The sequence below is a fragment of the Streptomyces microflavus genome, from assembly GCF_014650075.1.
Lineage (GTDB): Bacteria > Actinomycetota > Actinomycetes > Streptomycetales > Streptomycetaceae > Streptomyces > Streptomyces microflavus.
Window position 1 is genome coordinate 284512 of the sequence record NZ_BMUG01000003.1, and the last position, 57234, is coordinate 341745.

General features: G+C 71.6%; 52 protein-coding genes, 1 tRNA gene and 1 riboswitch (2 of these 54 cut by a window edge). Of the genes, 35 read left to right on the plus strand and 18 right to left on the minus strand.

Annotated elements, in window-relative coordinates; all coding sequences use genetic code 11:
* From IE264_RS10255 to IE264_RS10335, 17 genes are all read left to right on the plus strand, one after another.
* Positions 1–1534, plus strand: the 3' portion of a protein-coding gene (locus tag IE264_RS10255; protein WP_032756895.1) for a DUF5941 domain-containing protein. It extends 221 nt beyond the left edge of the window; the window shows 1534 of its 1755 coding nt (coding positions 222–1755); its start codon lies off the left edge, out of view; the stop codon is at positions 1532–1534.
* Positions 1531–2268: a phosphocholine cytidylyltransferase family protein gene (locus tag IE264_RS10260; protein ID WP_015612697.1), complete on the plus strand. Its 738-nt coding sequence runs from the start codon at positions 1531–1533 to the stop codon at positions 2266–2268. The genes IE264_RS10255 and IE264_RS10260 overlap by 4 nt, the downstream gene beginning before the upstream one ends.
* Positions 2256–3317: an iron-containing alcohol dehydrogenase family protein gene (locus IE264_RS10265; protein ID WP_015612698.1), complete on the plus strand. Its 1062-nt coding sequence runs from the start codon at positions 2256–2258 to the stop codon at positions 3315–3317. Before IE264_RS10260 ends, IE264_RS10265 begins: the two co-directional genes overlap by 13 nt.
* Positions 3295–4074 (plus strand): CDP-alcohol phosphatidyltransferase family protein, encoded by a 780-nt coding sequence (locus tag IE264_RS10270; RefSeq protein WP_015612699.1) that lies wholly within the window; start codon positions 3295–3297, stop codon positions 4072–4074. The genes IE264_RS10265 and IE264_RS10270 overlap by 23 nt, the downstream gene beginning before the upstream one ends.
* Before the next feature lie 8 nt (positions 4075–4082).
* The gene (locus IE264_RS10275) at positions 4083–4955 is read left to right on the plus strand and encodes a glycosyltransferase family 2 protein (RefSeq protein ID WP_015612700.1); all 873 of its coding nucleotides are present in this window, start codon (positions 4083–4085) and stop codon (positions 4953–4955) included.
* A gap of 101 nt (positions 4956–5056) precedes the next feature.
* A complete protein-coding gene (locus IE264_RS10280; RefSeq protein ID WP_015612701.1) occupies positions 5057–5986 on the plus strand; it encodes an ABC transporter permease in 930 nt (309 codons plus the stop codon).
* Positions 5979–6764 carry an ABC transporter ATP-binding protein gene (locus IE264_RS10285; RefSeq protein WP_015612702.1) on the plus strand — a complete coding sequence of 262 codons (786 nt, stop codon included), beginning with the start codon at positions 5979–5981 and terminating at the stop codon, positions 6762–6764. Before IE264_RS10280 ends, IE264_RS10285 begins: the two co-directional genes overlap by 8 nt.
* Positions 6765–7184: 420 nt before the next feature.
* A complete protein-coding gene (hpnC, locus tag IE264_RS10290; RefSeq protein ID WP_015612703.1) occupies positions 7185–8096 on the plus strand; it encodes a squalene synthase HpnC in 912 nt (303 codons plus the stop codon).
* 29 nt (positions 8097–8125) lie between these two features.
* A complete protein-coding gene (hpnD, locus tag IE264_RS10295) occupies positions 8126–9046 on the plus strand; it encodes a presqualene diphosphate synthase HpnD (RefSeq protein WP_190167619.1) in 921 nt (306 codons plus the stop codon).
* 136 nt (positions 9047–9182) lie between these two features.
* On the plus strand, positions 9183–10568 hold the full coding sequence (gene hpnE, locus IE264_RS10300; RefSeq protein WP_032756892.1) for a hydroxysqualene dehydroxylase HpnE: 1386 nt from the start codon (positions 9183–9185) through the stop codon (positions 10566–10568).
* Entirely contained in the window at positions 10565–11668 is a 1104-nt protein-coding gene (locus IE264_RS10305) for a polyprenyl synthetase family protein (protein WP_051821812.1), read from the plus strand. Before hpnE ends, IE264_RS10305 begins: the two co-directional genes overlap by 4 nt.
* Positions 11669–11777: 109 nt before the next feature.
* Positions 11778–13778 carry a squalene--hopene cyclase gene (gene shc, locus IE264_RS10310; protein WP_032756890.1) on the plus strand — a complete coding sequence of 667 codons (2001 nt, stop codon included), beginning with the start codon at positions 11778–11780 and terminating at the stop codon, positions 13776–13778.
* Entirely contained in the window at positions 13778–14425 is a 648-nt protein-coding gene (locus tag IE264_RS10315; RefSeq protein ID WP_015612708.1) for a phosphorylase family protein, read from the plus strand. Before shc ends, IE264_RS10315 begins: the two co-directional genes overlap by 1 nt.
* A gap of 5 nt (positions 14426–14430) precedes the next feature.
* The gene (hpnH, locus tag IE264_RS10320) at positions 14431–15450 is read left to right on the plus strand and encodes an adenosyl-hopene transferase HpnH (RefSeq protein WP_015612709.1); all 1020 of its coding nucleotides are present in this window, start codon (positions 14431–14433) and stop codon (positions 15448–15450) included.
* 65 nt (positions 15451–15515) lie between these two features.
* Positions 15516–16913, plus strand: a complete 1398-nt coding sequence (locus tag IE264_RS10325) for an aspartate aminotransferase family protein (RefSeq protein ID WP_032756889.1) — start codon at positions 15516–15518, stop codon at positions 16911–16913.
* A 59-nt stretch (positions 16914–16972) separates the two neighbouring features.
* Positions 16973–17581, plus strand: coding sequence for a helix-turn-helix domain-containing protein (locus IE264_RS10330; RefSeq protein ID WP_015612711.1), 609 nt, complete (start codon positions 16973–16975; stop codon positions 17579–17581).
* A 42-nt stretch (positions 17582–17623) separates the two neighbouring features.
* The gene (locus IE264_RS10335; RefSeq protein ID WP_015612712.1) at positions 17624–17800 is read left to right on the plus strand and encodes a DUF6126 family protein; all 177 of its coding nucleotides are present in this window, start codon (positions 17624–17626) and stop codon (positions 17798–17800) included.
* 58 nt (positions 17801–17858) lie between these two features.
* On the opposite strand, the gene IE264_RS10340 is transcribed toward IE264_RS10335, so the two are convergent.
* Positions 17859–18671 carry a tyrosine-protein phosphatase gene (locus IE264_RS10340; protein WP_015612713.1) on the minus strand — a complete coding sequence of 271 codons (813 nt, stop codon included), beginning with the start codon at positions 18669–18671 and terminating at the stop codon, positions 17859–17861.
* A gap of 411 nt (positions 18672–19082) precedes the next feature.
* A riboswitch (cyclic di-AMP (ydaO/yuaA leader) is annotated at positions 19083–19243 on the plus strand.
* Positions 19244–19246: 3 nt separating this feature from the next.
* Between IE264_RS10340 and IE264_RS10345 the strand changes: the two genes are divergently transcribed.
* Positions 19247–20212 carry a M23 family metallopeptidase gene (locus tag IE264_RS10345; RefSeq protein ID WP_015612714.1) on the plus strand — a complete coding sequence of 322 codons (966 nt, stop codon included), beginning with the start codon at positions 19247–19249 and terminating at the stop codon, positions 20210–20212.
* Between the two features lie 163 nt (positions 20213–20375).
* Complete coding sequence (locus IE264_RS10350) at positions 20376–21203, plus strand: SGNH/GDSL hydrolase family protein (RefSeq protein WP_032756888.1); 828 nt, start codon at positions 20376–20378, stop codon at positions 21201–21203.
* Between the two features lie 3 nt (positions 21204–21206).
* On the opposite strand, the gene IE264_RS10355 is transcribed toward IE264_RS10350, so the two are convergent.
* From IE264_RS10355 to IE264_RS10380, 6 genes are read right to left on the minus strand one after another with little or no spacing between them, the layout of a single operon-like run.
* Positions 21207–22124: an STM4011 family radical SAM protein gene (locus IE264_RS10355; protein ID WP_032756887.1), complete on the minus strand. Its 918-nt coding sequence runs from the start codon at positions 22122–22124 to the stop codon at positions 21207–21209.
* Positions 22125–22131: 7 nt separating this feature from the next.
* Complete coding sequence (locus IE264_RS10360; RefSeq protein ID WP_032756886.1) at positions 22132–23520, minus strand: STM4012 family radical SAM protein; 1389 nt, start codon at positions 23518–23520, stop codon at positions 22132–22134.
* Entirely contained in the window at positions 23517–24329 is an 813-nt protein-coding gene (locus tag IE264_RS10365) for an STM4013/SEN3800 family hydrolase (protein ID WP_015612718.1), read from the minus strand. The genes IE264_RS10360 and IE264_RS10365 overlap by 4 nt, the downstream gene beginning before the upstream one ends.
* 28 nt (positions 24330–24357) lie before the next feature.
* Positions 24358–25515, minus strand: coding sequence for an STM4014 family protein (locus IE264_RS10370; RefSeq protein WP_032756885.1), 1158 nt, complete (start codon positions 25513–25515; stop codon positions 24358–24360).
* Complete coding sequence (locus IE264_RS10375) at positions 25496–26443, minus strand: STM4015 family protein (protein ID WP_032756884.1); 948 nt, start codon at positions 26441–26443, stop codon at positions 25496–25498. Before IE264_RS10375 ends, IE264_RS10370 begins: the two co-directional genes overlap by 20 nt.
* 6 nt (positions 26444–26449) lie before the next feature.
* Positions 26450–27409 (minus strand): STM4015 family protein, encoded by a 960-nt coding sequence (locus IE264_RS10380; RefSeq protein WP_032756883.1) that lies wholly within the window; start codon positions 27407–27409, stop codon positions 26450–26452.
* A 196-nt stretch (positions 27410–27605) separates the two neighbouring features.
* On the opposite strand from IE264_RS10380, the gene IE264_RS10385 reads away from it, so the two are divergent.
* Both IE264_RS10385 and IE264_RS10390 read left to right on the plus strand, forming a co-directional pair.
* A complete protein-coding gene (locus IE264_RS10385; protein ID WP_015612722.1) occupies positions 27606–27932 on the plus strand; it encodes a DUF8820 family protein in 327 nt (108 codons plus the stop codon).
* 97 nt (positions 27933–28029) lie between these two features.
* A complete protein-coding gene (locus IE264_RS10390; RefSeq protein ID WP_032756882.1) occupies positions 28030–29031 on the plus strand; it encodes a DUF6745 domain-containing protein in 1002 nt (333 codons plus the stop codon).
* A 27-nt stretch (positions 29032–29058) separates the two neighbouring features.
* Here IE264_RS10390 and IE264_RS10395 read toward each other — a convergent pair whose 3' ends face one another.
* Positions 29059–29670 carry a TetR/AcrR family transcriptional regulator gene (locus tag IE264_RS10395; RefSeq protein WP_015612724.1) on the minus strand — a complete coding sequence of 204 codons (612 nt, stop codon included), beginning with the start codon at positions 29668–29670 and terminating at the stop codon, positions 29059–29061.
* Between the two features lie 172 nt (positions 29671–29842).
* On the opposite strand from IE264_RS10395, the gene IE264_RS10400 reads away from it, so the two are divergent.
* Positions 29843–30283 (plus strand): PPOX class F420-dependent oxidoreductase, encoded by a 441-nt coding sequence (locus IE264_RS10400; protein ID WP_032756881.1) that lies wholly within the window; start codon positions 29843–29845, stop codon positions 30281–30283.
* 99 nt (positions 30284–30382) lie between these two features.
* Positions 30383–31591, plus strand: coding sequence for an MBL fold metallo-hydrolase (locus tag IE264_RS10405; protein WP_032756880.1), 1209 nt, complete (start codon positions 30383–30385; stop codon positions 31589–31591).
* A gap of 102 nt (positions 31592–31693) precedes the next feature.
* Here the strand turns inward: IE264_RS10405 and IE264_RS10410 are convergent, their stop codons facing one another.
* Together IE264_RS10410 and IE264_RS10415 are read right to left on the minus strand one after the other, a co-directional pair.
* Complete coding sequence (locus IE264_RS10410) at positions 31694–32617, minus strand: helix-turn-helix domain-containing protein (RefSeq protein WP_308428509.1); 924 nt, start codon at positions 32615–32617, stop codon at positions 31694–31696.
* A gap of 148 nt (positions 32618–32765) precedes the next feature.
* On the minus strand, positions 32766–34211 hold the full coding sequence (locus IE264_RS10415; protein WP_032756879.1) for a glyceraldehyde-3-phosphate dehydrogenase: 1446 nt from the start codon (positions 34209–34211) through the stop codon (positions 32766–32768).
* A gap of 354 nt (positions 34212–34565) precedes the next feature.
* On the opposite strand from IE264_RS10415, the gene IE264_RS10420 reads away from it, so the two are divergent.
* The 5 genes from IE264_RS10420 to IE264_RS10440 are packed head-to-tail and all read left to right on the plus strand — an operon-like array spanning position 34566 to position 38556.
* Positions 34566–36560: a sensor histidine kinase gene (locus IE264_RS10420; RefSeq protein WP_032756878.1), complete on the plus strand. Its 1995-nt coding sequence runs from the start codon at positions 34566–34568 to the stop codon at positions 36558–36560.
* Positions 36561–36565: 5 nt separating this feature from the next.
* Positions 36566–37000, plus strand: coding sequence for a roadblock/LC7 domain-containing protein (locus IE264_RS10425; protein WP_015612730.1), 435 nt, complete (start codon positions 36566–36568; stop codon positions 36998–37000).
* 2 nt (positions 37001–37002) lie between these two features.
* Positions 37003–37374: a DUF742 domain-containing protein gene (locus IE264_RS10430; RefSeq protein WP_015612731.1), complete on the plus strand. Its 372-nt coding sequence runs from the start codon at positions 37003–37005 to the stop codon at positions 37372–37374.
* On the plus strand, positions 37352–37975 hold the full coding sequence (locus tag IE264_RS10435) for a GTP-binding protein (RefSeq protein ID WP_015612732.1): 624 nt from the start codon (positions 37352–37354) through the stop codon (positions 37973–37975). Before IE264_RS10430 ends, IE264_RS10435 begins: the two co-directional genes overlap by 23 nt.
* The gene (locus IE264_RS10440) at positions 37972–38556 is read left to right on the plus strand and encodes a GAF domain-containing protein (protein WP_032756876.1); all 585 of its coding nucleotides are present in this window, start codon (positions 37972–37974) and stop codon (positions 38554–38556) included. Before IE264_RS10435 ends, IE264_RS10440 begins: the two co-directional genes overlap by 4 nt.
* Before the next feature lie 24 nt (positions 38557–38580).
* Here the strand turns inward: IE264_RS10440 and IE264_RS10445 are convergent, their stop codons facing one another.
* Positions 38581–39603 (minus strand): LacI family DNA-binding transcriptional regulator, encoded by a 1023-nt coding sequence (locus tag IE264_RS10445; RefSeq protein WP_032756875.1) that lies wholly within the window; start codon positions 39601–39603, stop codon positions 38581–38583.
* 265 nt (positions 39604–39868) lie between these two features.
* On the opposite strand from IE264_RS10445, the gene IE264_RS10450 reads away from it, so the two are divergent.
* Genes IE264_RS10450 through IE264_RS10460 form a run of 3 tightly spaced genes read left to right on the plus strand, consistent with a single transcriptional unit; the run spans position 39869 to position 42627 of the window.
* Positions 39869–40732, plus strand: coding sequence for an ABC transporter permease (locus IE264_RS10450; RefSeq protein ID WP_015612735.1), 864 nt, complete (start codon positions 39869–39871; stop codon positions 40730–40732).
* Positions 40733–40780: 48 nt separating this feature from the next.
* The gene (locus IE264_RS10455) at positions 40781–41800 is read left to right on the plus strand and encodes an ABC transporter substrate-binding protein (RefSeq protein ID WP_032756874.1); all 1020 of its coding nucleotides are present in this window, start codon (positions 40781–40783) and stop codon (positions 41798–41800) included.
* A gap of 5 nt (positions 41801–41805) precedes the next feature.
* On the plus strand, positions 41806–42627 hold the full coding sequence (locus IE264_RS10460) for an ABC transporter ATP-binding protein (RefSeq protein ID WP_032756873.1): 822 nt from the start codon (positions 41806–41808) through the stop codon (positions 42625–42627).
* Positions 42628–42725: 98 nt separating this feature from the next.
* Here IE264_RS10460 and IE264_RS10465 read toward each other — a convergent pair whose 3' ends face one another.
* Positions 42726–43499, minus strand: a complete 774-nt coding sequence (locus tag IE264_RS10465; protein ID WP_015612738.1) for a TetR/AcrR family transcriptional regulator — start codon at positions 43497–43499, stop codon at positions 42726–42728.
* 124 nt (positions 43500–43623) lie between these two features.
* On the opposite strand from IE264_RS10465, the gene IE264_RS10470 reads away from it, so the two are divergent.
* Positions 43624–44574 carry an NAD-dependent epimerase/dehydratase family protein gene (locus IE264_RS10470; RefSeq protein ID WP_032756872.1) on the plus strand — a complete coding sequence of 317 codons (951 nt, stop codon included), beginning with the start codon at positions 43624–43626 and terminating at the stop codon, positions 44572–44574.
* A 111-nt stretch (positions 44575–44685) separates the two neighbouring features.
* Here IE264_RS10470 and IE264_RS10475 read toward each other — a convergent pair whose 3' ends face one another.
* On the minus strand, positions 44686–45414 hold the full coding sequence (locus IE264_RS10475; protein WP_099129742.1) for a sugar phosphate isomerase/epimerase family protein: 729 nt from the start codon (positions 45412–45414) through the stop codon (positions 44686–44688).
* A 185-nt stretch (positions 45415–45599) separates the two neighbouring features.
* Entirely contained in the window at positions 45600–49100 is a 3501-nt protein-coding gene (locus IE264_RS10480; protein WP_032756871.1) for a ThuA domain-containing protein, read from the minus strand.
* A gap of 221 nt (positions 49101–49321) precedes the next feature.
* On the opposite strand from IE264_RS10480, the gene IE264_RS10485 reads away from it, so the two are divergent.
* On the plus strand, positions 49322–49750 hold the full coding sequence (locus IE264_RS10485) for an MmcQ/YjbR family DNA-binding protein (RefSeq protein ID WP_051821810.1): 429 nt from the start codon (positions 49322–49324) through the stop codon (positions 49748–49750).
* A 140-nt stretch (positions 49751–49890) separates the two neighbouring features.
* Here the strand turns inward: IE264_RS10485 and IE264_RS10490 are convergent, their stop codons facing one another.
* Positions 49891–50793: a transketolase family protein gene (locus tag IE264_RS10490; RefSeq protein WP_032756870.1), complete on the minus strand. Its 903-nt coding sequence runs from the start codon at positions 50791–50793 to the stop codon at positions 49891–49893.
* A gap of 65 nt (positions 50794–50858) precedes the next feature.
* Complete coding sequence (locus IE264_RS10495) at positions 50859–51578, minus strand: thiamine pyrophosphate-binding protein (RefSeq protein ID WP_032756869.1); 720 nt, start codon at positions 51576–51578, stop codon at positions 50859–50861.
* A 127-nt stretch (positions 51579–51705) separates the two neighbouring features.
* Here IE264_RS10495 and IE264_RS10500 point away from each other — a divergent pair.
* Both IE264_RS10500 and IE264_RS10505 read left to right on the plus strand, forming a co-directional pair.
* A tRNA-Pro gene (locus tag IE264_RS10500) sits at positions 51706–51779 on the plus strand.
* A gap of 194 nt (positions 51780–51973) precedes the next feature.
* Complete coding sequence (locus IE264_RS10505) at positions 51974–53092, plus strand: NADH:flavin oxidoreductase (protein ID WP_078657447.1); 1119 nt, start codon at positions 51974–51976, stop codon at positions 53090–53092.
* A gap of 76 nt (positions 53093–53168) precedes the next feature.
* Here IE264_RS10505 and IE264_RS10510 read toward each other — a convergent pair whose 3' ends face one another.
* Positions 53169–53729, minus strand: coding sequence for a hypothetical protein (locus tag IE264_RS10510; RefSeq protein WP_015612746.1), 561 nt, complete (start codon positions 53727–53729; stop codon positions 53169–53171).
* Between the two features lie 65 nt (positions 53730–53794).
* Positions 53795–57234, minus strand: the 3' portion of a protein-coding gene (locus tag IE264_RS10515) for a CHAT domain-containing protein (protein ID WP_051821809.1). 592 nt of this gene lie beyond the right edge of the window; the window shows 3440 of its 4032 coding nt (coding positions 593–4032); its start codon lies off the right edge, out of view; the stop codon is at positions 53795–53797.

The following is a 57234-nucleotide window of genomic DNA, read 5'->3' on the forward strand; positions in this document are numbered from 1 at the left end:
CGCCGTCGGCGTGGGCGCCCCCGTCGTCGACCCCGACACCGACCCCGCACCCGAGGACCGCACCGTCCCCGGCCGCATCGCCGTCGCACTGGAGGCCGAGGGCACCGCCGTACAGCGCCCCGCCCTCGGTTCGCTGGTCGCGGCCGTCCCGACCGACCCGGAGCAGGAGGCCGCAGCGGCGGCCGCCGTCGCCTCGGTCGACGACGAGGCGGTACGGCTGCGGAGCGCGGTCAAGGCACACGACGGCTTCTTCACCACCTTCGCGATCAGCCCCTACTCCCGCTACATCGCCCGCTGGTGCGCCCGCCGCAACCTCACCCCGAACCAGGTCACCACCGCCTCGCTGATCACCGCGCTCATCGCGGCCGGCTGCGCGGCCACCGGCACCCGCGGCGGCTATGTCGCCGCCGGGATCCTGCTCCTGGTCTCCTTCGTGCTGGACTGCACCGACGGGCAGCTCGCCCGCTACTCGCTGCAGTACTCCACGATGGGCGCCTGGCTGGACGCCACCTTCGACCGGGCCAAGGAGTACGCGTACTACGCCGGGCTCGCCATCGGCGCCGTCCGCGGCGGCGATGACGTCTGGGTCCTGGCGCTCGGCGCGATGGTCCTCCAGGCCTGCCGCCATGTCGTGGACTTCTCGTTCAACGAGGCCAACCACGACGCGGTCGCCAACACCAGCCCCACCGCCGCCCTCTCCGACAAGCTCGACAGCGTCGGCTGGACTGTCTGGGCGCGCCGGATGATCGTGCTGCCGATCGGCGAGCGCTGGGCCATGATCGCGGTGCTCACCGCGCTCACCACCCCCCGCATCGTCTTCTATGCCCTGCTCGTCGGCTGCTCCCTGGCCGCCTGCTACACCACGGCGGGCCGCCTCCTGCGCTCGCTGACCCGCAGGGCGAGCCGCACCGACCGCGCCGCGCAGGCCCTGGCCGACCTCGCCGACTCCGGCCCGCTCGCCCAGGCCGTCGCGGCCATCGCCCCCGGCCTCCGGGGCACGTTCACGGCCCCGGCCGTCGCCCTGCTCGGCACCCTCGTGATGGTCGGCGGAGCCCTCTTCCTCCCGTACGGCAGCTGGCTCACCGTGGCCGCCGCCGCGGTGTACGTGGTCCTCTCCGGCCTCTCCGTCGCCCGCCCGCTCAAGGGCGCCCTCGATTGGCTCGTGCCGCCGCTGTTCCGGGCCGCTGAGTACGTCACGATCCTCGTGCTGGCGGCCCGCAGCGACGTCCCGCACGCCGTTCCGGCGGCCTTCGGGCTGGTTTCGGCCGTCGCCTACCATCACTACGACACGGTGTACCGCATTCGCGGAGGCACCGGCGCGCCGCCCCAGTGGCTGGTGCGGACGATGAGTGGACACGAGGGCCGCACCGCGCTGGTGGCCGTCCTCGCCGCCGTACTCACCCACACCTCAGGTTTCACCACGGCTCTCACCGCCCTCGCGGTGGCCGTGGCTCTGGTGGTGCTCGTGGAGTCCATCCGCTTCTGGGTGTCCTCCTCGGCCCCCGCCGTACACGACGAAGGAGAACTCGCATGATCGGCCTCGTACTGGCAGCCGGTGCAGGACGACGTCTGCGCCCCTACACGGACACGCTCCCCAAGGCGCTCGTCCCTGTCGACGGCGACAAGACGGTCCTCGACCTCACGCTGGCCAACTTCGCGGCGGTCGGGCTCACCGAGGTCGCGATCGTCGTCGGCTACCGCAAGGAAGCCGTCTATGCGCGCAAGGCCGAGCTGGAGGCGACGTACGGCGTCACCCTCACGCTCATCGACAACGACAAGGCCGAGGAGTGGAACAACGCCTACTCCCTCTGGTGCGCCCGTGACGTCATCAAGCGCGGTGTGATCCTCGCCAACGGCGACACCGTCCACCCGGTCTCCGTCGAGAAGACCCTCCTGGACGCCCGCGGCAAGGGCCAGAAGATCATCCTCGCCCTGGACACCGAGAAGAGCCTCGCCGACGAGGAGATGAAGGTCATCACCGAGGAGGGCAAGGGAGTCCAGCGCATCACGAAGCTGATGGACCCGGCCACCGCGACCGGTGAGTACATCGGCGTCACCCTCATCGAGGCCGAGGCCGCCGAGGAGCTGGCGGACGCGCTGAAGACCACCTTCGAGCGCGACCCCGACCTCTACTACGAGGACGGCTACCAGGAGCTCGTCAACCGCGGCTTCACCGTGGACGTGGCCCCCATCGGCACCGTGACCTGGGTCGAGATCGACAACCACGACGACCTCAAGAAGGGCCGTGAGATCGCGTGCCAGTACTGACCCGGCTCATTCCGTCCCCGGTCGTCGTCGACATCCGGCGCGGCGCCATGGACGATCTGGCGGGTCTCCTGGCCGATCAGCGGATCTCCTCCTCGGGCAAGCTCGCCATCGCGATCAGCGACGGCTCCGGGCGCGCCCTGCGGGAGAGGCTCGCCCCGGTCCTGCCGGGTGCCGACTGGTACGCCGTCTCCGACGGCACGATCGACTCCGCGGTGAAGCTCGCCGACGGCATCAAGGGCAACCGGTACGACGCGGTGGTGGGCCTCGGCGGCGGCAAGATCATCGACGTGGCGAAGTACGCCGCGGCGCGGGTCGGGCTGCCCATGGTCGCCGTCGCGACGAACCTCTCGCACGACGGCCTGTGCTCACCGGTCGCCACCCTGGACAACGACAACGGGCGCGGCTCCTACGGGGTGCCCACCCCGATCGCCGTGGTCATCGACCTCGACGTGATCCGTGAGGCGCCCGCCCGCTACGTCCGCTCCGGCATCGGCGACGCGATCTCCAACATCTCCTGCGTCGCCGACTGGGAGCTGGCCCACGAGGTCAACGGCGAGGAGATCGACGGCCTGGCCGCCGCGATGGCCCGCCAGGCCGGCGAGGCCGTGCTGCGCCACCCCGGCGGGGTCGGCGACGACGCCTTCCTCAAGGTGCTGGCCGAGGGGCTCGTGCTCACCGGCATCTCGATGTCGGTCGCGGGCGACTCCCGTCCGGCGTCCGGCGCCTGCCACGAGATCAACCACGCCTTCGACCTGCTGTACCCCCAGCGGGCGGCGAGCCACGGCGAGCAGGTCGGCCTCGGCGCCTGCTTCGCCATGCATCTGCGCGGTGCCCGCCAGGAGTCCCTCCTGATGGCATCGATACTGCGCCGCCACGGTCTGCCGGTCCTGCCGGAGGAGATCGGGTTCAGCGTCGACGAGTTCGTCAGGGCCGTCGACTACGCGCCGCAGACGCGGCCGGGACGTTTCACGATCCTGGAGCACCTCAACCTGTCCACCGACCAGATCAGGGACGCGTACGCCGACTATGCCTCGACCATCAGTAGCTGAACTCCGTCCGGTCGTGCACCCCCCCGGGGTGAAGGACCGGCGCAGCGGCGAGCACTGGGCCGGCCGCATGTACATGCGTGAGGTCTCCCTGCGCGTGGACCGCTACCTGGTGAACACCCGGGTCACCCCCAACCAGGTCACGTACGTGATGACGCTGGCGGGCGCGCTGGCCGCCCCGGCCCTGCTGGTGCCGGGCATCTGGGGCGCCGTGCTCGGCGTGGTGATGGTCCAGCTCTACCTGCTGTTCGACTGTGTGGACGGCGAGCTCGCCCGCTGGAAGAAGCAGTACTCGCTCAGCGGCGTCTACCTGGACCGGGTCGCCGCCTACCTGTGCGACGCGGCGGTGCTCGTCGGCCTCGGCCTGCGTGCCGCCGACATCTGGGGCGAGGGCCGGATCGACTGGCTCTGGGCGTTCCTCGGCACCCTCGCCGCCCTCGGCGCGATCCTGATCAAGGCCGAGACGGACCTGGTCGGCGTGGCCCGCCACCAGGGCGGGCTGCCGCCGGTCAAGGAGGCGGCGTCCGAGCCGCGCTCCTCCGGCATGGCGCTGGCCCGCCGGGCGGCCGGGGCGCTCAAGTTCCACCGGCTGATCCTCGGCATCGAGGCCTCGCTGGTGATCCTCGTGGTGGCCGTCGTGGACGCGATCGGGGGCGACCTCTTCTACACCCGCCTGACCGTGGCGGTCATGGCCGGCATCGCGCTGCTGCAGACCCTGCTGCACCTGGTGTCCGTCCTGGCGTCCAGCAGGCTGAAGTGACCTCTCCCATGAAACTGGGCGCGGTGATCATCACCATGGGCAACCGCCCCGACGAGCTCCGCGCCCTCCTCGATTCGGTCACCGCGCAGGACGGTGACCGCATCGAGGTCGTGGTGGTCGGCAACGGGGCCCCGGTCCCGGACGTCCCGGCCGGTGTACGGACCGTGGAACTGCCCGAGAACCTCGGCATCCCCGGCGGCCGCAACGTCGGCATCGAGGCGTTCGGCCCCTCCGGCGCGGACGTGGACGCCCTGCTCTTCCTCGACGACGACGGGCTGCTGCCGAACCGGGACACCGCCGAGCTCTGCCGCCGGGCGTTCGAGGCGGACCCGGAGCTCGGCATCATCACCTTCCGGATCGCCGACCCGGAGACGGGCGCCACCCAGCGCCGGCACGTGCCCCGGCTCCGGGCGGCCGACCCGATGCGCTCCTCGCGCGTGACGACCTTCCTCGGCGGCGCCAACGCCGTACGCACCCGGGTGGTCGCCGAGGTCGGCCCGCTGCCGGAGGAGTTCTTCTACGCCCACGAGGAGACGGACCTCGCCTGGCGGGCGCTGGACGCGGGCTGGATGATCGACTACCGCGCCGACATGGTGCTGAACCACCCCACCACGGCCCCCTCCCGGCACGCGGTCTACCACCGCATGGTGGCCCGCAACCGGGTCTGGCTCGCCCGCCGGAACCTGCCCGCCCCACTGGTCCCGCTCTACGTGGGGGTCTGGCTGCTCCTCACCCTGGTCAGACGCCCGTCGCCACCCGCGCTGAAGGCATGGTTCGGCGGTTTCCGGGAAGGCTGGTCGACGCCCTGCGGACCCCGGCGCCCGATGAAGTGGCGTACGGTGTGGCGGCTGACGAGGCTGGGCCGACCTCCGGTCATCTGAGAGGCTTTCCTCTGAGAGCATGAGGCGTATTTTCTTTCCGGGACCTGTCCGCCTGAGCCGCGCCCGCGACTGGCTGCGCGTGAAGACGAGAGTTTCAACTTGTGAGTGACACGACCCACGACGGTGGGGTAGCCCTCGGGACCCCTCCGTCCGCCGACGAGGGCCTCGGCGCGGCCCAGCTGGCCGCCAAGTACGGCCTGACCGTGAGCGGCGCCCGGCCGGGGCTGTTCGCATACATGAAACAGCTCTGGGGCCGGCGCCACTTCATCCTGGCCTTCTCCCGGGCGAAGCTGACCGCGCAGTACAGCCAGGCCAAACTGGGCCAGCTGTGGCAGGTGGTCACGCCTTTGCTGAACGCCTGTGTCTATTACCTGATCTTCGGGCTGATCCTGGGGACCAGGGAGGGGATCCCCCACGAGGTCTTCGTGCCGTTCCTGGTCACGGGCGTCTTCGTCTTCACCTTCACGCAGAGCTCCGTGATGGCGGGCGTCAAGTCGATCTCCGGAAACCTCGGACTGGTCCGGGCCCTCCACTTCCCCCGGGCCTCGCTCCCCATCTCCTTCTCGCTCCAGCAGCTCCAGCAGCTGCTCTTCTCGATGATCGTGCTGGTAGCGGTCGCCATCATCTTCGGCAGCTACCCCTCGCTCTCGTGGCTCCTGGTGATCCCCGCCCTGATCCTCCAGTTCTTCTTCAACACCGGCCTGGCCCTCGTCATGGCGCGGCTCGGCTCCAAGACCCCCGACCTCGCGCAGCTGATGCCGTTCGTCATGCGGACCTGGATGTACGCCTCGGGCGTCATGTTCTCCATCCCGGTGATGCTCAAGGACAAGCCGGCCTGGATCGCCGACGTGCTGCAGTACAACCCGGCGGCGATCTACATGGACCTGGTCCGCTTCGCCCTGATCGACGGATACGGCTCCGAGAACCTGCCGGACCACGTCTGGGCCGTCGGCCTGGCCTGGGCCGTGCTGCTGGGCGTCGTGGGATTCGTGTACTTCTGGAAGGCAGAGGAACGGTACGGCCGTGGCTGAGGACAACACGCAGGGACGGATTCCCACGGTCATCGCCGACGATGTCCACATCGTCTACCGGGTGAACGGCACCGGCGGCGGGCGGGGCAGCGCCACCGCGGCGCTGAGCCGCATGATGCGCCGCGGCAAGGGCGAGCCGCGCGGGGTCAGGAAGGTGCACGCCGTCCGCGGTGTCTCCTTCACCGCCTACCGCGGCGAGGCCATCGGCCTCATCGGCACCAACGGCTCCGGGAAGTCGACGCTGCTGCGGGCCATCGCCGGCCTGCTGCCGACCGAGTCCGGCCATGTCTACACCGACGGCCAGCCCTCGCTGCTCGGCGTGAACGCGGCGCTGATGAGCGACCTCACCGGCGAGCGCAACGTGGTGCTGGGCGGTCTGGCCATGGGCATGACCCGGGACGAGATCCGCGAGCGCTACCGCGAGATCGTGGACTTCTCCGGCATCAACGAGAAGGGCGACTTCATCACCCTGCCGATGCGGACGTACTCCTCCGGCATGGCGGCGCGCCTGCGCTTCTCCATCGCCGCCGCCAAGAACCACGACGTCCTCATGATCGACGAGGCGCTGGCCACCGGTGACCGCAAGTTCCGGGTCCGCTCCGAGGAGCGGATCCGCGAGCTCCGCAAGGAGGCGGGCACCGTCTTCCTGGTCAGCCACAACAACAAGTCGATCCGGGACACCTGCGACCGGGCGCTCTGGCTGGAGAAGGGCGAGCTCCTGATGGACGGCCCCACCGAGGAAGTCCTCAAGGCGTACGAACGCGAGACGGGCAAGTAGCTCCGCAGCCGACCGTGGCCTCCGCCGGACCGCTTCCGGTGGGGGCCACTGCGGTGTGCGGGGGCGGCGGAGGCCACCCGCAGTACGCCTGCGCGGGCGATCTCCTCCCGGCGGATGACGTCAATCCACCGGCGTACGAGGAAGGTTGACAAGCGGTGCGGTGTCCGCGCCGCGGGCGCTCCACCCCGCCGCACCCCTGTGAGCTGTACAACGTAAGCTGTAGCGGTGCTGATTCATGGCAAGTGGGGCGATACGCCCCCGGCGCTTCGCCCGCTGTGCCGCAGTGCACTCGGAAGAACGAGCGGCGTGTCCGAAAAGGGATGTTTTGGATCAGCAGTGTAGAACGGGTGATGTGACGGCAATGACGGAAAATCTCCAGCTCCGACGTGGTTTCGCCGTCCCCGCGCCGGGCGGTCCGCAGTGACCTCCACCCCGCAGGCGCGCACCGGTGACGCCACGCTCGGCAAGGCCGCGGACGAGAACTTCCCCGTGGCCCCGTTCTTCCTGCCCCGCGCCTGGCGCGACGACCTGATGGCGGTCTACGGCTACGCCCGGCTCGTCGACGACATCGGCGACGGCGACCTCGCCCCCGGCGGCGCCGACGCCCGCCACCTGGGCCTGGACCCGGAACAGGGCGACGACCGGCTCGCCATGCTCGACGCGTTCGAGACCGACCTGCACCGGGTCTTCGCCACCACCGGCCAGGAGCCGCGCCACCCCCTGCTGCGCGCCCTGCGCCCCACCGTGCGGCGCCGCGCGCTCACCCCCGAACCCTTCCTCGGCCTGATCGAGGCCAACCGGCAGGACCAGAAGGTCCGCCGCTACGCCACCTACGGGGAGCTCGCCGCCTACTGCGAGCTCTCCGCCAACCCGGTCGGCCGTCTGGTCCTCGCCCTCACCGGCACCACGAGCCCGGAGCGCGTACGCCTCTCGGACGCGGTCTGCACCGCGCTCCAGATCGTCGAGCACCTCCAGGACGTGGCCGAGGACCTCGGACGCGACCGGATCTACCTGCCCGCCGAGGACATGGACCGCTTCCGGGTCACCGAGGCCGACCTGGCCCGGCCGTCTGCGGGCGCCTCGGTCCGTGCCCTGATCGCCTACGAATCGGCACGCGCGAGCGAGCTGCTGAAGGAAGGCATCCCCCTGGTGGGCAGTGTCGACGGCAGACTCAAGCTCCTGCTCGCCGGATTCGTCGGCGGCGGCCGCGCCGCCCTCGCGGCGGTCTCGGCCGCCGGATTCGACGTACTGCCCGGGCCGCCCAAGCCCACCAAGCCCACCATGCTGCGCGAAGTCGCAGTCGTCCTGCGAAGAGCGCGTAGAGAGGGGTGAGCCGGACCGTGGAGGGACAGACGACGTACATGTCGCCGCCGGTACAGGCCGCATACAGTTACTGCGAGGCCGTCACCGGACAGCAGGCCCGGAACTTCGCCTACGGCATCAGACTGCTGCCGTACGAGAAGCGGCAGGCCATGTCGGCGCTGTACGCCTTCTCCCGTCGCGTCGACGACATCGGCGACGGAGAGCTGGACCCGGGCACCAAGCGGACCCGGCTGGAGAGCACCCGTGACCTGCTCGACCGGATCAGGCACGGCAAGGTCGAGGAGGACGACACCGACCCGGTGGCCGTCGCCCTCGCCGACGCCGCCCGCCGCTTCCCGCTGCCGCTCGACGGCCTCGACGAGCTGATCGACGGCGTCCTGATGGACGTCCGCGGCGCCACGTACGAGACCTGGGACGACCTGAAGACCTACTGCCGCTGCGTCGCCGGGGCCATCGGACGCCTCAGCCTCGGCGTCTTCGGTACGGAACCGGGCGCACCCAGCGCCGAGCGGGCATCGGAGTACGCCGACACCCTCGGCCTCGCCCTCCAGCTCACCAACATCCTGCGTGACGTCCGGGAGGACGCCGGCAACGGGCGGACCTACCTCCCCGCCGACGACCTGGCCAAGTTCGGCTGCTCCGCCGGATTCCACCGTTCCACGCCGCCGCCCGGCTCCGACTTCGCGGGCCTCATCCACTTCGAGGTGCGCCGGGCACGCGCCCTGTTCGCCGAGGGGTACCGCCTGCTGCCGATGCTCGACCGCCGCAGCGGCGCCTGCGTCGCCGCCATGGCCGGGATCTACCGCCGCCTGCTGGACCGGATCGAACGCGACCCGGAGGCCGTGCTGCGCGGCCGGGTCTCGCTGCCCGGCCACGAGAAGGCGTACGTCGCGGTGCGCGGCCTCTCCGGCCTGGACGCCCGCCATGTCTCCCGGCTGACCTCCAGGGGGCGGAGCTGATGCGTCCCGGCGGCTCCGGCGCCCGGTCAACCCTCCGGTGGCCCTACGCGTCCACGACTGCGACGATTCCTTCCGGGGCGGCCCGGCGATCCGTGACCACCCGGCGATCCGTGACAACCGGGCGAGAGGGGCAGGCATGAGCGACGAGACCCCGCGCCCCGTCGCGGTCGTCGTCGGAGGCGGACTCGCCGGCATCACGGCGGCCCTCCGCCTGGCCGACGCCGGACTCGACGTCACCCTGCTGGAAGGACGGCCCCGCCTCGGCGGCCTCGCCTTCTCCTTCCAGCGCGGCGACCTCACCGTCGACAACGGTCAGCATGTCTATCTGCGCTGCTGCACCGGCTACCGCTGGTTCCTCGACCGCGTCGACGGCGCGCACCTCGCCCCGCTCCAGGACCGCCTGGACGTGCCCGTCCTGGACGTCGGCCGCGAAGCCGGACCCCGCCTGGGACGGCTGCGCCGCACCGGCCTGCCCGTACCGCTCCACCTCGCTGGCGGCCTGGCGGCCTACCCGCACCTCTCCCTCAAGGAGAAGGCGAACGTCGGCCGCGCCGCCCTCGCGCTCGGCCGCCTCGACCCCGCCGACCCGGCCCTCGACCGCATCGACTTCGCCACCTGGCTGAGGCAGCACGGCCAGTCGGACCGCACCATCGAGGCGCTCTGGGACCTCGTCGGCGTCGCCACCCTCAACGCCACCGCCCCCAACGCCTCCATGGCCCTGGCCGCCAAGGTCTTCAAGACCGGCCTGCTCTCCGAGCCCGGCGCCGCCGACATCGGCTGGGCCACCGTGCCCCTCGGCGAGCTGCACGACACCCTCGCCCGCAAGGCCCTGGACACCGCGGGCGTCCGCACCGAACTGCGCGCCAAGGTGGGCTCCCTCACCCGCACCGAGGACGGCCGCTGGAGCGTCGAGACGGCGGGGGAGCGGATCACCGCCGACACCGTCGTGCTCGCCGTACCGCAGACCGAGACGCACGACCTGCTGCCCGCGGGAGCCCTGGACGAACCGGACCTGCTCCTCGACATCGACAACGCACCCATCCTCAACGTGCACGTCGTCTACGACCGCAAGGTGCTGCGCCGCCCGTTCTTCGCCGCCATCGGCTCCCCGGTCCAGTGGGTCTTCGACCGCACGCACTCCTCGGGGCTGAAGGGCCCCGGGCAGTATCTGGCGGTCTCCCAGTCCGCCGCCCAGGACGAGATCGACCTCCCCGTGGCCGAGCTGCGGACCCGCTACCTGCCCGAGCTGGAGCGGCTGTTGCCCGCCGCACGCGGTGCGGGTGTCCGGGACTTCTTCGTCACCCGGGAGCGCACCGCCACCTTCGCCCCCGCCCCGGGCGTCGGCCGGCTGCGCCCCGGCCCCCGTACACGGTTGCCCGGACTGCATCTGTCGGGCGCCTGGACCGCCACCGGCTGGCCCGCGACGATGGAGGGTGCGGTGCGCAGCGGCTTCCAGGCCGCCGACGCGGCCCTCAACGACCTCGGCCGGCCCCATGGACATCCGCTGCAGGAGGCGGCATGAGCATTACCACCGGAACAGAAGGAGAGTCAGTGACCCCGGCGAATCCGGCTTCCGACACCGTGGCGCAGACCACGGATGTCACCGCGCTTCTGGAGCGCGGACGAGCCCTGTCAGCGCCGGTGCTGCGGGCTGCCGTGGACCGGCTGGCGCCGCCCATGGACACCGTCGCGGCCTACCACTTCGGCTGGATCGACGCCGAGGGACGGCCCTCGGACGGTGACGGCGGCAAGGCCGTGCGCCCCGCACTCGCCTTGCTGTCGGCCGAGGTGGCCGGCGCCCCCTCCGAGGCGGGCATCCCCGGTGCCGTGGCCGTCGAACTCGTACACAACTTCTCGCTGCTGCACGACGACCTGATGGACGGCGACGAGCAGCGCCGCCACCGCGACACGGTGTGGAAGGTGCACGGCCCCGCCCAGGCGATCCTGGTCGGCGACGCGCTCTTCGCCCTGGCGTACGACGTCCTGCTGGAGCTCGGCACGGTCGAGGCGGGCCGCGCCGCCCGCCGGCTGACCTCGGCCACCCGCAAGCTCATCGACGGGCAGGCCCAGGACATCTCTTACGAGCACCGCGAGCGGGTCACCGTCGAGGAGTGCCTGGAGATGGAGGGCAACAAGACCGGCGCCCTGCTGGCCTGCGCGGTCTCCATCGGCGCGGTGCTCGGCGGTGCCGACGACCGTACCGCCGACACCCTGGAGGCGTACGGCTACCACCTGGGCCTCGCCTTCCAGGCCGTCGACGACCTGCTCGGCATCTGGGGCGACCCGGAGGCCACCGGCAAGCAGACCTGGAGCGACCTGCGCCAGCGCAAGAAGTCCCTCCCGGTCGTCGCCGCGCTCGCCGCGGGCGGCCCGGCCTCCGAGCGGCTCGGCGAACTGCTCGCGGCCGACGCCAAGAGCAGCGACTTCGACAGCTTCTCCGAAGAGGAGTTCGCCGCCCGCGCGGCGCTCATCGAGGAGGCGGGCGGCCGCGAGTGGACCGCCCAGGAAGCCCGTCGTCAGCACGCGGTCGCCATCGAGGCGCTGCACGGGGTCGACATGCCGCACCAGGTACGGGAGCAGCTCACCGCGCTCGCGGACTTCGTGGTGGTGCGGAAGAGATGATCAGCACGCGTATATGACTCGCAGTCGCCGGCCGACGCCCTGACCAAGGGGCGTCGGCCGACGGAGACCCCAGCACAGCAGAGAAACCACTGCACGTAAGGGGAAGCTCATGACAGCGACGACCGACGGATCCACCGGGGCCGCGAACCTCTCCGCACCCCCGGCGGGACATCCGGCCGACACGACCACCGCCGCGGACGACGTGCTCGAAGCCGCGCGGCGGGCCGCGGAACGCTCCGTGGAGCACCTCCTCGGCAGACAGGACGAGCAGGGCTGGTGGAAGGGCGACCTGGCCACCAACGTCACGATGGACGCCGAGGACCTCCTCCTGCGCCAGTTCCTCGGAATCCTGGACCCGGAGACCACCCGTGCGGCCGCCCTCTTCATCCGGGGCGAACAGCTCGGCGACGGCACCTGGAACACCTTCTACGGCGGACCGAGCGACCTCTCCGCCACCATCGAGGCCTATGTGGCCCTGCGACTGGCCGGGGACCGCCCCGACGAGCCGCACATGGCCCGCGCCGCCACCTGGATCAGGGAGCAGGGCGGCATCGCGGCCGCCCGCGTCTTCACCCGGATCTGGCTGGCCCTGTTCGGCTGGTGGAAGTGGGACGACCTCCCCGAACTCCCGCCCGAGCTGATGTTCTTCCCCAAGTGGGTCCCGCTCAACATCTACGACTTCGGCTGCTGGGCCCGCCAGACCATCGTTCCGCTGACCATCGTCTCCGCGAAGCGCCCCGTGCGGCCCGCGCCCTTCGCCCTGGACGAGCTGCACACCGACCCCGCCCACCCCAACCCGCCCAGGAAGCTTGCCCCGGCGGCCAGTTGGGACGGCCTCTTCCAGCGCCTCGACAAGGGGCTGCACCTCTACCACCGGCTCGCCCCGCGCCCGCTGCGCCGGATCGCGATGAACGTGGCGGCCCGCTGGATCATCGAGCGCCAGGAGAGCGACGGCTGCTGGGGCGGCATCCAGCCGCCGGCCGTCTACTCCGTCATCGCCCTGCACCTGCTCGGCTACGACCTGGACCACCCGGTGATGAAGGCCGGACTGGCCTCGCTGGACCGCTTCGCCGTCCACCGCGAGGACGGTGCCCGGATGGTCGAGGCCTGCCAGTCGCCCGTCTGGGACACCTGCCTGGCGACCATCGCCCTGGTCGACGGCGGACTCAGACCCGACCACCCGGCACTGGTGCGGGCCGCCGACTGGATGCTGGCCGAGGAGATCACCCGGCCCGGCGACTGGTCGGTACGGAGACCCGAACTCGCCCCTGGGGGCTGGGCGTTCGAGTTCCACAACGACAACTACCCGGACATCGACGACACCGCCGAAGTCGTCCTGGCGCTGCGCCGGGTGCACCACCCCGACCCCGCCCGGCTGGAAGCCGCCATCGAACGCGGGGTGCGCTGGAACCTCGGCATGCAGTCCCGCAACGGGGCCTGGGGCGCCTTCGACGCCGACAACACCAGCCCCTTCCCCAACCGCCTGCCGTTCTGCGACTTCGGCGAGGTGATCGACCCGCCCTCGGCCGATGTCACCGGGCACGTGGTGGAGATGCTCGCCGTCGAGGGGCTCGGCAGCCACCCCCGTACCCGGCGGGGCATCGAATGGCTGCTCGCCGAACAGGAGGCGTGCGGCGCCTGGTTCGGCCGCTGGGGCGTCAACTACGTCTACGGGACCGGGTCGGTGGTGCCCGCACTGGTCGCCGCCGGACTGCCCGCAGCGCACCCCTCGATCCGCCGCGCGGTGACCTGGCTGGAGTCCGTGCAGAACGACGACGGCGGCTGGGGCGAGGACCTGCGCTCGTACACGGAGGAGAAGTGGATCGGGCACGGTGAGTCCACCGCCTCCCAGACCGCCTGGGCGCTGCTCGCCCTGCTCGCCGCGGGCCGCCGCGACAGCCGGGCCGTCGCCCGCGGGGTGACCTGGCTGACCGGGGCCCAGCAGGCCGACGGCTCCTGGGACGAGCCGTATTTCACCGGCACCGGCTTCCCCTGGGACTTCTCCATCAACTACCACCTCTACCGCCAGGTCTTCCCCCTCACGGCACTCGGGCGTTACGCGTACGGCGACCCGTTCGCCGACCGTACGGGCGCGGCCAAGGGCGCCTGATGGCCGGCGCACCGGGGCCCGCGGCCCCCCAGGCGCCGCTGCTCGTCGCCTGCGCGCTGGGCATCGAGCAGCTGGCCCTGCGCAGCGGGAAGCGCCCCGGGGGCCCGGTGCGGGTCCTGCGGACCGGCATGGGCCCCCGGGCGGCGGAGGCGGCCGTGGCGGCGGCCCTCGCCCCCGGTGGCCTACCGGACGCCGCCGTCATCGCCTCCGGCTTCTGCGCCGGCCTCGCCCCCGGGATGCACCCCGGGGACCTGGTCGTCGCCGAGGAGACCCGGGACGCGGACGGCGCCACCCCCTGCACCGGCACCGGGCTGCTGGTCGCCGCCCTGGCCAGGGCGGCCCCCGGCAGCCGGGTCCACACCGGTCCGCTGACCGGCTCCGACCACGTCGTACGCGGCCCCGAGCGGGCCGCGCTGCGGTCCACCGGGGCCATCGCGGTGGACATGGAATCAGCCGCGACACTGCGTACCGCCCTGTGCCACGGACCACGCCCGGTTGCGGCCGTCCGGGTGGTCGTGGACGCTCCAGAGCATGAGCTCGTCCGCATCGGCACGGTACGCGGTGGAATATCAGCCTTCCGCGTGCTCCGAGCCGTCCTACCGGCTTTCTACGAATGGCACCGATCTTTACTGCTCCCCAGGAGGTGAGCTAGATGGCCATGCCGCTCCGTCAGTCCATCAAGGTTGCGACGTATCTCTTCGAACAGAAGCTCCGCAAGCGTGAGAAGTTCCCGCTGATCGTCGAGCTGGAGCCGTTGTTCGCCTGCAACCTCGCCTGCGAGGGCTGCGGGAAGATCCAGCACCCGGCGGGTGTCCTGAAGCAGCGCATGCCGGTCGCACAGGCAGTGGGTGCGGTCCTCGAATCCGGTGCCCCCATGGTCTCCATCGCCGGCGGCGAGCCGCTGATGCACCCGCAGATCGACGAGATCGTGCGCCAGCTCGTCGCGAAGAAGAAGTACGTCTTCCTCTGCACCAACGCGATGCTCATGCGCAAGAAGCTCGACAAGTTCACCCCGTCCCCGTACTTCGCCTTCGCCGTGCACATCGACGGACTCCGCGAGCGGCACGACGAATCGGTCGCCAAGGAAGGCGTCTTCGACGAGGCCGTCGCCGCGATGAAGGAGGCCAAGGCGCGCGGCTTCCGAGTCACCACCAACTCCACCTTCTTCAACACCGACACCCCGCAGACCATCATCGAGGTCCTCAACTACCTCAACGACGACCTCAAGGTCGACGAGATGATGATCTCGCCCGCCTACGCGTACGAGAAGGCGCCCGACCAGGAACACTTCCTCGGCGTCGACCAGACCCGCGAACTCTTCAAGAAGGCCTTCGCGGGCGGCAACCGGGCCCGCTGGCGGCTGAACCACTCGCCGCTCTTCCTGGACTTCCTGGAGGGCAAGGCGGACTTCGCCTGCACCGCGTGGGCCATCCCCAACTACTCGCTCTTCGGCTGGCAGCGGCCCTGCTACCTGATGAGCGACGGCTACGTACCGACGTACCGCCAGCTCATCGAGGAGACCGACTGGGAGAAGTACGGCCGGGGCAAGGACCCGCGCTGCGCCAACTGCATGGCGCACTGCGGATACGAGCCCACGGCGGTGCTCGCCACCATGGGGTCGCTGAAGGAGTCCCTGCGCGCGGCCCGGGAGACCATCACCAGCAACCGGTGACACCGTGACGGGAGGGGGCCGGTCGCTCCGGCCCCCCGGAACGTACCGAAGGAGAAGTACGGGCGATGACGGACGGCGGGCCCCAGGGCTTCGACCTGGGACGGCTCCTGGCGGAGCGCGGGGCCGAGCGGTACGAGCTGCATGCGCGCCACCTCAACCACCAGCTGCCGCGCATGCTGCACACCATCGGCTTCGACAAGGTCTACGAGCGGGCCGAGGGGGCGTACTTCTGGGACGCGGAGGGCAACGACTACCTCGACATGCTCGCCGGGTTCGGCGTGATGGGGATCGGCCGGCACCACCCGGTCGTGCGCAAGGCCCTGCACGACGTGCTCGACGCCCAGCTCGCCGACCTCACCCGCTTCGACTGCCAGCCGCTGCCCGGACTGCTCGCCGAGAAGCTGCTCGGCCACAGCCCGCACCTGGACCGCGTCTTCTTCGGGAACAGCGGCACCGAAGCGGTCGAGACGGCGCTGAAATTCGCCCGGTACGCCACCGGCAAGCCCCGCGTCCTGTACTGCGCCCACGCCTTCCACGGGCTGACGACCGGCTCCCTCTCGGTCAACGGCGAGAGCGGCTTCCGGGACGGCTTCGCCCCGCTGCTGCCCGACACCCCGATCGCGCTCGGCGACCTGGACGCGCTGCGCCGGGAGCTGAAGCGCGGGGATGTCGCCGCGCTGATCGTCGAGCCCGTCCAGGGCAAGGGGGTGCACGCCGCGCCGCCCGGCTTCCTGCGCGAGGCGCAGGAGCTGCTGCACCGCCACAAGGCTCTCCTGATCGCCGACGAGGTGCAGACCGGTCTGGGCAGGACCGGGGACTTCTACGCCTACCAGCACGAGGAGGGCGTGGAGCCCGACCTCGTCTGCGTCGCCAAGGCGCTCTCCGGCGGCTATGTGCCGGTCGGCGCGACGCTCGGCAAGGACTGGATCTTCCGCAAGGTCTACTCCTCGATGGACCGGGTCCTCGTCCACTCCGCGAGCTTCGGTTCCAACGCCCAGGCGATGGCGGCGGGGCTCGCGGTGCTCACGGTGATGGAGGACGAGGAGACCGTCGCCCATGCCCGGCGCACCGGTGATCTCCTGCGGGAGCGGCTGGCTGCGCTGGTGGACCGCTACGAGCTGCTGCACGAGGTGCGCGGGCGCGGGCTGATGATCGGCATCGAGTTCGGCCGGCCGTCCTCGCTGAAGCTCCGCAGCCGCTGGACCATGCTCCAGGCGGCCCGCAAGGGTCTCTTCGCCCAGATGGTCGTGGTGCCGCTGCTCCAGAAGCACCGGATCCTCACCCAGGTCTCCGGCGACCACCTGGAAGTGATCAAGCTGATTCCGCCGCTGATCATCGGGGAGGCGGAGGTGGACCGCTTCGTGTCGGCGTTCACGGAGGTCATGGACGACGCGCACAGCGGTGGCGGCCTGATGTGGGACTTCGGCCGGACCCTCGTCAAACAGGCGGTCGCCAACCGCTGACTTTTTGCCTCCGGGGCAAATTATTTGCCCCGGAGGAAAGTTCCTGGCCCAATGGAGACATGAATCCTCCGGACGAAGGGGTGGCCGACGAGCTCCCCGGCGTCGCACCCCGACTGCGCGACCTGCGCCGCGGGCGCGGTCTCACCCTGGAGACCGCGGCCCAGCGGGCCGGACTCTCCCCGGCCCACCTCTCCCGGCTGGAGACGGGCCGCAGGCAGCCTTCGCTGCCCATGCTGCTCGGGCTGGCCCGTATCTACGGTACGACGGTCTCCGAGCTCCTCGGCGAGAAACCGCCCGAGCGGGAGGCGATCATCCGGGGCGGCGCCTTCGAGGGCGCCGAGGCCGACGGCTGGATGTACCGCAGGGCCGGTGGCTCCGGCCGCGCCATGCAGGCGCTGAGGGTCCGCGTCCCGTACGGAGCCCAGGGCGACCTGGTGCGGGTGCACCCGGGCGAGGAGTGGCTGTACGTCCTCGGCGGGCGGCTGCGGGTCGCGCTGGGGGAGACCGTGCACGATCTGGAACCGGGCGACAGCGCCCACTTCGACTCGCTCACCCCGCACCGGATCGCGGCCCTGGACCGGGGCGGGGCGGAGCTGCTCTTCGTCCACTCCCTGCTGCAGAGCCCCGCGGCCGAGCTCTGCCTCGGCAACGCACTGCACGCGCGCTGACCCCTTCGTTCCCCGGCCGCGAGGCCGGCAGAGAGGACCGTCATGTCCGATTCCGAGCGCTACGACCCGCTGACCCCGAGGAACCCCAAGGCCACGAAGGACACCCAGGAACGCCGGATGCCGCGCGGTCTCATCATCCGGCTCTTCGCCTACCTGGTGGTCGGCCATGTGATCGCGGCCTTCCTCTACCTGCTCTTCGTGGTGGCGGGCGCGGAGTGATCGCGGGGCTGATCCATCGGCCCTGATGCCTCCGTGCTGATCGCCCGGCGCCGATGCCTCAGCCCTGGTCGAGCAGGCGTTCGCGCAGCCGCTCCCGGGTCTCGGGGGAGACCTTCAGCCCCTCCGCCAGATAGCGGTCCGTCGTGCCCCAGGTCTCGTCGATGGCCGCGAACGCCGCCGCGAGATAGGCGGCCTCCGCCCCGAAGAGCGGGTTCAGGAGCTCCATCACCTCGGCGGACATCCCGGTCTCGGACATGTCCGAGCGCTTCACCTTGTACCGGCGGTGCGGATCGTTGGACTTGAGGTAGTCCGCCTCGATCGCCTCGCGCTCGACGCCGACCGCGAGCAGCGACACCGCGATCGACAGACCGGCCCGGTCCTTGCCCGCCGCGCAGTGCATCAGGGCCGGCACGCTGTCCTCCGCCAGGGCGTGCAGCACCCGGCTGTGCTCGGCGGTGCGGTCCACGATGGTCGAGCGGTACATGGTCAGCATGCGCTCGGTGCCCCTGCCGTTCGCCAGGATCGAGCGCAGCTGCTCGATGTTCCCGTCGCGCACCAGCCGCCAGAACTCGGCTCCGTCGGCCGGGTCGGAGAGCGGAATGCTGACATTACGGACACCGGCCAGCTCGATGTCGTACCCGTCGAGCTTGTGGTCGGCGGAGTTGCGGAAGTCGAAGACCGTGTGCAGCCCGAGCCCGCCGAGGAAGAGCGCGTCCTCGGCGCTGGCGTGCGCCAGGTGGCCGCTGCGGTAGAGCCTGCCGAAGGCGGTGCGCCGTCCGTCCGCGGTGGGGAGTCCGCCCACGTCACGGAAGTTGCGCACTCCGGTCAGTGCGGTCTCGGTCGGCGGGACCTGCGGCACCTGCTGCGTCACGGTGGCTCCTGGAATCTCTGGCGTCGGCGCGGCTCTCCGGCGAGGGCGCCCCTGTGACGATACGACATCGATTCGGCGGAAAATCAGCGGTCCGCTGATGGGGTGTCAGAGGGGGTGAGTGCGGTGTGTCCGTATTGATGCATTTCGCAGAACATGCCCCGCTAATGGGGGAGATGGGATTCCGTAGGTGAGCGGGATCATATCCGTGACAGACCGTGGCGGCGGCGCCCGGATGTTTTCCCGGTATCCGTACGGAAAGCCAAGATCCGTAATCCACGGAGTGTGACGGGAAATCCGGAGCGAAATTGAATCGATGATTCCGGCATGCAACCGACGGCTTGTTCCTGCCGTCCTCACTCGTTTACGGTCACCGTCAATCCGGACGGACCGCCTAATCCTGCCGCCGCCCGGAATTCGCACCCACCCACTCACGCGTGGCAGGAGCGGGGGAACCAGGTAAGCCGCCGGCCCGGAGCGATCCGGACCGGCTCGGGGTGAAGTCGCCACCCGGCGGCCGGGCATCTCCAGCCCGAACCCGACAGCTCACCTCGCAGGCGCCGGAGAGGAACTTCCCCATGCCCGCAAAGGGTAAGCACCGTCGTCCCAAGTCCGGCCCGATCCACCGCGGCGTCCTCGCCGCGGGTACCGGCGGCGCCGTACTCGCCCTCCCGCTGATCGGCGCCACCGGCGCCCACGCCGCGGAGAAGGCGGCCCCCGCCGTCAAGCCCATCGCCGCGCAGAGCGCACAGCAGGCCGCACCGCAGGCCGCGCCCGCCAAGGCGAAGGCCGCCCCGAAGACGTACTCCGTCGTCTCCGGCGACTACCTCGCGAAGATCGCGGCCGAGCACCAGGTCAAGGGCGGCTGGCAGAAGCTGTACCAGGACAACCGCACGGCCGTCGGCGAGAACCCCAGCCTGATCTTCCCGGGCATGAAGCTCACCCTCGGCGCCAAGGCGTCCGGCTCCGCCGCGCCTTCGGAGGCCAAGAAGGCCGCTCCGGCTCCCAAGGCCGCTCCCAAGGCCGCGCCGAAGAAGGCCGAGCAGGCCCCGAAGAGCGACACCCTCTCGGCCGACGAGTCCGACGCCGCATCGGCCGGCACCTCCGCGCAGACCGGTTCCTCCGAGGCCAACGGCTCCGGCTGGTCCGCCCCGCTCGCCAGCGCCAATGTCACCACCCAGTACCGGGCTTCCGGCGCCAGCTGGTCCAGCGGCTACCACACCGGCTCGGACTTCCAGGCCGCCTCCGGCACCCCCGTCCTCGCCATCGGACCGGGCACCGTGGTCTCGGCGGGCAACAGCGGCTCGTACGGCAACGAGGTCGTCATCCAGCACGAGGACGGCATGTACTCCCAGTACGCCCACCAGTCCTCGCTGAACGTCTCGGTCGGCCAGACCGTCACCGGCGGCCAGCAGATCGGCCTCTCCGGCTCCACCGGCAACTCCACCGGCCCGCACCTCCACTTCGAGGTCCGCACCGGCCCGAGCTACGGCTCCGACGTCGACCCGATCGCCTACCTGCGACAGCACGGCGTCTCCCTCTGATCCGAGGGCAGCAAGAAGTGATCGAGGGGCGGTGCGCGGCGGCGCACCGCCCCCCCCGCTTATTCCGGCTTTACCAAAACCTGACCGGGTGGTCTATCTCACCACCCGTCAACCCCGTATTACGGTCGCGTAGGTCACATTGAACGGTGCAGGATATGTGCTTGTGGCAGACGATTCGAGAACCCAGCAGCAGAACACCATCGGGTCGTACGCGGCGATCGGGGACAGTTTCACCGAAGGTGTCGGAGACCCCGGCCCCGACGGCACCTTTGTCGGCTGGGCGGACCGGTTCGCGGTTCTGCTCGCCGACCGGCTCCCGGCCCCCGACGCGGCGACGAGCCCGGACGAGACCCGGCACGGGAACTTCCGTTACGCCAATCTCGCCGTACGCGGACGCCTTCTCGACCAGATCGTCGAGGAGCAGCTCCCCCGCGCCAAGGAACTGGCCCCCGACCTGGTCACCTTCTGCGCGGGCGGCAACGACATCATCCGGCCCGGCACCGACCCCGACGATCTGGCCGAACGCTTCGAGCGGGCCGTGGCGGACCTGACCGGCGCGGTCGGCACCGTCATGGTCACCACCGGGTTCGACACCCGGGGCGTTCCGGTGCTGCGCCACATGCGCGGCAAGATCGCCACGTACAACGTCCACCTGAGGGCCATCGCCGACCGCTACCACTGCCCCGTGCTCGACCTGTGGTCGCTGCGGTCGGTCCAGGACCGGCGCGCCTGGGACGCCGACCGGCTCCACCTGTCGCCCGAGGGCCACACCCGCGTCGCGCTGCGCGCCGCCCAGGTCCTCGGCCACGACGTGCCGGCCGACCCGGACCAGCCCTGGCCGCCGCAGGCCCAGCGCAGCCCCTTCGACGCGCGCCGCGACAACATCCAGTGGGCGCGGGAGTACCTCGTGCCGTGGATCGGCCGGCGGCTGCGCGGCGAGTCGTCAGGCGACCACGTCGAGGCGAAGCGGCCGGACCTGCTGCCCCTGTAGGGATCAGGGATTGAGCAGGGGGAGCGTACGCCGGGACGGGCCGGGGACCGCGGGCCCGGCCGGCGGCCCGCCCGTCGCGAACCCGGCGGGTATCCGCTCCAGGACACCGCCCGCGAACACGTCGTACAGCGGCAGCGTCTCCAGGTGCACATAGCCGATGTGGCAGTCGCAGACGGCGAGCGGACAGGCCCGCGGGCCCAGTGCCCGGCGGAAGCTGCCGTCGTAGAGGTTGCCCAGCTCCGCCTTGACGAAGTGGCAGCGCCGCACCGTGCCGTCGCCGTCCACCGAGATCACCGACTCGCCCGTCCGGCAGGGCAGCCCCGCCGAACGGTGCGGATGCCTGCTGTAGGGGAAGAGCGGGTCCAGCTCGGTCCACCGCTCCGCCTCCTCGTCGGTGTACGTCCGCCCCTCGGCGGCGTTCACCCAGAGGTAGACCTCCTCGGGCAGCGCCGCCCGCAGCCGCCGCGCCTCGGGAAGGTGCGCCTCGAACCCCACCACACCCACGCTGTAGCGGATGCCTCGTGCGGAGAGCTCGCGGCACCTGTCCAGGAACCGCTCGTACGGTGTCTGCCCCGGGTGGTACGTGCACCAGAGCGCGACCTTCTCCGGATCGGCGTCCGCCAGCCATGCGGTCCGGCCGCTGAGGTTCGTCTGGATGGCGACCCGGCCGATGTGCGGCAACTGGGACAGCTCGGTCAGCGCCCGCCGGTACCAGGACCGCACCAGGCCCTCGCCCCACGGGGTGAACAGCACCGAGAGGCGGTCGCCGGTCTGCGCAGCCGCCCACGCGGTGAACCGCTCCAGCGCCTCCCGGTCGGCCGTCAACTGGACTCTGCTGTCACGTCGTTTGGCGAACGGGCAGTACGGACAGTCGTAGTCGCACGAGGCCAGCGGGCCCCGGTACAGGATGGTCAGGTCCATGGTCCGCTCACTTCCGCTCGTACGCGGCCATCGCGGCCCGCACCCCGGGGGAGAACAGCGCCGGACCCAGCGCGTCCGAGTGGGCCAGCCCCAGCGGGGAGAGCCGCAGGAGCCCCTCCGGCGCCTGTGCGTCCAGCCAGCCCCGGTCCGCGAACCGCTCCAGCTCGGCGGGGAAGTCCTCGCGGGGGTCCGTGCCGAAGCGGGCGCGGTAGTCGGCCAGGGGCAGGCCCGCCGCCTGGAGCAGCGACTGGAGGAGGTGGCGCCTGCGGGCCTCCGCCGCGTCGACGTACCGGCCGACCTCGGCCCGGGAGAAGTCCCCGGTTGCGGTGAAGCCGTCGATGATGGAACGGATCTCCCGCATGTCCACGGCGTAGTCGAAGGAGTAGTGCAGGGCCGCCGTGTAGGAACGGGCCCCGCAGCCCAGCCCGATCATGCCGTCGGTCTGGCAGGCGTGGTCCTCGGGGCCGTCCTGTGATTCCCCGGGGGCGTCGGCGCGCCGGAACATCCGCATCGACACCTGCTCGTAGCCGCACGCCAGCAGATGGTCGCGGCCCACCGCGTAGAGCCGCAGCCGCTGCTCGTCCCAGGCGGCCTGCTCCAGGGCCTCCGCCTCCGGGCCGGCCGCGGCGCCCAGGCGGTGCAGGCCGGTCAGCGGGCGGACGTACAGCGGGTAGAGATACAGCTCCTCGGGGCGCCAGGCGAGCGCGGCGTCCAGCGAGGCGAGCCAGGTGCGCTCGGTCTGGCCGTCGATGCCGTAGATCAGATCGATGTTCAGCACCGGTATCCGGGCGTCCCGGATCCGGCCGAGGGCGGCCTCCACCTCGGCCCGGCGCTGCGGGCGGACGGCGGCCCGGGCCTCCTCGTCCACGAAGCTCTGCACACCGATGCTGACCCGGGTCGTGCCCCGGCCCGCCAGCACCGCCAGCCGGTCGGCGGTCGCGGTCGAAGGGGACGTCTCCACCGACAGCGGCACCGCGAGCAGGTCGGCGCCCATCCGCTTCTCCGCTATGTCGCAGAGCCGCTCCAGCTCGTCCGCTGTGAGGAAGGTCGGGGTCCCGCCGCCGAACGCGGCGGCGGCGAACCGCACCGGCGCGGAGTCGCCGAGCGCGTCCCGCACGGCCACGGCCTGCCGGTCCAGGGCGTCGAGATAGCGGGTCGTCAGCTCCTCGGGCGCACCGATCCGGGTGAAGAGATTACAGAAGCCGCAGCGGACCTCGCAGAACGGTATGTGGAGGTAGAGGGAAAGGGCGTCCTTGGGCTCCGCCGCCCACAGCTCGCGGAGCGCGGGCCGGTCCGGCAGAGGGCGGTAGGCCGTCTTGTGCGGATAGGCGTAGACGTAACTCTCGTACGGCCGGACGGCGGGCAGGCCTGTCGCCCTCGCGGTGCTGATGGTCATCGGGAGGCCCCCGGTTCGAGGAAGAAGTGGGCGTACGGCACGGTCCAGACGGCTTCGTGGCCGAGCCGGTGGCCGGTGTAGCCGTCGTCGCCGTAGGCCGTGCCGTGATCGGAGCAGACGATCGCGAAACAGCGGCGTCGGCTGCTCGCGGCGGCGAAGAGCCGGCCGATGTGCCGGTCGACGTACTCCAGGGCGGCCGCGTGTGTGGCCCGGGAGTCGCCCGCCTCACGGGTCGCGCCCGGGGTGTGGAACCAGTTCGGCTGGTGCAGCGCGGACACGTTGACGAAGAGGAAGAGCCGCTGCTCGGGCGGCAGCTCCGCCACGACCTTCTCGGCCCGGCTCACCTGCTCCTCGAACGAGGTCGGCGACGCGACGCCGAACTCCGGCTCCCAGTGGCTCTCCTGGAACAGGGAGGGCAGCACCGACCCCAGCGGCCCCTGCCGGTTGAAGAACCCGACCCCGCCGACGCACACCGTGCGGTAGCCCTCGGCGGCCAGCCCCGACACCAGGTCCGGGGTGTCGAAGACGAACGTGCCGTCCGCCGTCGACTCGCTGCCCGCGAAGCGCGCCGCGAACAGCCGGGGATGCGGGCCGGGGGCGGCGGGCGTCGGCAGGAACCCGGCGAACATCGCCTGGTGCGAGGCGTAGGTGAAACTGCCGGGCGCGTGCCGCTTCTCCCAGACGCCGCCGGGCAGCTGCCGGGCCAGGTTCGGGATGCGTCCGGCGGCGGCCAGCTCGACGGCGACGTCGTGGCGCAGGGTGTCCAGGGTGACCAGCAGCAGGTCATGGCTGCCGACGACCTCGGCCATATCGGGCCGACCGGGGTCGGTGGCGGGTTCAGAGAGGGGTGACGGCACGGTGGTTCCTCGCTCGGTCCAGTACGGCGGCGACCTGCGCCGCATAGGTGTCCAGTCCTTCGGCGCCGCTGCCCGGCAGTCCGGTCAGTCCGGGCAGCAGATCACCGAAGGCGTTGACCTCACCGACGGCGAAGCGCCGCCAGCCGGCCGCGGGCAGCAGGTCGACGCCCACGCACAGCGTCCCGGGGAAGCAGGCGGCGGCCCGCTCGCACACCGCCAGCGCCTCGCGCCAGCAGCCACCCACCGCCGATACGGCGGCCCGGACCTCGTCGAGGTCCCCGCGGGCGCCCCCGAGATGAAGGTTGGTCATGGGGGAGAGGCTCGTCCGGACGACGGCGTGGGTCGCCCTGCCGCCGACCACCACGATCCGCAGATCGGCGGCCCGCCCCCGCTGGGACGCCTTCGGCAGCCAGCGCTCGATGTGCAGCCCGTCGGGGGCGAGCGCGTCCACGATCGCGCCCACCTCCCGCTCCGTGGTGTACCGGCGGACCCGGAGCGAGTTGAACAGCCGCCCCTCGGCGTCCCGTTCCACCGAGGTGCTCGCCCTGACCCGGCCGGGACCCGCGGTCTCCACCGCCAGCACCCCCGAGGCGGACGAGCCGTGGGCGAGCTTCACGAACGCCCGGGGCATCCGGTGCTCCCGCATCAGCGCCCGTACGTCGGACCAGTCCCGCACCCGGGCCGCCCGGCGGCCGGACGTCGGCGAGGCGGGCACGGGGACCCCCGCATCCTCCAGGAGGGCGTGGCAGAGCCGCTTGTCGAAGAGGGCGGCGATGTCACCGGGGGAGGTGAGCACCTCGGCACCGGCCGCCGAGGCAGCCCGTGACACCTCTCCCACCGCACTGAGGAACCCGGCGTACCACCGCGCGGACCCCTCCACCCGGGTCGGATCGTCGACGCCGCGCAGCAGCCGCTCCACCTCCGCGTTCTCGCCGGGCGAGTCGATCCGTACGGTCTCGCCCGGGTCGAACGACGCCTCGCCGCCCAGCACCTGGAGCCAGGACACGACCCGGGCCGGCGCCGGCCCGGCGGCCCGCACGGCCTCCTGGAAGAAGGCGACCCGGCGGTTCTCCGGATTGCCCACCACCGCGAAGCGCGGAGCCGCCGCGCCCCTGGGGCTACTCGCTGACGGCGACATAGCGCTCTGGTTCGTCGTCCGGGTCCCCGTAGTCCTCCTCGGCCTCGTCGCCCTCGACCACGGCCGGGGCGCACGCGGCCCTGATGCGGTCCAGCACCGGGCCGGTGAGGTAGTGGTGGCGCAGGTCGAGTGAGGACAGGTGGTTCAAGGGCTGCCCGTTCAGCAGGGCCTCGCCGCCCGTGTCGCTGAGGGTGCCCATGGACAGCGCGAGGGTCTCCAGCTGGGCGACGACAGGGGCCGACGCCACGGCGGCCGCCATCTCGTCCTGGATCTCGCTGTTCTGCAGGCCCAGGTGGCGCAGCCGGGGGAACGTGCCGCCCGACAGGACCGGTCCGATGTCCTCGACCGTGGCGTCGGCGCCGTACCACGAACTGCCGAACCACAGGTCCAGCCGCTCCAGCGCGGGCAGTTCGCTCGCGGCGACCGCCCGCACCAGACCACCGGGCAGGCCGCCGGACTCGAAGCGCAGCGACTTCAGCGCCGTATGACGGATGGGCCGCAGCCCCAGCCCCTCCTGGCCGCAGCCCCGGACCGTGAACTCCTCCAGCAGCGGCAGTGCTTCCAGCACCGGCGTGATGTCGCACATGCGCAGCCACGACACCTCGCACTCCTCGCCCACCACATCGGCGAGGAAGAGTCCCCGCAGGGCCGGGAAGCGGTCGGCGTGGGCGACGATCAGTTCCACCACCGGGGCGAACGGTGTGTACTCCTCACGCCACCAGGGGCCGATGACGAGCGCCCGGACCCGGGCCGTGTCCACGGTGTCGAGGAACTGCTGCCACAGGACGCCGAAGTCCGTCTGCTCGTCGTGGTCGCACTCCAGCCGCCAGGCCACCGCGTCGGCGGCGGGCAGGGGCACGGACGCCGCCGGGGTGTGGACCGGCAGGCCGTGGAAGTGCTCAGGATGCTGAATACGGATGTACGTCATGACACCTCACTCCGAAACGGCGGTGTAGCGGCCCTCGGCGCCCCGGTTGTCCCAGGGCTCGTTCCGCTCGGACAGGTCGACGTGCACCCCGTGCGGCTCCAGGGCCGAGCGGACCCGCTCCTCCATCGCCTCGCTGAGGAAGTGGTGGTGGAGATCGAGCGTGTCGAGATGGGTGAGCGGCTGCCCTTCGAGGAGCGCGGCCGCACCCTCGTCGCCCAGCGTCCCGTTCGACAGGTCGAGGGTCTTGAGCCGGGCGACGACCGGGGCCGATGCGACGGCGGCCGCAATCTCGTTCTGCACCTCGCTGTTGCGCAGGCCCAGGTGGTGGAGGCGGGGGAAGCGGGTGCCGGAGAGCAGCGGCGCGAGGTCCGCCACATCGGTGTCGCCACCGTAGGCCGACACGCCGAGCCAGAGGTCGAGCCGCTCCAGGGCGGGCAGTTCGCTGTCCAGCACCCCGCGGACCACCTGGACGGGCAGACCGCCCGCCTGGATGGTCAGCGCCCGCAGCCGGTCGTGCTTCACCGGCGGGAACACCAGGTCGGTGCCGCCCCGCGCCCCGAACTCCGTCAGCGCGGGGAACGCGGCCAGCAGGGCCGTGACGTCCGACTGCTCGATCCAGGTGATCTCGGCCTGCTCCGCCTCCAGGTCCCCGACGAACACCGCCTCCAGCGAGGTCAGCCGGTCGGCGGCGGCGATCACCAGACCGATGGGCACGGCGGAGTTCTCGTCGTACGCCTCGCCCCACTGGCCGATGATCAGCGCCCGGACCCCGGCCGGGTCGACCGCGTCCAGGAAGTCGGCGAACTCCTGTTCCCAGGGACGGTCCCGGTCGTCGTCGCCGTACGGCTCCACGGAGATGCGCCAGGCCACATCATCGGCGGCGGGCCGGTCGGCCGGATCGTCCTTGGGCTGGAAGTCGACGGCCGGAAGGCCGCCGAACGCTTGCAGATGCTCCGCACCGTACATCGCACTGAACTCCTGGTCCTGGGGACGGCTGATGTCCGCAAGGTTTATCAAGCCGCACTGACAACGCCGCGACCGGGACGGCCCCGAGCCCGCCGGCACCCCTCCGAGCCTGCGGGGAGGGCCCGTTGTCAGACCCTGCCCGTAGCGTTTTTCCCATGGTCGGCACAGCGGGTGCCGCGACCGAGGGGAGACGTCTGTGTACCGGCAGGGCGATGTACTGATCATGGCGCTGGAGGAGTCGGCCGTGCCCGCCCCCTTCCTCAAGGCCTCGGGCGAACTGCGCGACGGGCGGGGGCGCCTGGTGCTCGCGCTGGGGGAGGTGACCGGGCACGCGCACGCCGTGCAGGGGCCCGGCCGGCTGATCCGGGAGGCGGGACCGTTCGGCCCGATGCTGCTCCATCTCCCCGAGGGCGGGCGGGTGGTGCACGAGGAGCACGCCACGATCGCGCTGCCGCAGGGCTGGTTCCGGGTGGTGCGCCAGCGGGAGTACGCGCCCGGCGCGATCCGCATCGTCGCGGACTGACCGGGACCGGAGCCGCCGGCCGCCTGCGGCCGCCACGGCGGACCACCGGCACAGAAGACAGACATCAGACCGAGCACAGCAGGGGACGGGACAACCGATGCAGCACGTGAATTCCTGGCGGGACGTGGCGGCGGCGACCGGCGCGGCGGACCGGGCGGCCGCCGAGGAGGGCGTGCGGCGCGCCTACCGCACCGCCGGACTCGCCGAGCCCGAGCAGATCGTCTGGGCCCCATCGCCCCGGGCCGCCGTCGAAGCCGTCGAGAAGCTGGCCGACGCCGGACGGTCGGTGCGCGAAGAGGTCCGCACCCGGCCGTGGGCCGAGGAGCGCCGCCGCATGTACGACGAGCTGGGCCCGGCGGGCTGGTCCGCCCTCTGGTCCGCCACCGGGGCCCAGCTGTGGGAGACCACGGCCGCGCTCGCCGAGCGCATACGGTCGGGGGTCGTCGCCGATCTGGCGGCGCGGCCGGAGGACGAGGGCGCGGTGCGGCTGGTGCTGCTCGACGCGGTGCTCGGGCAGCACGACGCCGCCTGGCTGGCCGCCTTCGAGGGGCGCGGCGACCGCCTCACCGGTCTGGCGGAGGTAGCCCGGAACGCCGGCTGGTGGTGGCCGTACGAGAGGGCCGTGGTGATCAGCGAGCGGCCCGAGGTCCTGCACCGCGATGAGGCGGGCAGGCTCGACCACGGCGAGGGGGCGGCCCTCGCCTACGGGGACGGGTTCGCCCTTTACGCATGGCGCGGCATGCCGGTGCCCGCCGCGTTCCTGGCGGAGCTGGCGACCCTCACCCCGCAGCGCATACGGGAGGAGGAGAACGCGGAGCTGCGCCGCGTGATGCTGGAGTACTACGGCTACGACCGCTATCTCACGGAGTCGGGGGCCGAGCCCGTCCACCGCGACGAGACGGGCATCCTCTGGCGCATCGCGCTCGACGGGGACGAGGACGTGGTGATGGTCGAGGTGGTCAACTCCACCCCGGAGCCGGACGGCACACACCGCACCTACTGGCTCCGCGTACCGCCCGCGACGCGGACCGCCAAGGACGGGGTCGCCTGGACGTTCGGGCTGGAGGGCGCCGCCTACGCCCCGGTGCGCCAGACCTGACGCGCCGGAGCCGACCCGGCAGACGCGTCAGCCGGTCAGCGCGGCGTGGTCGATGCCCAGCTCGCGGGCGAGCGCGTCGTCGGTCCAGCGCAGCATCGTGGCCCGGGAGAGCGGACCCGCGTACGACGTCATCTGCACGGCCAGACCGTCCAGCAGGGCGGTCAGCCGCCAGGCCGCCGACTCCGGATCCTCGCACCGGAACTCACCGGCGGCGGCGCCCTCCTCGATGACCTCGGCCAGCTCCGCCTTCCACCGCTGGTCGAGGTCGCCCGCCACCTCGCGCAGGGCCGGCTCCCGCAGGGAGGCCGCCCAGCCCTCGATCCACAGCCGCCACCCCTTGGCCTGCCCGGTCGGCGCGTACCACCGGACCGCGGCCCGCAGCCGCCGCACGGCGGAGGTGCGGCGGGCCAGCAGCTTCCGCAGATGGGCGAGATCGGCCTCGGCCGCGTACGCGAAGGCGGCGGCGACCAGCTTCTCCTTGGTCGAGAAGTGGTAGAGGACCAGGGCGTTGCTCACCCCCAGCGCGGACGCCACATCGGCGATCCGCACGGAGGAGGCCCCACGGATCTCGATCTGTTCGACCGTCGCCCTCAACAGCTCCTCGCGCCGCTCCGCCACGTTCAACCGGACTCTTGCCACCCGACCACCCTAGTCAATGTTCCGGTCACTGCCGGTCACCGAAATTCCTGCCCTCACCTACATGACGCGACGGAGGCCGCCGGATGTGACACCCCTGGGGCCTGTCGTCGCCCGGCCGCCCGCCGGGCGGCCGGGCCGGAATCCTCGGGGCGGCAAGCACGTTGGACTCTGCATGACGTCATTCGAACCGGCACAGGAAGCGCTGCTCCGCCTCATCGGCGAGCACGACGGGGGAGTGCTGGTCACTCTTAAACAGGACGGGCGGCCCCAGCTGTCCAACGTCAACCACGCCTACTACCCGGACGAGCAGGCGATCCGGGTATCGGTCACCGAGGGCCGGGCGAAGACCCGCAATCTGCGGCGGGACCCCCGCGCGAGCTACCACGTCACCAGTGACGACCGATGGGCCTGGACCGTCGTGGACGGCACCGCCGAGCTGACCCCGCCCGCCGCCGAACGGGACGATGCCACGGTGGAGGCCCTCGTCGCGCTCTACCGCGACGTCCGCGGTGAGCACCCGGACTGGGAGGACTACCGGCGGGTCATGGTCGCGGACCGCAGGGTGGTGCTCACCCTGCGCATCGAGCACGTCTACGGGCAGCCACGTGGCTGAACCCCCACCGGACGGCCTCTCCTCCGTTCAGCATCCTCTTCTCGCCCTGTCGGACAGTCCGACGATAATGAGACGACACCGACTCCCCCAGGAGATGTTGTGACCGGCGCCGACTACTTTGTTCCTTTCCGTACGAAACTGCGTTCGATGCGCTCCGAGCCCTTCGGGGCCGATCCCGCGGGAGCGCGGATGCAGCGCATCCTCAGCTCGCCGAACTTCGCCGACGGGGTGTTCCAGAACCCACTGGGTGCCCGGACCAGGCCGTCCGGTTCCACGCTGGAATTCGCCAAGATCTACTTTCAGAAGGAGCAGCGGCTCCGCAGGGCTCCGGCAGGCACCGTCCCGGTCCATGCCACGACCCTCGCCGATCTGGCCGCACCGCCCGCCACGGGGCTGCGGCTGACCTGGATGGGCCACTCCAGCGTCCTCGCCGAGATCGACGGCCGCCGCGTTCTGTTCGACCCGGTCTGGGGTGAGCGGTGTTCCCCGTTCCCCTTCGCCGGACCCAAGCGCCTGCACCCGGTGCCGGTGCCGCTGGCCACGCTCGGCCCCGTCGACGTGGTGGTGATCTCCCACGACCACTACGACCACCTCGACCTGCCGACGATCCGCGCGCTGGCGGGCACGGACACCGTCTTCGCCGTGCCGCTCGGGGTCGGTGCCCATCTGGAGCGCTGGGGAGTGGCTCCCGACCGGCTGCGCGAACTCGACTGGAACGAGACGGCGAAGGTCAACGGGATCAGCCTCACCGCCACCCCCGCGCGCCACTTCTGCGGCCGTGGCCTGCGCAACAACCAGCACACCCTGTGGGCCTCCTGGGCCGTCTCCGGCCCGGAGCACCGGATCTACCACAGCGGGGACACCGGCTACTTCCCCGGATTCCGCGACATCGGCGCCGAGCACGGCCCCTTCGACGCCACGATGATCCAGATCGGCGCCTATTCGGAGTACTGGCCGGACATCCACATGACCCCCGCCGAGGGGATGCGCGCCCACCTGGACCTCCAGGGCGGACGCCCGCACGGCGTGATGGTGCCGATCCACTGGGGCACCTTCAACCTGGCCCCGCACGCCTGGGCCGAGCCCGCCGAGTGGACGAAGGACGCCGCCGAGGAGGCCGAGCAGCCGGCGGCGTTCCCCCGGCCGGGCGAACCCTTCGAACCTGCCGGAACGCTCCCGGTGGAGACCTGGTGGCGCGCGGTATCCGCCCCGATGGCCGCCCCGCAGTGGCGTACGGCGACATCGGACGCGGTCCCGGGCGGCGCACCGGTGGCGCGGCGGGACCTCGATGTGGCGGGCGAGCGGTGACGAAGGCGAAGCGGTGATGAACGGGAAGCGGTGACGTAGGTGACGGGGGAGCGGGCCCTCCGGGCGCTCGCTCCCTCTCCCGCCCCGTGGGAGGGAGAAGTTCTAGCCGCTCCCGGTGGGCGCGGGTTTGCGGGCCGGCTCGCGTTCATCGGTCAGCGCGGGCGGCATGGGGGAGGCTCCGCCGGCCGAGGTGCAGGTCTCCTTGCCGCTGATCACCCCGCAGGCCCGCGCGGAAGCCGGGTAGGGCGCCTCAACCCTGGGGGAGTAGGTGTCGTTCTCATAGGTCACCGAGCGCTCGTTGCGGGCTCCTCGGGGGCCCTCCACCCTGGCCGTGTCGTCGACGTGGGCATCGGTGATCCGGGCCCAGGCGGCCCGGCAGCGGGGGCTGTAGCGCAGTTCGATGTAGGTGCGGTCCGACCAGGTCGCGGCGGCCGTCCAAGCCCCGATGTGGCAGCCCATCCGCTGGGAATCCTTGTTCCGGCATTCGAATTCCAGGCACTGGGGTTCACCTTGTGCTTTTCCCTGGTTCTGCCCCTCGGCGTCGGTTCCCCCGAATATCCAGCCACCGATCAGTATTCCGGCCACCAGTGCCATGCAGGCGGATACCGCGGAGATGAGGGTCACTCTCGTGCGGAACGCCCCGACCGGCGGGACGGGCTCGGCTGAGCCCTCGTGCTGTGGGGCCTCGTGCTGTGAAGCCTCGGGCGGTAAGTCCTCGCCGGGAGCAGCTCTTTCCTGCCCGATCGGGGCGCTCCGGGCCCCGGGTCTGCGGCCGTCCTGCTCCCGCTCGCGCTGGATCAGCAGGGCGGTAGCGGGCACCCCGACAGCCGCCGCGAATTCGGTGATCGCCGTTGCCGGCGGCAGCGCCTTGCCGTTGAGGTAACGCTCCCAGGAGGACCGGCTGTAGGAGGTGCGTTCGGCCAATGCGCTGAGGGTCAGGCCGCGGCGCATGCGCAGGGAACGTAACTGCGCTGCCAGGGAACCGCGATCTCCGTGCAATTCATCCATATCATGCCTGCCTGTCATGAAATTGGGCTTCCTTGCGCTCAGGAATGGTGCGGACACAGCTCTTATTCTTTCCCGGCCGACGGACGAACACGAGCGGGCCGGCACCCCGGTGTACGGGGGTGCCGGCCCGCGAGGCCGTGCGGTGGTGCCGTTCCTTGCGCCGGGGTCAGACCGCCGGGGCGGGGTACGTCGGGTACTCCACGCCGGAGACGTGCTGGACGACCCGGATGACCTGGCACGAGTAGCCGAACTCGTTGTCGTACCAGAGGTAGAGGATCGCGTTGTCGCCGTCGACCTTGGTGGCGCCCGCGTCGACGATCGAGGCGTGGCGCGAGCCGATGAAGTCGCTGGAGACCGCGTCGGGTGCGCTGATGAAGTCGATCTGGCGCTTGAGCGGGGAGGCCAGCGACACATTGCGGAGGTAGTCGAGGACCTCCTCGCGGGTGGTCTCGCGCCCCAGCCGCAGGCTCAGGATCGCGATCGAGACGTCCGGCACCGGGACGCGGATGGAGCTGCCGGTGATCGGCGCGTCCAGGTCCGGCAGGGCCTTGGCCACGGCGGACGCGGCGCCGGTCTCGGTGATGACCATGTTGAGCGCCGCCGAACGGCCGCGCCGGTCGGAGCTGTGGTAATTGTCCAGCAGGTTCTGGTCGTTGGTGTACGAGTGGACGGTCTCCACGTGGCCGCGCAGGACGCCGTACTCGTCCGCCATCGCCTTGAGCGGCGGGACGATCGCGTTGGTGGTGCAGGACGCGCAGGACAGGATCTGCTCGTCGTCCTTGATCGTGTCGTGGTTGACCCCGTGGACGATGTTGGGGACGTCGCCCTTGCCCGGGGCGGTCAGGACCACCTTGGCGATGCCGGGGCGCAGGTGGTTCGAGAGCCCCTCGCGGTCGCGCCACCTGCCGGTGTTGTCGATCAGGATGGCGTCCTTGATCCCGTACTCGGTGTAGTCCACCGACGTCGGGTCGTCCGAGTAGATCACCTTGATCTCGTTGCCGTTGGCGATGATCTTGCTATTCGCCTCGTCGACGGTGATCGTGCCCGAGAACTGGCCGTGGATCGAGTCGCGCCGCAGCAGTGAGGCGCGCTTGACGATGTCCTGGCCGGAGGCCTTGCGTACGACGATGGCGCGGAGCCGCAGCCCGTTGCCGGAGCCGGCCTTCTCGATGAGGAGGCGGGCGATGAGGCGGCCGATGCGGCCGAAGCCGTAGAGGACGACATCGCGCGACTCGCGGCGGTCGATCTTGTTGGCGCCGGTCGCCCCGGAGACGGCCTCGGCGGTGAAGTCCTCCACCGTCAGGCCGCGGTCGTCGGCGCGGTACGTCGCGGCCAGCATGCCTATGTCGATCTGGGAGGGGCCGAGGTCCAGCGTCGTCAGGGCCCGCAGGAACGGCATCGTCTCGGTGACGGACAGCTCCTCACCGGCGATCTGCCGGGCGAAGCGGTGGGTCTTGAGGATGCTGACCACCGACTTGTTCACCAGGGAGCGGCTGTGCAGCAGGACGTTCACGTCCTGCTCACGGTGCAGCTTCCCGATGATCGGGATCATCGACTCCGCGATCTCCTCGCGGTGCATCCAGTTGGTGAACGAGTCGTCATTGACAGTCACGTGTTTATCTTTCGAGCTAGGCGGCGCTCATATGGTAGCCGCCCCGGTCTGCTCATCATCCAGGTGGTCCCGCCCGGGAGGCCCGGGGGCGGGCGCTCCGGTGTCAATGCGGCGTAATCGGGCGCCCGTGCGAGAGGTCATACCAGAGCGGGACGGATGGCGGGCAAGTTCGACAACTGCCCGTCGCGCACAGGTCGATGGCGACTACCGTGTGTGCTCGGTGATCAACGGGGGGCTCCTGGATGTCGGGTCGGCCCGACCGATGACCCGGACCCCGACCGACCACCGTAGGTGCCACCGCATGAATGCCGACAGGAACGCCGATTCCTGGTGCCCCCTGTACCGAGGACGCTGATGTCTCAACTTCGCGCACCCGCCGCGCGACCCGACCGCCGCGAGGGCGGGCGGCACGGCCGCCCCGGCACGCGCGCCCACTCGGCCACGAGCAGGCCGCGCGCAGCCCAGCCCTCCCCCGAGGGCCGTATACGCCCCCAGTTGCTGCGCACCGCACTGCTTCCCACCATCGCCGCCCTGCTCAGCGGCGCGGCAGCCGTCATCTTCACCATCCGCGACGGCGCCGTCGACCCCTCCCCGAGCCTCTGGGCCGCACTCGGCGGATCGGCCGCCCTGGCCGTCGCCGCCGTCGCGGCCGCCTACCTCGGCGCCCACCGCGTGGCCGGCGCCGTGCTCGACCGCGCGCTGACGCTCCGCCGCGCCAGCGCCCAGGGCCAGGCCGAACTCCAGCGGGTGGTGGAGCAGCTCCGCACCGGGGAACCCGTCGGCCCTCGGCGCCCCCCGCCGCCCCCCGCCCCCGACGGCGACGCCTTCGACCTCCTCGCCCAGGAGCTGGGGCGCGCCCAGGACGCCGCGGTCACCGCCGTCGTCCAGGCGTCCCAGCTCTTCAGCTCCACGGGCAACGAACAGAAGGTCGAGGTCTTCGTCAACCTCGCCCGGCGGCTGCAGTCCCTGGTCCACCGCGAGATCCAGATCCTCGACGAGCTGGAGCACGAGGTCGAGGACCCCGACCTGCTCAAGGGCCTCTTCCACGTCGACCACCTGGCCACCCGCATCCGCCGCCACGCGGAGAACCTCGCCGTCCTCGGCGGGGCCGTCTCCCGGCGCCAGTGGAGCAACCCGGTCACCATGACCGAGGTGCTGCGCTCGGCCATCGCGGAGGTCGAGCAGTACCCCCGGGTCAAGCTGGTCCCGCCGATGGACGGCACCCTGCGCGGCCATGCCGTCGCCGACGTGATCCACCTGCTGGCCGAACTGGTCGAGAACGCCACGGTGTTCTCCGCCCCGCACACCCAGGTGCTGCTGCGCGTCCAGCGCGTCACCGCCGGACTCGCGCTGGAGGTGGAGGACCGCGGCCTCGGGATGCCGGACCACGAGCAGAACCGGATGAACGCCCTGCTCTCCGACCCCGACCAGGTCAACGTCGCCCACCTGCTCCAGGACGGCCGGATCGGCCTGTTCGTCGTCTCGGCCCTGGCCCGCCGCCACGGCATCGCGGTCCGCCTGCAGAGCAACATCTACGGCGGCACCCAGGCGGTCCTCGTCCTGCCGCAGACCCTCCTCGGGACCGACCCCGATACCGCGGCCCCGCCCGGCACCGCCCCCGTACCGCCGCCCGGAGCCGTACACCGGCCACCCGCCGACGACGGACCACCGGCCCCGCCCGCACCGCCACAGGTCCAGGCGGTCCGGCCGCCGGCCGTCCCCGGGTCGCCCGCCCAGGCGCCCGCCGGCCACCCGCGCGATGCCCAGGCACCGGGTTCGCACGCACACGCCGCGCCGGAGAGCCGTCCGCCGCAGCCCCGCGACGAGGCCCCGCCCCTCCCGCTGCGCGCCGAACGGGCCGACCGCCCCGGACCGGCCGCGTCCGCCCCCGACCGGCCCGCACCGGCCGCCTTCGTACCCGAGCAGGTCGCACCGGCCGCCTTCGTACCCGAGCGGGTCGACCGCCCCGCCCCGCCCGCGGCCCGCCCCGAACTGCCCAAGCGGGCCAACCAGGAACACCTCGTACCGCAACTGCGCGAAGCGCCCGCCCCCCGGGTCGAGGACGAGCACGCCCTGCACGACCCGGGTCTCATGGCCGCCTTCCGGCGGGGCGTCGACCTCGCCGAGGCCCAGACCGCCCAGGAGGAGGGGACCGGATACGGCGATGCCACCCCCGCGCCGACCGCCCTCGACGCCCCCCTGGAGACCCTCGCCCCCCTCCCCGTACGCGGAGCCGGACAAACGGCCGGAGCGCCCGCACCCATCGGCCGCCCGCAGACCGGGCACGACCCCTTCCTGCCGGGCCACGCCGTGCCGGAACCCCGTAAAGACACGACTTTCAAGGAGTAGACACGATGGCGAGCGACATGCAGGCCGGTCAGGTCTCGGACCTGGACTGGCTGCTGAGCGGACTGGTCCAACGCGTGCCCTACACGCGCAGCGCGGTGCTGCTCTCGGCCGACGGGCTGGTGAAATCCGTCCACGGCATGGACCCCGACAGTGCCGACCACATGGCCGCCCTGGCCGCCGGGCTGTACTCCCTCGGCCGCAGCGCCGGCGCCCGCTTCGGCGACAACGGCGATGTCCGGCAGGTGGTCGTCGAACTCGACTCCACGCTCCTGTTCGTCTCCACCGCCGGGTCCGGCACCTGTCTAGCCGTCCTGGCCGGACGCGAGGCGGACGCCGCGGTGCTCGGCTACGAGATGGCGATGCTGGTCAAGAGCGTCCGCCCGTATCTGATGACCCCGCTGCGGCAGCCGGCCGGGGCGCCCTTCACCTCGGGGCTGTGAGGATGCCGGCCCCGCAGGACGGGCCCCTGCTCGACGACGCGGCCGGCCGGCTGATCCGCCCGTACACCGTCAGCAACGGCCGCACCCGGCCGTCCACCGGATTCGATCTGCTCTCCCTGGTCATGGCCACGGGCATCCAGCCCGACATCCACCTCGGCCCCGAACACACCGTGGCCCTCGGACTGTGCGAGGGGCCCATGTCCGTCGCCGAGATCGCCGCACACCTCCGGCTGCCCGCGGTCGTCACCAAGGTCCTCCTCTCCGACCTGGTCGACTGCGGTGCGGTCACCGCGCACGCCCCCGCATTCCATGACACACCCACCGACCGATCCCTGCTGGAGGCAGTGCTCGATGGTTTACGACGACAGCTCTGACCGCACCGGAACCACCGAGTTCTTCCCCGTGGCCCTCAAGGTCCTGGTCGCGGGCGGCTTCGGTGTCGGCAAGACGACCTTCGTCGGCGCGGTCAGCGAAATCGCTCCGCTGAGCACCGAGGAACTGCTGACCCAGGTCAGCGTGGGCACCGACAACCTGGAGGGCGTCGAGTCCAAGACGGCCACCACCGTCGCCATGGACTTCGGCCGCATCACCCTCTCCGAGCAGCACGTCCTCTATCTGTTCGGGACGCCGGGCCAGGAGCGGTTCTGGTTCATGTGGGACGAGCTCTCCCAGGGCGCGCTCGGCGCCGTGGTGCTCGCCGACACCCGGCGGCTGGCGGAGTGCTTCGCCGCCGTGGACTTCTTCGAACGGCGCGGCATCGGCTTCATCGTCGCGGTCAACGAGTTCGACGGCGCCTACCGCTACGAACCCGACGAGGTGCGCTCCGCACTCGACCTCGGACCCGAGGTACCCGTCGTCCTGTGCGACGCCCGGATCGCCAGCTCCAGTACGGGGGCGCTGGTCACCCTCGTACAGCACCTCATCAACGCCACCTCGGCACCCGCTCCGCTCCAGGCCTTCGGAGCCCACCAGTGACGTCCTTCGCCACCGGCCGGATGCTGCTGACCCCCGCCGACCGGGACGGCCCGGTCCGGTCGGAGCGGCTGCGGAGGCTGGATCTCGGTGAACGCCCCGACGCCTCGTTCGACGACTTCGACGCCTTCGCCGACAAGGTCGCCGAAGTGACCTCGTCACCCTTCTCGATGGTCAACTTCATCGACGAGAACCGGCAGTTCTTCGCCGGACTGCACACCCCGGCGGGCAACCGCGGCGGCCAGGAACTCGGGGCGGCCGCGGCGGGCAGCAACCGCAGCGCGCGCTACATGGCCCGCGACCACGGCTACTGCCCGCACGTCGTCGTGCGGCGCAAGGCGCTCGTCCTGGACGACGTCTGCGACTACCCGCGGTTCGCCGGCAATCCGGTGGTCGACGAAATAGGCGTCCGCTCCTACCTCGGCGCGCCGCTCATCGACCGTACGGGCATCGCCCTGGGGACCGTCTGCGCCGTCGACACCGTGCCACGCCCCTGGGGTCGAGCCGGCCTCGACACCATCAAGTCCCTCGCCCAGGAACTCGTTCTGCAGATCGACCACCGGGAGGGCTACCACCGTCCCTGACCGGCTCGCCCGGCCGAGGGCTCCTCAACTCCCGGGCGGCGCCGCCGTGCTGCCCCGCAGCACCACCTCCCCGTCGATCCGCACCACCCGGGACCGGGCCGCCGCCGACGGTGCGCGCAGGGCCAGGGCGATCACGCGCTCGCCCATCTCGGTGAGCGGCAGCGCCACCGTGGACAGCGGCGGCGACAACTCCCGTACGAGGGGGATGTCGTCGAACCCCGCCAGCGACATGTCCTCCGGGACCCGCACCCCCGCCTCGCGCAGCGCGGCCAGAGCGCCGACCGCCATCACATCGGTCACGGCGAAGACGCAGGTCGGCCGGGGGCCTTCGGCCGCCAGCAACCGCCGCGCCGCCAGATGCCCGCCCTCCCGGGTGAACGCCCCCCGCACCACCCGGCCGAGACCGATGCCCGCCCCGGCGAGACCCTCGCGGAACCCCGCCAACCGGTCGGCCACCGTGGTCAGTTCGGGCGGCCCGGTCAGTACGGCGAACTCCCGGTGCCCGAGCGCCACCAGCGCCCGCGCGAGCTCCGCGGCTCCGGCCCGGTTCTCCGGCTGCACGGTGTCCACCCGCAGTGACCGGTGCCGGCTGACCACGGCCACCCGCCCGCCCGCGCGCACATACGGATTGAGCTCGGCGTCCATCGCCCGCTCCCAGGCCCGGTCCTGGAACCCGGAGCCGATCAGCAGGATGGCCCGCGCGCGCTGGGCCCGCAGCATCGAGACGTACGCGATCTCCCGGGACGGCTCACGGAAGGTGGAGGCGAGCATCACCAGCAGGTCCTGCTCCGCCGCCGCCCGCATCACCCCGCTGGCGATGCCCGCGAAGTAGGGGTCGCTGACGTCGTGGCAGATCAGCCCCACCGTACGGTTGCCCTCGGCACTGGCGAGGGCCTGCGCGTGGGCGTTGGGGATATAGCCGAGGAGGTCGGCCGCGGCACGTACCCGCGTGCGCAGATCGTCGCGTACCCGCGTGGTGCCGTTCAGCGCCCGGGACGCGGTGGCCGGCGATACGCCCGCCTCGCGCGCCACCGCGTCGAGCGTCACATGGGGTGCCGGGACGCGGCGGCGGGTACCGGAGCGGAGAGGTGTTTCCCGTTCACTCAACTCGACCCCCAGGGGTGCGGTGGTGGCAGGGTCCCGAAACTTCGGGACGACCTATTGACCGTGTGCGCGAACAGTCATTAGCGTGGCGGCACCTTACCAGAAAGCGCTTTCTGAAAGCGCCTTCAGCGCACCACTGCCAGGATCCGCCAGGACCACAGAATCGCACAGCTCGTCACAACTGCCCCCGGGTTCCAGGGAGTTCACCGTGAGTGAGAGCGCGTTGGCCAAGAGGCCCGCAGAGCCGGCGGGGGTCGCCCGCCGGGCGGGACCCACGGCGGGGGAGCGGCTGGCCCGGGCCGCGGAACAGAGCTGGCGGCCCGTGGCGCTGCTGCTCGGCTGCTTCGCCCTCTGGTGGGCGATCGCGGCGGCCGAGCTGGTCGAGCCCTATCTCGTACCGTCACCCGGAGCGACCCTCGACGTCCTTACGGGCAAGGCGGGTTACCTCTGGCAGCACAGCTGGGTGACGACGTACGAGACGCTCCTCGGGTTCGTCATCGCGGTCGCCGTCGGGGTGCTCGCCGCGGTGGTGATGGTGTACTCCTCCACCGTCGAGCGCACGCTCTACCCCGTCCTCCTCTTCGCCCAGGTCGTGCCGAAGATCGCCATCGCCCCGCTCTTCGTGGTGTGGCTCGGGTTCGGTATCGCCCCCAAGATCCTGATCGCCGTCCTCATCGCCTTCTTCCCGGTCGTGATCTCGATGGTCACCGGCCTCAAGGCCGTCGACCCGGAGATGCTCCAGCTCTCCGCCACCATGGGGGCCAAGCCCTGGCAGACCTTTCTGAAGATCCGCTTCCCGGCCTCGCTCCCGCACCTGTTCTCGGGCCTCAAGGTCGCCGTCACCCTCGCGGTGACCGGTGCCGTCGTGGGCGAGTTCGTCGGGGCGAACGAGGGCCTCGGCTATGTGATCCTCCAGGCCAACGGCAACCTCGACACCCCGATGCTCTTCGCGGGACTGCTGGTGATGTCACTGATCGGCGTCGTCCTCTTCGTCGTCGTCGAGATCGCCGAGAAGCTGCTCCTCCCGTGGCACGCGAGCCGCCGGGAGACGTCGGCCACCACCACGTACTGACCGCTCAAGTCGCCCCACGTACCGACCCGTTGCGAGAAGGGCCAGCCCATGCACGCGCGCAGACTCCTGATCGGTGCCGTACCCCTCGTCCTGGTGGTGACCGCCTGCGGCGGCAACGACGCGTCGACCACCACCAGCGACTCCGGCAAGAAGCTGGACCGGGTCACGCTGACGCTCAACTGGTATCCGTACGGCGAACACGCTCCGTTCTACTACGGAAAGCAGCAGAAGATCTTCGAGAAGCACGGCATCGACCTGGACGTCCGGGCGGGCCAGGGCTCGCAGAAGACCGTCCAGGCAACCGCCGCCGGGCAGACGGATTTCGGCTGGGCGGACACCCCGGCGCTGCTCGCGGGCGTGGACCAGGGCGTCAAGGTGAAGAGCCTCGGCGTCTTCCTCCAGACCACGCCCGCCTCCGTGCAGTCCTTCGACGCGAAGGGCATCGCCGCCCCCGCCGACCTGAAGGGCCGCACGATCGCCGGGACCGCCGGGGACGCACTCTCCAAGACCTTCCCGATCTTCCTGAAGAAGAACGGCATCGGTGAGTCGGACGTCAAGGTCCAGAACACCGACCCGGCGGGCAAGATCGCCGCCGTGATCTCGGGGAAGACCGACGGGCTGCTCGGTTACGCCAGCGACCAGGGACCCACCATGCAGGACAAGGCCAAGAAGCCGGTCTCGTACCTCCGGTTCTCCGAGCACGGGCTGAACTTCTACTCCAACGGGCTGCTCGCCGGGCAGAAGATCCTTGCCGCGAAGCCGGAGTTGGCCCGGCGCATGGTGCAGGCGGTCAGTGAGGCGTGGGCGGCGGCGGCGAAGGAGCCGGGTCCTGCGGTCGCTGCGATGGAGGGCGCTTCCGAGCAACTGCCGCCGAAGACAGTCCTGTCGGAGCAGTTCGCCACGACGCTCACCCTGCTGCACACGGAGGCGACCGAGGGCAAGGCGCCCGGTGTCAACACCGAGGCAGACTGGCAGCAGACCATCGACGTGTTCGCCGAGGCGGGCATGGTGGCCTCGCCGAAGGCCGTGGCCGACTACTGGGACACGAAGACGGCGCTGAAGGGATGACGGCGATGCCCAAGGAGCAGACGACGACAGCACCCGTACCGTCCAGAGGCGTTGGGGCGGCCGCAGTCCAACTCGCCGATGTGGCCGTCCGGTTCCGCAGCAAGAAGCGTGACGTCACGGCCTTGAGCGAGGTCTCGCTGGACGTGGCGCCGGGGGAGTTCGTCGCCATCGTGGGACCGTCGGGCTGCGGCAAGTCCACCCTCCTCAAACTCGTCGCCGGGCTGCTCACGGCCTCCTCGGGCGAGGTCCGGCTCGGCGGCGAGCGGGTCACCGGCCCGCGCCACGACATCGGTTACGTCTTCCAGCGCGCGGCCCTGCTGGAGTGGCGCTCGGCGCTGCGCAACATCCTGCTCCAGGCCGAGATCCGCCGGATGCCGTCCGCCCGGGCGCGCGGCCGCGCCGACGAGCTGATCCGGATGACCGGCCTGACCGGCTTCGAGGACGCCTACCCGCACGAGCTCTCCGGCGGGATGCAGCAACGGGTCGCGCTCTGCCGGGCGTTGCTGCACGAGCCGCCGGTCCTGCTCATGGACGAGCCGTTCGGGGCGCTCGACGCCCTGACCCGCGAGCAGATGAACACCGAGCTGAACCGGATCTGGCGGTCCACCGGTACGACGGTCCTGCTGGTCACCCACTCGATCTCGGAGGCCGTCTATCTGGCCGACCGGGTGGTCGTGATGAGCCCGCGGCCCGGCACCATCACGGAGATCATCGAGGTGGGGCTGCCCGCCGAGCGCGACTACGCCGAGACGCTGGGGCGCCCGGAGTTCCGCGCGGCCACGGCGCGCATCCGCGACCTGCTGGGGGCGGTGTCGGCGCAGGAGTGAGGGGGCGGCGGGGGAGAGGCCGCCGTACGGGGGCGGCCTCACTTCGTCCGTCACTCCGGCCTTCACGCCGTCACTCACCGAGTCCTTGACTTCCTCCCTCACTCCAGCCCGAACGCGTCCGCCAGCAGCTCCATCTGGGCGCCCAGCAGCGTGCCGCCCCGGTGCGCCATCCCGGCGAACTGACCGGCCACCTCCAGACTCACCGAGCCGTGCAGCTGCGCCCAGGCCAGCACCGCGCCCGCCAGGGCGTGCGCGGCTGCGGCGGTCGCCGCGCCGCCCGCCTCCGTGGCCTCCCCCGTCTCTGCGGGCTCCGTGGCCTCTGCGGCTTCCGGGGCGTACTGGGCCACCCACGCCCTCACCGATTCCTCCGCCGTGAGCCAGGCCGTCATCTCGTCCACCGTGGCGGCCACCGCAGGGCCGGGGTTCCCGGTGGCGAAGAGCGGCAGGAACGGGCCCAGCACCGCACGGGCCCGTTCCAGCGTGTCCGGCGGGGCCACATAGCCGGGTACCGGGGCGCCCTGGAGCAGCAGGTAGCGGTGGGGTTCTGCGATGGCCCAGGCGCGGTACGCCTCGGCCAGGTCGTGCAGCCGTGCGCGGACGCCCCGAGAGCCTTTCGCCGAGCGGGCCGCCGCCCGTGCCATCGCGGCCGCGGCATCGTCGTACGCGTCCCTGATCAGGGCGTTGAGCAGATCGTCCCGGCCGGTGAAGTAGCGGTAGAGAGCCGGGCCGGAGAGGCCCATCTCCTTGGCGATCCGGGTCAGTGCGAGGGCGGTGCCGCCGCCTTCCGCGAGCTGCCGCAGTGCCAGGTCCTTGATCTCCGCGCGGGTCTGCTCCCGGTACCGGGCGCGCGGTCCCTGCTGGGCCCGTTCCATCACGGTCCCCTCTCGCCGACCGTACTCACTTCTGTTACAGAGTCTAACAAGCGCTATTGCGATGAGTCGTCGCGCAAGTTATGGTCTCTAACAGAAGTGACGACCCATTCCGAAGGGGTACACCATGACCACCGCACCCGCTCTGCACACCGTCCTCGGCTCCGGGCCCGCCGGTACGACGCTGGCCACGGAGCTGATCCGCCGCGGCCACCCGGTCCGGCTCGTCGACCGGTCGGGCAGCGGACCGGCGATCGAGGGCGTCGAGAGGTACGCCGCCGATGTCGCCACCCCCGAGGGAGCCCGCGCGGCCGTGGCCGGAGCCGCCGTCGTGTACCACTGCGTCAATGTGGGCTACCACCTCCAGGTGGAGGTGATGCCGAAGATCCAGGAGGCGGTCCTCGGTGCGGCCGAGCAGCAGGGCGCCCGGCTCGTCGTCCTGGACACGCTCTACCCGTACGGCGAGACGCGCGGCGCTGTGATGACCGAGGACTCCCCGTGGAACGCGACCACCCGCAAGGGCCGCATGCGCGCCGAGCTCGACGCCCGCTACCTCGCCGCCCACCGCGAAGGCCGGCTCTCCGTGGTCCTCGGGCGCTCCGCCGACTTCGTCGGCCCCGGGGTCCTCGGCTCCACGCTCGGGGGCGCCGTCTTCCCCGCTGCCCTCACCGGGCAGCCGGTGCCCGCCCTCGGCGACATCGACCTGCCGCACAGCTACACGTACATCGGGGACGTCGCCGCCGGGCTCGCCACCCTGGGGGAACACCCGGAAGGCGACGGCCGGGTCTGGCACCTGCCGACCGCCCCCGTGCGCACCACCCGCCAGGTCCTCGCCCTCGTCGAGGAGCGCATCGGCCGCCCGCTGGAGCTGACCGTGATCGCCGAACCCCGCCCCTTCGGCCCCTTCGACGAGACCTTCATGGCGGAGTACGCGGAGATGTTCTACCAGCACACGGAGGCGCAGATCGTCGACTCCTCGGCCATCGAGCGGGAGTTCGGGCTCACCCCCACCCCGTTGGAGGAAGCCGTCGACGCCACCCTCGGCTGGTACGGCGAACTCCTCGCCGCGCACCACTGAAGACGACCGGGACCGCCACGCATTCCTGGGCGTGGCCGGCCCGCTCCTCTCACGGCCCGGCCCCGGGCGCGAACCGCACACCCGGGGCCGGACCACCGCACGCACCACCCCTCAGTAGCGCAGCCGCGACAGATACCGGTAGCTTGCCCGAGCCGAGGCGAACGGGTCGGCCGGAGCGTCATGCTCCACGAGCCACTGCCGCACCCCGCCCCGGCGCGCGGTGTCGAACATCTCCGGGAAGTCCAGCACCCCCGAACCGACGTCCGCGAAGTCCCCGTTCGGCGCCATGTCCTTCACATGGAGCGCCGGGAACCGCCCGGGGTGCCGGACGAACAGCTCGCCCGGGGCGGAGGAGCCACCCTTGGCCGCCCAGTACAGATCCAGCTCGAACCCGACCAGCTCCGGATCGGTCTCGGCGAGCAGGATGTCGTACAGGCTGACCCCGTCCACCACCTCGTGGTCGCCTCCATGGTTGTGGTACAGCAGCTTCAGCCCGGACTCCCGGGCGACGAGCCCCGCCCGGTTGAACTGCCGTGCCACTTCCCGGTATCCGGCGGGGGAGTGGAGTGAACCGGGCAGACTCGGCACCACGATCCACCGGCCGCCGAGGGTATGGACGTCCTCCAGTGCCCGGGGGAGCCCGGAGCCGGTCACGATGTCGTAGCCGACGTGCTCCAGGACCGCCTTCAGCCGGACCCGGTCCAGCATCTGCCGTATCGCGGCGGGGGAGTTGCCGTGCCTTCCGCTCACTCCGACCGTCGCGTATCCGATCTCGGCGAGCTGCTCCAGCGTCCCGGCGAAGTCCACCGCGAGTGGCGTCCGCATCGTGTACAGATGCATCCCGATCCCGGACGGCGGGATACGCCGGCAGCCCCGCCGTCCAGCCGCTGAGGCCTCCGAGGCCTCCGAGGGTGCTGAGGCCGCTGAGGCCGGTGCCGCGCCGAAGCCCGTACCGACAGCGGCGGCCGCACCCAGCGCCGTACCGAGAAAGGCTCTCCGTGTGCTGTTCACGCGTTCTCCGCCTCTCACTTCACGTCGATGCGCACGGCACCGGTGCTCGTGTCGCCCTTGTTGTCGGTGACCGTCAGGTGCGCGGTGTAGACACCCTTGCGGTCGTACCTGTGCGTCGCTGTCGCACCCTCGGGCCCGGTCGGCTTCACGTTGTCGCCGAAGTCCCAGTGGTACGAGGAGATCGTCCGGCCCTCCGCCGGCTCGACCGTGCTGCTGAGCGCGACGGTCAACGGGGCGGTGCCGGAGGCAGGTTGGGCCTTCAGCTTCACCTTCGTACCGCCCGCCTTCTCCACGCCCGGTCCGTTGAAGTGCAGCCAGTCGACCGAGAGCAGGTCGGCCTTGCCGGTGTTCCACTCCGGGTTGGTGAAGACGGCGTACAGCTCTGTCGTGCCACCCGGATCCTTGAGCTCCGTCGTCGGCGAGATCAGCCTCTCCCAGCCGCCGGTGTTCGGAACGGTCACCGAACCGAGCAACTCGCCGGTGGGGGAGCCGGCCCGGAACTCCACCGTCCCGCCGAGGCCGCCCGACGACGCGCCGACCGTCACGGATTCGACCCCCTTCAGGTTCACCGGATCGAAGGCGACCCAGTCGCCGTCCTCGATCTCGATCAGGCGCTTCCCGCCCGATGCGTCCGCCCGACTCCCCACCTCGGCACCGCCGTTGCCGCCGCCGGTCGAGGTGAAGTGCTCGGCCTCGCGGTAGGAGGTACGCAGGGTCAGTGAGGTGGAGCCGGTCAGCGCGGGGGCGTCGGGAGCGCCCTTGTCCTCGTACTGGGCGGTGATCCCGTAGTAGAGGTTCTGTCCCGACCCGTGGCTGTCACCCGCATCCGTGACGATCTCGCCCGTGCAGCCGGTGTAGTTGTCGAGCGGGTGCAGATGGGTGTCATGGCCGAGCTGCGACTGCACCACGACCCGTGAGCAGTCGATCGGACCGCTCTGCCCGTCCTCCTCGTCGGTCACCTCCACCGTGAAGGGAATCGTGTCGCCGAAACTGAACGTCCCGCCGTCCGGCGGCTGTTGGATGGTCACCTCGGGCCGGGTGTTGCCCACGGTGATGTCCTGCACTGCCAGCGCCGTGAGCTCGTCGGGCCCGGTGACGGTGAGCCGGGCCGTGTGGAGCCCCTTCGCGGTGTAGGTGTGCGAGGGGTTGGCCTCGGTCGAGTCCGTGGTGCCGTCCCCGTCGAAGTCCCATTCATAGCTGACGGGTTGATCACCGGGCAGGCCCGATCCCTCGCTGGAGAACTCCACCGTCAGTGGGGCGGGGCCGCTGTCCCGGTCGACGGAGAGCTTGGCGTCGGGCAGTCGGCCGTCACCGACGTAGTCGATCCGGTAGATACCGGCCCCCTCGTTGCTGCCACCCCGCCCGGTCCCGCTGCCGAGCCCGAAGTCGATGACGTACAACGCCCCGTCGGGACCGAAGTCCGCGTCGAAGGGCTGGTTCCACTCCATGTCCTCGAAGATGCCGTTGATCGAGTGGAGGTCACCCGCCTTCACCGGCTCGAACCGGGGATCGGTGAAGGTCTGGTCCTCCTCCTGGAACGAGAAGGTCTTGAACCACCGCCGGGTCAACTCGTACTGGAAGGCCTTCCCCTCGAAGTACTGCGGGAACTTGGTGCGGTAGGTGTTGTCCGGGTCGTAGTCGTAGACGGGACCGCCCATCGGCCCGCCGCCCCCGGTACCCAGCTCCGGGAACTCGGCCGAGGCGGAGTACGCGTACCAGACCGTGGCGGGCTGGGCGGGCGGCAGCTCACGCAGGCCGGTGTTGTTCGGCGAGTCGTTGACCGGCGCCGCACAGTCGAACTTCGGTCCGGACTTCTTCGCCGCGAAGTCGTAGTCGTTGAAAGGGGTGTTGTTCCCGATGCAGTACGGCCACCCGAAGTTCCCCGCCTCGGTGATACGGGTGTACTCGACGGTCCCCTCGGGCCCCCGGTCCGCCACCGCTGCCCGTGCGTCGGGGCCGTAGTCCGCGACCATCAGCGCGCCGCTGCGCGGATCGGTGGTGATCCTGAACGGGTTGCGCATGCCCATCGCGTAGATCTCCGCGCGCGTCTTCGCCGTGCCCGGGGCGAACAGGTTCCCGTCCGGGACGGTGTACGTCCCGTCGTCCTGCGGGGTGATCCGCAGAACCTTGCCCCGCAGGTCGTTCGTATTGCCCGCGGTCATCTGCGCGTCCCAGGCGCGCCGCCCCTCGCCCTCGTCGATGGGCGTGAAGCCGTCCGAGGCGAACGGGTCGGTGTTGTCGCCGGTCGCCGCGTACAGGTTGCCGTCGTTGTCGAAGGCGAGCGAACCGGCCATGTGCGAGTTGGCCCGCCCCTCGCCGCGCAGCGTCGGAACGGTCAGCAGCCGCTTCTCGGACGCGGGGTCGACGGTGTTGCCGTCGGCGGTGAAGCGCGACAGGTTCAGCCGCTTCTCGACCTTGTCGGAGTAGAGCAGATAGAGCCAGTTGTTCTCCGCGAACCCGGGGTCCAGCGTCAGTCCCAGCAGCCCGTCGGACTGGCTGGTCATCTCCGGTGTGTACGCGAAGTCCAGCGCGGTCGACACCTTCATCGTCCGCTGGTCGATCACCTTGAGCTTCCCGGTCCGCTGCGCGAAGAACACCCGGCGGTCCGGGGCGACGGCCAGCTCGAACGGGTCGGCCAGATCACTCGTCGCGAGCGCCGTGCGCTGGAACGATCCGGTGCGCGTCGCGGTGCAGTCGCCCTCCGCCGCGCCCGCCGCCCACTGGATGCCGCCCAGCAGGTGCTGGACGAAGGCCTCTTCCTGGAAGGCGCCCTTGTCGTGCCCGCCCGCGGTGAACCAGGAACGGCCGCCGTCGTAGTTCTGGCACCAGGAGAAGGCGTGGTCCACACCCTCGTCGAGCCCGCTCACCCCGTCGCGCACCTTGATCTGGGCGAGTGTGTGCACCTTGGAGGTCGGATTGGTGCGCCAGTTGTACCACTCCTCCGTCCGCTCCCAGAGCTCCGGCAGATGTTCGGTCGAGGGGTGGGAGCGGTCCAGGACCTTGACCCGGCCCGTCTGCACCTCGGGGTGCTGGTCGAAGATCGCGCCGACCAGGCCCTCGTACCAGTCCCAGTCCCGCTCACTGGCGGAGGCGGCGTGCACGCCCACCCAGCCGCCGCCCGCGCGGATGAACCGCTGGAGCGCCGCCCGCTCGTCTGCGGTCAGCAAGTCGCCTTTCTCCGGGGTGGAGTTGGTGTTGTTGAAGACGACGGCCTGGAAGCGGCCGAGTTCGGCGTCGTTGAAGACCGCGGAGTCGTCGGTGGCCTCCACCTCGAAGCCGTGCTCGGCCCCGAGCTTCTTCACCGCCTCGATGCCGGCCGGAATGGAGTCATGGGTGAAGTTGGTGACCTCGGAGTAGACGAGTACCCGGTACGGGGCCGCCGCCTGCGCCACGGGCGGCGCGGCCACCAGCAGGGCGAGGACCAGCGCCAGGAGCGAGGTGACGGCGATGAGGGGGGACGGGGCGCCGGGGGATCGGCCGACGCGGCCGGCCCGGCGTGACGAACGGCGTTTCATGGGGCGCTCCCTGTGCGGTAGGTGCCGACTGTGGGGTGTAGAAAGCGCTTTCTGAAGTACGCCGTTCAGGGTAGGTTCACCGCTTCGACGGGGTCAATGGGTCTGCGGGGCCCGTCCGTCCGGGTGCGCCGCGGGTTCCGGCCGGGGGTGGATGTCAGTCCCGGGCGTTACGGTCGAATCCCGGCAACGGCCGCCGGGGTCCACCCGATCGGAGAGCCGGGATGACCGCGAGAAGCCCGAGAAGCCCCAGAAGTCCTCGGAGCAAGGCCACCACCACCATCACCGCCGCCGATGTCCGCTCGGCCGCGCTGTCCCTGCCCGACACCACCGAGAAGCTCGCGTGGGGGCAGCCCACCTTCCGGGTGGCGGGCAAGATCTTCGCCTCGCTGGGCGACGACGAAACGGCGATGGGGGTGAAGTGCCCCAAGGAGGACCGCGCGGAGCTGATCGCCGCCGAGCCGGAGAAGTTCTTCCTCAAGGAGGGGCACGACGACCACTACGCCTGGATGCGGGTCCGGCTGGCCGCGCTGGAGGACGCCGGGGAGCTCGCCGCCATCCTCGCCGACTCCTGGCGGCAGGTGGCCCCGCGCCGGCTGCAGGCGGAGCATCCGGAGCTGGAGGGTCCGGGGGAGGGGGAGGGGCAGGGCTGAGGGGGTGCGCGTCGCCGGGGCTTTCCGCGAGCTTCTCTGGCCGTCCGGTCCTTCCGGCCGTCCCGGTCCTTCAGGTCGTCCGGCTCTTCCGGTGGTCCCGGCTTTCCGGTGGTCCGGGCTCTTCCGGCCCTCCCGGCGACTCAGGCCCGCAGGAACCCGGTGATCCGCTCCCGCAGACCCTGCGGGTCGAGCCCGTGTGCCGCCAGGTGCTCGTCCATCCGCCCGTACCGCCGCAGCTCGGCGCGCCCCACCCCGAGGCCGAGGACCCGATGCGGCAGCTCCACGAGTGCCTCGTTCGCCCGGGCCGTCGAGGTGCCTGCCAGGTAGGGCTCCACGAGCACCACGTCGGCGCCCGGACCCGCCCCGACGGCACGGCGCAGGCCCGCCGCGTCGAACGGCCGCACGGTCGTCGCGTACAGCACGCTCACATCCAGCCCCTCAGTGGCCGCGAGCACGTTGTCGAGCATCGGGCCGACCGCGACGACGGACCCGCCCCGCCCTTCGCGGACCACGGAGAACCCGGTGCCACCGCCCACCGGCCGGGCTTCCCGGTTCGCCTGGAGCGAGAGGCGTACGTACACGCGGTCGTCGCCGTCCACCGCTTCCCGCAACAGCGCCTCGGCCTCGTCGGGGTGGCCCGGCACATGGACCGTCCAGCCGTCGAGCGTGTCCAGGAGCGCCACATCGCCCGGTGCCATATGGGTGAAGCCCCCGGCGGGCCAGTCGTAGGAGCCCCCGGCGCTGACCAGGATCCCGCCGACCCCCTGATGCCCGAAGTCGAGCTTGACCTGCTCGAAGGGCCGCTCCACCAGGAAGCTCGCGAAGGTGTGCACGATCGGCCGCATGCCGGTCAGCGCCATCCCCGCTCCGGCCCCGATCAGCAGCTGCTCCCTGATGCCGACGTTGATCACCCGGTCCGGGTGGGCCCGCCGGGCCGGTGCGAAGCCATCGGCGCTGATGTCGGCGAGCACGACGGCCAGCCGGGGCTCCTCGCCCAGGAGCTGTGAGGTGGTGGCGATGAAGCGGTCACGCATGGTGTCCATGAAGGGGCCTTCCTGAGAGTGCGCCGGTGCCGGACCGGCCTGAGCTGGGATTACGGGGGTCGGGGTCAGCCCTTGGGCTCGACCCGGGCGACCACGGCCCGCGGCCGGCCGGGGTGGGGAGCGGTGAACGCCGTGTGCAGGGCTTCGTGGTCGCGGCCGTCCACCGTCACCGCCGACCACCCTGCGGCCTCGAACCGGGAGGCGATGCCACCGGGCCAGCCATGGGTGGCGGAGGCGTTGTCGATCACGAGTGTGTGCAGTTGTTCGAGACCGGCCGGGCCGGCATGGGCGATGGCCTCGTGATTGCTGCCCTCGTCCAGCTCGGCATCGCCGACCAGCACCCACACCCGGGGGTCGGTGAGCCCCTGGGCCCGCAGCCCGAGGACGGTCCCGACGGCCAGCGGCAGCCCGTGCCCCAGCGAGCCGCTGCCGATCTCCGCCCCCGGCACGAGCAGCCGGTCCGGGTGGTGGCCCAGCGGTGAGCCGTACGTCCCGAAGCCGCGCAGCACGTCCTCGCCGAAGAACCCGTGGGCCGCCAGGACGGCGTAGTACGCCATGGGGCCGTGCCCCTTGGAGAGCAGGAAGCGGTCCCGCCCGGGATCGTCGGCGGTGGCGGGTGTCACGCGCAGCACCCTGTCGTAGAGCACCCACAGTGCGTCCATCGTGGAATGCGCGGCGGGGGCGTGCTTCTCGGCACCGGTCATCAGGCTGATCAGGCGGCCGAGGTCGTGGAAGTCAGGGGAGTGGCGGAGGCCGCGTACCGGGGCGGCGGTCGTGTTCGTCATGACACCGAGCGTTCAACATCAACCAAGGTTGAGGTCAAGCGGGGAAAGCGGTTCGTGACCACCCGCTCAAGTGCGGTATTGTTCTCATGCGCGTTCAGCCAGGGGAAACCCCAGGTCAGACGGGCACCGGGACGTGGCGCAGCTTGGTAGCGCACTTGACTGGGGGTCAAGGGGTCGCAGGTTCAAATCCTGTCGTCCCGACTCGTGAGAGTCGTGGATCAAGGGCGGGTTCGGAGCAATCCGAACCGGCCCTTGATCGTTTCCGGGGGGCTGTTCGATTCGGCTACCGCCTTCGGGGAGTCCTGGGCCACATCGGCGTGAGGCCGGAATGCTCTCGGTCCACCGAGGCGTTGGCGAGGGGTGGTGCACCCCTCAGCCGATGAACAGGAATTGATGTGACCGACCTCGAAACCGGCCGTGCGGCGGCGACTCTCTCCCGCCCCTTCACGGTCCGCGGACTCACTTCGCGCAACCGGATCGCGATGGCTCCCATGACCCGCCAGTTCTCCCCCGACGGGGTCCCCGGCCGGGACGTGGCGGACTACTACACCCGCCGGGCCGCCGGTGGTGTGGGGCTGATCATCACCGAGGGCACCTACATCGACCACGACTCCGCCGGTACCAGCGACCGGGTCCCGCGCTTCCACGGCGAGGACGCGTTCGCGGGCTGGGCCGACGTCGTGGACTCCGTGCACGGGGCGGGCGGCACGATCGTCCCGCAGCTGTGGCATGTGGGCGTCACCCGCACCGAGGGCGCGCCCCCGGTGGCGGACGCGGAGCCGGTGGGGCCCTCGGGCGTCTCCCTGACGGGCGAGCCCAAGGGGCGCGCCATGACGCAGAAGGACCTCGACGACGTCATCGCCGCGTTCGCCGACGCGGCGGCCGCCGCCGAGCGTCTCGGCTTCGACGGCGTCGAACTGCACGGGGCCCACGGCTACTTGATCGACCAGTTCCTGTGGGCGGGCAGCAACCGCCGTACCGACGCCTACGGTGGTGACCCCGTCGCCCGTACCCGGTTCGCGGCCGAGATCGTCGCGGCCTGCCGCGCCGCCGTCTCCGACTCCTTCCCCCTCTTCTTCCGCATGTCCCAGTGGAAGATGAACGCCTACGAGGCCAAGCTCGCACGGACCCCCGCCGAACTGGACGCCCTGCTCACGCCGTTGGCGGAGGCCGGGGTCGACGTCTTCCACGCCTCCACCCGCCGCTACTGGCTCCCGGAGTTCGACGACTCCGACCTGAACCTCGCCGGCTGGGTGAAGAAGATCAGTGGCAGGCCGACGGTCACCGTCGGATCGGTCGGCCTGGACGGTGACTTCTTCAGCGCCTTCGCGGGCAACGGCTCGGGCGTCACCGGCGTCGACCAGCTGCTGGACCGGATGGAGCGCGACGAGTTCGACCTGGTCGCGGTCGGCCGCGCGCTGATCGCCGACCCGGAATGGGCGGCCAAGACCCTGCACGGGCGGACCGGGGACATCACGCCGTTCGACGCGGAGATGCTCAAGACGCTGCGCTGAGCGCGGGCGACCGGCGCGGGCGGGTCCGCATCCGGAGCGCGGAGCCCGCCCGTGCCCCCTGGCGCCGGAGGCGCGGTCAGCCGTGGGACGGGCCGGTCACGTCCAGGTCCGCGCGCATCGTCGCCCGCATCCGGGTCAGGAACTGCCAGACCCTCCTCACCTCGGACCGTACGGCGTCGATGTCGTCGCCCTCGCGCGGTGTGCCGCGGGTGAGGCGGGCCAGGCATCCGTAGACCGAGCCGAGGGCCGCGTTGACCGTGCGCAGCTCGGCCAGCACCGTGTCCGGCACGACCATCTGGGCTTCGGCGTACTGCCTCCCGTACTCGGCGCGGGCCGCGTCGACCTCCGCAAGGGACTCCCGAGGGTCCTCGGCGCCGTGCCTCAGCACATGGGCGTGGTCGCTGAGGGTGGCCAGGTAGTGGCGGCCCGCGGCGTTGAACGCCGCGTAACAGGCCTTGCGTTCCTGGAGCCCCGACTGCCTCTGCTCGACGGCCAGTCCGGCCAGTCGGCTCTGTTCGATGCGCTGCCACTCCTCGCGGCGTGCCGCCGCTCCGCTGCGGTGGGTCAGCCACGCCGAACCCAGGGTGCCGCCCACCCCCACCACCGCCGCGAGAAGGCCTACGACCGTCGCGTCCACTCGGTTCCCCCGCTCGTCGTGCTGTACATGCCGCCGTCCGGACACCGGGCCGGAGGCAAGGTCCGTCAGTGCCCCTGGCAGGCGAACGCCGCCCACACCTCCAGCGCCGCCGGGTCGCCGTCGTTGAGGATGTCCGCCACCGCCGGCGGCATGCCCCCGGGCACCTCGCGACCGGGGTCCAGCAGCCACAACTGCGCCTCGCGCAGCGCCCGTACGGGTGGGGAGCCGGCGCGCAGACGGTCGTGGAAGACATACATCATCAGCCCGGTGAGGCCGTCGGGGACCTCCCAGCGCGAACCGACGACCCCGGTGGCGCCCGCGGCGAGGAAGGCCGTGGAGAGGGTGAGGCTCTCGTCGAAGTCACCGGCCGTGTGGTCGCTGACGCAGGCGTCGAGGACCACCAGGCCGCCGGGGGCGGCGGCCGGGCGGCCCCGGGCCTGGCGGAGGATCTCGCGGACCGTCAGCTGCCCGTCCGGCTGCTGTTCGCCGGGCGGCGCGAGGGACAGGCACGCGTCCAGCGGTGAGCTGCCCGAAGGCCGTGCGTGGCAGGCCAGATGGAGGACCGAGGCCCCGGGGCCCGTCCGGCTCGGCAGCGCCGTCAGCACCTCTGCGGGGGTGCCGGGACCGGAGGCGCCGCGCACCCGGCCGAGCAGCAGGCCGCGCGGGTAGAGGGCGCTGCGGATCTGCCGGGCCTCGGTGGTGGCGCCGGGCAGAGTCCCGTCCGGATTGCCGACGATCACCGCACCGGCATCGAGCGGCAGCCGGGGGCGGCCCAGCACCTCGTGCAGCTGACGGGCGGATGCCGCGTACGACAGGGTCATGCGCTCCACGGCGCGCACCGGCCGGCCGCCGTGCCGCAAGCCGCTGCTGAGCAGCGCCGCATGCCAGGGGATCCCGCCCAGGACACCGAACGGGACGAGGACCAGCCGAGGCTGCGGCCCGGCCGCGCGGAGCAGGGGGGAGCGTGCGAGCGGGGCCATCACGACCGCACCGGCCCAGTCGCACAACTCCTCCAGCGCGGAGCGCCAACGGGCGTGCGCCGCCGTGTGGACCTCGGGGTCGTCGGTGCGGTCCAGGACGTCCTGGCGGTGACGGTGCGCCTCCCGGTAGGCCTCCAGGACATCCAGGCCGTCCTTGCGCATCAGGCCGAAGCCGACCGTCGCGACCTCACCCTCGCGGGTGACGACGACCGCGGTGCCGCCGCTGCCGCCACCGCCGCCGGGCGGCAGGAGGTAGACGAGCGCGTCGGCGTCGGCCCGGCGCAGCGCGGCCCCGATCTCGCCGGGCGCGGGCGGGGCCATCAGGGCGGAGCCCGCTCGCGACCGGGCCAGCGCGGTGAGCACCCGCTGCCGCAGGTCGTCCGGGAGCGGCAGCTCCGCCCCCTCGCCGAGACCGCCCAGCAGTGAGCCCGGACCGTCGAGCAGCGCCGCCAGATCGGTCACGACCGGGGCGCGGGCGCCGCCCTCCCACTCCTCGGCGAGATCCTCCCGGCCCGCCTCGCGCAGCAGGGCAGGCACGTCGGCCGTGGTCGTCGACGCGTGCAGCACCTGGCCGCGCCCCAGCTCCATGGCCTCCACGGCACCCGCCAGATCGCCGTCCGCCAGGCACCAGCGGGCGATCTGCAACGCCCGGTCGGCGGCGCTGCGGGCCATCTGGAGCGCCGGTTCCGCGGCGACCTGGAGCAGGACGACCGTTGCCGCCTCGCGCAGCCCCGCCACCCCCGTCCGCCGGGCGTTCTCGCGGTCCCCGGGGGCCTCACGGGCCCGCAGGGCGTCCGCCAGTACGTTGGTGAGGAGGGTGCCGACAGGGGAGGGCGCCCGGCCTTCGAGACGTCCGAGGGCGGTACGGGCCACCTCGACCGCCCGGTCCGCGTCGGCGGGGGCGCGCGCGTGGAGGAAGCGGGCGTAGAAGACGTTCGCGTACAGCCCCGCCGCCCTGAGCCCCTCCTGGCTGTCCGGCGCCACCGTGTCGATGACCTCCCGCAGCATCTTCTCCGCCGACTCGACCCCCCGCCTGTTGAACGGCGAGACCGCGGTCATCAGCACCGCCCCGGCCGTCCTCAGCAGCAGCCTGCTCCGTTCGGGGTGGTCCTCGGGCAGCGCGTCCACCGACTCCGTCATCAGGACGAGCCCCTCCAGGCGCTCCTGCCAAGTGCCGCCGAAGAACGAGACCACCAGCAGCATGAGCCCCAGGTCCGCCTCCAGCGGCAGGAGTTCAGGTGCGTCCTCGTCGCAGGATTCCTGCAGGCGGCGCATCGTCGCGACGGCCGCCAACATCCCCGCCTTCGAGCCCCCGGTGAAGGCGAGCATGAACTGGAGCCCTGCCAGGGCCTGTTCGAGCAGGACCCGGTTGCGTACGACGAGATGCAGGTCCGCGGTGACACGGGGGTCGACGCCGTCGAGCACGGCGGTGACCTCCCTCATGTAACGGGTGGCGGTCGTCAGGTCCTGGAGGTCGCCGCCCGTCTGATAGCGCCGGTAGAGGGCGATGGCCAGGTTCTGCAGGTACACCACCCGGTTCACGTCGTCGACCGCGGTCTGCCGGAACGCCGCGGTGAGGTGGCGGATCGACGCGTCGAGATCGTCCGAGGAGTTGGAGAGCGCGTGGCGCTGGCTGAGGGCCGCGGCGTACGCCCCGTGGGCCTGCGAGCCGAACCCCGGGGTGTCCGAGGGCACCTTCATCATCTCGTTGAGCAGCGCGATCGTCCGGTCGACGCCTTCGAGGTCGGTCGGGGAGCGGTCGTCCCGCACGATGGTGGCGTGGGCGAGCTGGTTCAGCAGGTCGCCGCGCATCGGGTCGTCGGGCGGGCAGAGGTCGACGGCCCGCTCCAGATGGAGCAGAGCCTCCTCGTTGTCGTACGCCGTCGGGTCGAAGTCGTGGCAGCGGTTCAGCAGGCACCCCAGGACGGCATGGCCCGGCAGGCGCAGCTCGTCGTCCTCGGCCAGCCCGGCGAGCGCCTCCCGCAGCAGGACCGTGGCCTCCTCGTTCTCCGCCGTCGGCATGTAGCGGGACCCCGACTGCCCGACCCGCTCCGCCAGCGCCGCGCCCAGCAGCGCCGCCACCCGGGGCAGGTGCGGGCTCCCGGCGTCGAGCAGGCGGTACAGCTCGCGCAGGCGCGCGAGGTACGCCGGGCGTTCCTCGGGCCGCACGCCGCCCTCACGTTCGCGGTAGACGTCGACCAGGTGCCCGCAGGCGAAGATCCGGGTCGGATGCCCGTCCGGAACGGTCGCGGCCAGCAACTCCAGGTGCCGCTCCGCCTGTTCGGCATCGGCCGGATCGTCGGACGCCTGCAGGAGGGTGACCAGGCGTACCCGGGCCTCGATCTCCAGCTGGTCCGCTTCGTCGACCCAGGAGCCCGCACCGGCCTCGGCGGGCTCCCAGCCCGGCGGGCGCAACTCGTCGAGCACCGCCCCCAGCAGGGCCGCCGCCCCGCCCAGGTCGTCGGGCGCACGATCGCGGTCGTAGCGGTCGGCGAGCGCACAGCCGTAGGCGACGAGCAGGCCGG

Excerpts from the sequence above, each read along its gene's own strand:
- IE264_RS10260 (WP_015612697.1), top strand. The coding sequence starts at position 1,531 with ATGATCGGCCTCGTACTGGCAGCCGGTGCAGGACGACGTCTGCGCCCC.
- IE264_RS10270 (WP_015612699.1), top strand. The coding sequence starts at position 3,295 with ATGCCTCGACCATCAGTAGCTGAACTCCGTCCGGTCGTGCACCCCCCC.
- IE264_RS10275 (WP_015612700.1), top strand. The coding sequence starts at position 4,083 with ATGAAACTGGGCGCGGTGATCATCACCATGGGCAACCGCCCCGACGAG.
- hpnD (WP_190167619.1), top strand. The coding sequence starts at position 8,126 with ATGTCGCCGCCGGTACAGGCCGCATACAGTTACTGCGAGGCCGTCACC.
- hpnE (WP_032756892.1), top strand. The coding sequence starts at position 9,183 with ATGAGCGACGAGACCCCGCGCCCCGTCGCGGTCGTCGTCGGAGGCGGA.
- IE264_RS10305 (WP_051821812.1), top strand. The coding sequence starts at position 10,565 with ATGAGCATTACCACCGGAACAGAAGGAGAGTCAGTGACCCCGGCGAAT.
- shc (WP_032756890.1), top strand. The coding sequence starts at position 11,778 with ATGACAGCGACGACCGACGGATCCACCGGGGCCGCGAACCTCTCCGCA.
- IE264_RS10315 (WP_015612708.1), top strand. The coding sequence starts at position 13,778 with ATGGCCGGCGCACCGGGGCCCGCGGCCCCCCAGGCGCCGCTGCTCGTC.
- hpnH (WP_015612709.1), top strand. The coding sequence starts at position 14,431 with ATGGCCATGCCGCTCCGTCAGTCCATCAAGGTTGCGACGTATCTCTTC.
- IE264_RS10325 (WP_032756889.1), top strand. The coding sequence starts at position 15,516 with ATGACGGACGGCGGGCCCCAGGGCTTCGACCTGGGACGGCTCCTGGCG.
- IE264_RS10330 (WP_015612711.1), top strand. The coding sequence starts at position 16,973 with ATGAATCCTCCGGACGAAGGGGTGGCCGACGAGCTCCCCGGCGTCGCA.
- IE264_RS10335 (WP_015612712.1), top strand. The coding sequence starts at position 17,624 with ATGTCCGATTCCGAGCGCTACGACCCGCTGACCCCGAGGAACCCCAAG.
- IE264_RS10345 (WP_015612714.1), top strand. The coding sequence starts at position 19,247 with ATGCCCGCAAAGGGTAAGCACCGTCGTCCCAAGTCCGGCCCGATCCAC.
- IE264_RS10355 (WP_032756887.1), bottom strand. The coding sequence starts at position 22,124 with ATGGACCTGACCATCCTGTACCGGGGCCCGCTGGCCTCGTGCGACTAC.
- IE264_RS10360 (WP_032756886.1), bottom strand. The coding sequence starts at position 23,520 with ATGACCATCAGCACCGCGAGGGCGACAGGCCTGCCCGCCGTCCGGCCG.
- IE264_RS10365 (WP_015612718.1), bottom strand. The coding sequence starts at position 24,329 with ATGGCCGAGGTCGTCGGCAGCCATGACCTGCTGCTGGTCACCCTGGAC.
- IE264_RS10370 (WP_032756885.1), bottom strand. The coding sequence starts at position 25,515 with ATGTCGCCGTCAGCGAGTAGCCCCAGGGGCGCGGCGGCTCCGCGCTTC.
- IE264_RS10375 (WP_032756884.1), bottom strand. The coding sequence starts at position 26,443 with ATGACGTACATCCGTATTCAGCATCCTGAGCACTTCCACGGCCTGCCG.
- IE264_RS10380 (WP_032756883.1), bottom strand. The coding sequence starts at position 27,409 with ATGTACGGTGCGGAGCATCTGCAAGCGTTCGGCGGCCTTCCGGCCGTC.
- IE264_RS10390 (WP_032756882.1), top strand. The coding sequence starts at position 28,030 with ATGCAGCACGTGAATTCCTGGCGGGACGTGGCGGCGGCGACCGGCGCG.
- IE264_RS10400 (WP_032756881.1), top strand. The coding sequence starts at position 29,843 with ATGACGTCATTCGAACCGGCACAGGAAGCGCTGCTCCGCCTCATCGGC.
- IE264_RS10410 (WP_308428509.1), bottom strand. The coding sequence starts at position 32,617 with ATGACAGGCAGGCATGATATGGATGAATTGCACGGAGATCGCGGTTCC.
- IE264_RS10420 (WP_032756878.1), top strand. The coding sequence starts at position 34,566 with ATGTCTCAACTTCGCGCACCCGCCGCGCGACCCGACCGCCGCGAGGGC.
- IE264_RS10425 (WP_015612730.1), top strand. The coding sequence starts at position 36,566 with ATGGCGAGCGACATGCAGGCCGGTCAGGTCTCGGACCTGGACTGGCTG.
- IE264_RS10430 (WP_015612731.1), top strand. The coding sequence starts at position 37,003 with ATGCCGGCCCCGCAGGACGGGCCCCTGCTCGACGACGCGGCCGGCCGG.
- IE264_RS10435 (WP_015612732.1), top strand. The coding sequence starts at position 37,352 with ATGGTTTACGACGACAGCTCTGACCGCACCGGAACCACCGAGTTCTTC.
- IE264_RS10455 (WP_032756874.1), top strand. The coding sequence starts at position 40,781 with ATGCACGCGCGCAGACTCCTGATCGGTGCCGTACCCCTCGTCCTGGTG.
- IE264_RS10460 (WP_032756873.1), top strand. The coding sequence starts at position 41,806 with ATGCCCAAGGAGCAGACGACGACAGCACCCGTACCGTCCAGAGGCGTT.
- IE264_RS10465 (WP_015612738.1), bottom strand. The coding sequence starts at position 43,499 with ATGGAACGGGCCCAGCAGGGACCGCGCGCCCGGTACCGGGAGCAGACC.
- IE264_RS10470 (WP_032756872.1), top strand. The coding sequence starts at position 43,624 with ATGACCACCGCACCCGCTCTGCACACCGTCCTCGGCTCCGGGCCCGCC.
- IE264_RS10475 (WP_099129742.1), bottom strand. The coding sequence starts at position 45,414 with ATGCATCTGTACACGATGCGGACGCCACTCGCGGTGGACTTCGCCGGG.
- IE264_RS10480 (WP_032756871.1), bottom strand. The coding sequence starts at position 49,100 with ATGAAACGCCGTTCGTCACGCCGGGCCGGCCGCGTCGGCCGATCCCCC.
- IE264_RS10485 (WP_051821810.1), top strand. The coding sequence starts at position 49,322 with ATGACCGCGAGAAGCCCGAGAAGCCCCAGAAGTCCTCGGAGCAAGGCC.
- IE264_RS10490 (WP_032756870.1), bottom strand. The coding sequence starts at position 50,793 with ATGGACACCATGCGTGACCGCTTCATCGCCACCACCTCACAGCTCCTG.
- IE264_RS10495 (WP_032756869.1), bottom strand. The coding sequence starts at position 51,578 with ATGACGAACACGACCGCCGCCCCGGTACGCGGCCTCCGCCACTCCCCT.